Below are 57671 nucleotides of genomic sequence, written 5' to 3'. Positions count from 1 at the left end.
GAAGAAAGGCGACCGCTTGAAGACGATGCCGGTGTTCAGGTCCTGTGCGTTGATGGAGGGCGCGAGCCGCCCGTGTCGAAGCTGCATCAGGACCTTGGTGAGCCCGGCGATGCCGGACGCGCTCTCGCAGTGGCCCAGGTTGGACTTGAGCGAGCCGATCGCGCAGTACTGCCCCTGGCGACCCGTGCCGAAGGCCCGGCTCAGTGCCGAGACCTCCATCGAGTCGCCGAGGAGGGTCGCCGTGCCGTGGGCCTCGACGTAGCTGATCGTGTCGGGCGTGACACCGGCCTTCTCCATGGCCCGTACGACCACATCACGCTGGGCCGTCAGGCTGGGCATGCTGTACCGACTGGTACGGCCGCCGGAGTTGACGGCGCTGCCCCTGACGACACCGTAGATGTGGTCTCCGGCGGCGATCGCGTCCGCCAGCGGCCGCAGCACCACGGCTCCGACGCCCTCGGCCGCGAGGAACCCGTCGGCACGTTCGGAGAACGGGCGGCACCGGTCGCCGGACGACAGCAGGCCGTGTTCCTCCAGCACCTCGAAGTGGTCCGAATCGAGCAGCAGGTTGACCCCGCCCGCGACCGCGCAGTCGCTGTCACCGCTGTGGAGGCTTTCGACGGCCAGGTGGACGGCCGTCAGCGAGGCGGAGCACGCCGTGTCGATGGCGATGCTCGGCCCCTGGAAATCGAAGAGGTACGAGGTGCGGTTGGCGATCGACGAGTAGGCGGTACGCCCGTTGTACGTCGAGTTCATGACGCCCACGAACACACCGACACGGCCGGCTTCGGCCAGGGCCCGGGCGGTGTAGCCGGCGTCCTGCACGGCGCTGTGCACCGTCTCGATGAACAGCCGCTCCTGCGGGTCCATGGCCGCCGCTTCCCTCGCGGGGATACCGAAGTACTCGGCGTCGAAGGAGGAGACGTTCGCCAGGAAACCGCCCCAGGGACGATCCTCGCCCTCCCAGCGGCACCACCACCGGTCCGTCGGGTAGGGAGCGGTGGCGCTCTCGCCCCGGGCCAGGTTCTGCCACAGCTCCTCGGGGCTGTCGGCTCCCGGGTAGCGCCCGCCGAGACCGACGATGGCGATGTCCCCCGTGCGGGCCGGGCCGCGGCCCGATACCGAGTGGGCCGGTACGGAAGCCGGTTCGGGGCTCTTCCGGGACCCGTCGTCCGCCGGGGCGTGACGGTCCTCCGGGGCGGGCGGGGTGATCGGCGCGTCCGGGGTTGGCTGCGCGGTCCGGGCGGCCTGGGCGGTCGCCTCCGTCGGGCCGCCGGCCAGCACCTCGGCAAGCCGCTCGGGATGCGACGCCGTGAAGTGATCGACCACGTCCCGGATCGTCGGGCAGTCGAAGAACAGCGTGCTGTTCAGCTCGTCGAAGTCACGGGACAGTGCGTTGTGGAGCTGGATGACGAGGATCGAGTCGAGTCCGAGGTCGGAGAGGTCGGCGTCCTCGGCGAGCTCCTCGGGTGCCAGCCTCAGCGTCTGCGCGACGAGCCCGGTGAGGTACGCCGTGGCGCGTGCGGTGAGGGAAGCGCCGCCACCCCCGGTGGTGTCGCGGGCGGCAGTACTGGTCTGCGGCTGTGCCTGCGGGAACAGCCGCAGCAGTTCCGGGCGCCGGTCCGCGAGGAAGTGCTCGACGAGTTCGTCCAGCGTGCGCAGCTCGAAGAAGAGCGTGCTGCTGACGTCCTCGAAGTCCTCGGCGACGGCGCTGTTCATGCCGGACACCAGGATGGAGTCCAGCCCGTAGTCGTGCAGGTCCTTGTGCGGGTCGAGCTCCGTGTCCGAAAGGTGCAGGGCCTCACGTATCAGCCGTTCGAAATAGGCGGTGAGGTGTGCGCGCAGGGTGGCCTCCGATGCGCCGGCGTCGTGATCGGAACCGGAGTCATGGCCGGAACCGACGGTCGTACCGGCGGCCGGACGACGGAATGCCGGGGCGGCCGGTTCCGCCGGTACGGCACAGCCGGCCGCTCCCGCCCGGCCTTCGGATCCTTCCGGTCCTTCGGGTCCGGTCCGGATGCGGAACCTGCCGTCGCTCTCGGCCACGATCAGTTGCTGACCGAGGGCATGGGCGGCGGTGTCCGGCTGGGCACCGGTACGGAAGCCCTCGTCCTCCAGGACCTCCAGCCAGCGGTCGGCCGCCAGCACGGGGCTTCCCGGGATGCGCAGTTCGGCGTCCCTGTACAGCCACCATCCGTCCAGCAGCCCGAACGTCAGATGGGCCAGGATCGTGTTGCGGCTCATTTCGTTGATGAACAGCAGGCCGCCCCCGCGCATGGCCGCCTTGACGTTGCGCAGGGTGCGGGAGATGTCCGCGGTGGCGTGCAGCACGTTGGTGGCCACGACGATGTCGAAGCCGCCCGGCTCCACGCCCTGCTGCCCGGGTGGGCACCCCGCGTCGAAGATCCGGGTCGTCACGTACGGGTATCGGGGGCGCAGCCGCTCCTCGGCGCGGAACAGGAACGCCTTGGACAGATCGGTGTAGCAGTACTCGGCGATGCGGTCGCCGAACGGCTCGAGGGCCTCCAGCACCTTCGCACTCGTCGCACCGGTGCCGGCCCCGACCTCGAGGATGCGCAGGCGCCTCGACGAGTCGGCACGACCCCAGGCCCGTACGGCGTCGGCCATCAGGGCGCTCAACTGGTCGTTGAAGTAGTCGGCGACCGGGTCGCCCCGGTAGATGCCCTCGACCCGCGACATGGAGGAGCCCGGGAAGAGGATCTCGGTGGCCTGCCGGGCGCCGGTGAGGACGTCGGCCAGAGCCAGCAGGCAGGACTCGACCAGGTCGACCTGCGCCCGCTGGTTCTCGTTCGGCTGCCATCCGTCGCGTTCGGCGTGCCACTGCCGCCACAGTCCGTCCCGGTCCAGACCGCGGGCGGCCGGCCCGACGCGGCGGCGGTCGCCCACGAACTCCACGAGCCCGGCGTGGGCGAGCAGCCGGTCGCTCTCCTCCATCCACCGGGCGTACTTGGCGAGGACACGCTGGTCCAGGCCGGCCAGGCCCTCGGACTGCCCGGTCAGGCCGTCCCGGCCCCGCGCACCGAGGTCCCGGAGTGTGACGAAGAGCAGCTGCGCCGCCAGTTCGCACATGCGCGGGTGGGGCAGGAACGCGTGCAGCCGCTCCAGCTCGCCGCGCGGCGCACGGTGGGCCGCCACGATCTCGTCCCTTACGGACGGCAGGACGGCAGGATGGGTGCCCTGCCGCTCGTCGAGTGCGAGTCCGCGCAGCGCCTCGTCGCCGAAGGTCCGCATCAGCACGACCTGCCGGTGCTCGCCCCCGAGGAACGACTCCAGCGCGTGCAGCGCCTCGTCGGGGTCGAGCGAGTCGACGCCGACGGCCGCCATCCGCTCCCGGTAGAAGGAGTCACTGACCACTCCGGTGACACCCCAATACCCCCAGTCGACCGCCTTGACCAGGGGCAGTCCGCGCTGCTGGAGCTCATGCGCCAGGGCGTCCTTGAAGGTGCATCCGGCCGCGTAGTTCGCCTGACCGGCGGCCCGTACGAAGCTTTCCACCGAGGAGAAGAAGAGGACGAAGTCCAACGGCTCGGCGCCGAACACGTCGGCGATGTTGACGCCGACGTCGACCTTCGAGCGGAGCGCCGCACGGAAAACGTCCTCGTCCATGTGCGTCAGCGTCCTGTCGGCCAGCACGATCGCCGAGTGCACCACACCGTCGATGCGCGGGTGGTGTTCCTTGATCTGCCGGTACGCGGACAGCAGGCTCTCGCGATCGCTCGCGTCCGCCGAGATGTAGCGGGGAGGCTGCGCGCCGACGGCCCTGGCGCGTTCGGCGAGTCCGGCGAGCTTGCGTTCGACCGCTTCGTCCAGCGGCCGGCGGCCGATCCACACGATCGACGCCTGGTACCGCTCCACCATGGAGCGGCTCCACAGCTCACCGATACCGCCCGCGCCGCCCACGACGACGTGGACGCCGTGCCGGCGGTACGGGCCGGCGGCCGGTTCTGGATCGGCGACGGGGAGCAGTTCCTGCGAGAACCAACGCCCGCCGCGCAGGGCCAGCGTGGTGCCGGGTCGTACGCCGGTCAGCCGCCGTTCGCCGCCGAGCAGGGTGTCGACCGGTTCGCCCGAGAGGTCGTGGGGCAGGTCGACGAGGTCGATCGTCCAACGGGTGTGTTCCCTGGCCAGGCTGCCCATCAGCCCGTGGACACCGGCGTGCGTCGCCGCGACCCTGTCCCGCTCGCGGACGAGCTGGGTACCGAAGGTGTACGCCGTCCAGGTCATCTCCCGGGTGCCGTGCCCCAGTGACAGCAGCGCCTTGATGATCCGGAAGACTTCGATCACGCCGCGTTCCTGGCCACCGATCATGTCGTCGGGGTCCTCGGCCGGGGCGACCCAGACGACCTGCGCGATGCGGCCGCCGGCTCCGGAGCGTGCGGGAGGTGCGGGCTGGGCGAGCTCCTCGGATGCTTCGCGTATCAGGCGGGCTATCTCCTGGATCGAGGCGCCCGGCGGAAGGTCGATCGCCCGGTGACGGGGGTGGAGGGCCCGAAGCCCCGCGCTCAGCCGCCGGCCGGAGTCGAAGACGAGCACCTCGCCGTCCGTGACCTGCGGGGACGCTGCGCCAGGATGCCTCGGTTCCCACACGGGCAGCAGGGTGCGCAGCCGCGACGCGCGGGCGGGGCGGTCCTCGGGCGCTTCGAGCTGACGGTAGGCGAGTCCGCGCAGCGTGGCGCAGACGCGGCCCCGCTCGTCGACGAGGTCGATGTCGAGCACCCGGCCCGCGTCTGCGGCTCGCTGTCCCGGTGCAGGGCGCACCCACGCGTACATCGTCCGGCCGAAGGGGGCGTGGACGTCGAGGCGGTCGAGCGCGAACGGGACGGGAGTCGCCCCCTGGGAAGGCTCCTTCCGCCCGTCGACGGCGCTGTCCGGGTCGGCCGTGTCGAACGCGGGGTCCAGGCCGAGCGAGGCGTGGATCGCCGCGTCCATGAAACTCGGGTGGAGGGTGTAGTCGGCCAGTGAGCCGTCCATGTCCCGGGGCAGCGTCAGCTCGGCGAGCACCTCGCGGTGCCCGTCGGACTCTCCCCGGTACAGGGTCCGTACGAGGCGGAAGCCCGGTCCGTACTCGACGCCCGCGCGCGCGATGTGCGCGTAGCACTCCGCCCCGGACAGCGACCGCAGCCGAAGGCCCGCGCGCAGCCGGTCCAGTTCGACGTCCGGCGGGGCCGCGACGGGCTCGGTCACCGCCCGGCCCTGGACGTGCGAGCGGCCGCCGTCGCTCAGGAGCTCGAACCGCAGCGGTCCGACGCCCGTGGAACCGTCCGCCTCCTCTCGCGTACGGCGTCGTTCCGGGGCGAGGGTGAACTCGATGTCGCGGCCGTCGTCACCGACGACCACCGGCCGCACCCAGGTGACGTTCTTGAGGACGGTGCTCCCGCCCTCGCGGTCCGCGCCGGTCAGGGCACGCCGGACGGCGGTGTACGCCATTTCCAGGCCGGCCACGGCGGGCAGCAGCCGCCGACCGCCGACGACGTGGTCGGCCAGCAGGTACTCGTCGCCGGTGAGGCGGGAGCGGTAGCGCTGTCCGTCCAGTCCCGACACGTTCTCGTGCAGCAGCGGGTGCAGTCGCGCGAGCGGCTCCCCGCCCATAGTGGCCCGCCGCTGCGTCGGCGTCCCGGGAAGCTCGCGCCGGGCACGCCGTGCCGGTACGGGCCAGGGGTGGGTCACGGGTCCGAAGGCGTACCCCGGCAGGCTGATGCGCCGGACCGCACGCGGACGGGGCAGGAGACTCCAGTCGGGGTCGGCGCCGTTGGCCCACGCCTTGGCGACCTTCTTGATCTTGCCTTCGGCCAGTCGGCGCGCGAGCTTCGCGTCCCGGGTCGTCGCGTCCTGCCGCTCGGCCGCCCGGGCTCCGCTCCCCGGCCTCCGTCCCGTGAAGCGCCGCGGCGATCCGTCGCCGGAGGGGTCCTGGACGAACGCTTCCAGCTCTGCCGCCAGTCGGCGCGGGTCGCGCACGACGAACGCCACCCGGCAGGCCATCGGCACCCGGCCCACCTGGAGCGTGTAAGCCAGGTCGTCCAGGCGCAGGGCGGCGGCCCGAGGGCCGCGCAGGTACCGCAGCAGCTCGGCGGCTCCGCGCACGAGGTCGTCGGGCGTGCGGGCCGAGAGCGGCACCAGCTGGGGCGCGGCGTCGTCGCCGGAGTCCGCAGTCGCCCTCTTGTCCGTGTGTGCGCCCCTGTGCATGTGTCCGGTCGTATCCGTGCTCGTGGTCGTGTGCGCGGTCGGACGCGCCGTGGTGTTCGGGTCGCCGTCGCGCACGTACTCCTCGAAGACGGCGTGCGCGTTGGACCCGCCGAGCCCGATGGAGCTCTGAGCGGCGCGGCGCGGGGTGCCGCCGGCCGGCCAGCCACTCAGCCGGTCCACGACCCGGAACGGTGAGGTTTCCAGCCGCAGCTGCGGGTTCGGCCGGTTGTAGTGCAGCGTCGGCGGGATCTGCCCGTGGTAGAGGCTGAGGAGGACCTTCACACTGCCCGCGAGCCCGGCGGCCGTGTCGAGGTGGCCGATGTTCGACTTCACCGAGCCGATGCCGCAGTAGCCGATGTCGTCCGTGTGATCGCGGTACGCCTCGGTCAGCGCCGCCAGCTCGACGGGGTCGCCCAGCTTCGTACCGGTGCCGTGCGCCTCGACGTAGCCGATGGAACGAGCGTCGATGCCGGTGCGTTCCAGAACCATCCGGATCAGCCGGCTCTGCCCGTTGACGCTGGGGCTGTAGAAGCCGGTGGCGTCTCCGCCGTCGTTGTTGGTCGCGATACCGCGCAGCAGGCCGTAGATGTGGTCGCCATCGGCGACGGCGTCGGACGCGCGGCGGATCAGCAGGGCCACGGCCCCCTCGCCGCCGACCATGCCGTCGGCGTCGGCGTCGAACGCCTTGACATGGCCGTCGCTGGAGAGGTTGAGGCCCGGCTGGTGGATGTAGCCGAGGCCGTCGACGCTGTTCGCGGAGGCGGCCGCCACGAGCGCGAAGCCCGACTCCCCCGTGAGCACCGCGCGGGCCGCCAGGGAGAGCGCGGTCAACGAGGAGGAGCAGTTGGAGTGCACGGACATGCTCGGTCCGCCGAAGCCGAGCTGGTACGAGATCATCGAGGCGACCGTGCCGCTCTGGCTCATGACCCAGGCCAGGTACTGGCGGGGGTCCTCGAGCACGGCGGCCGGATTCTCGACGGTGTCGTCCGGTGCGCCGTAGAAGTGGTTGCCGGTGGAGACGTAGACGGCGGTGTCGGGGATGTCGCGGTGGTCGTAGCCCGCGTCCTCGACGGCCTTCCAGGCGTGCAGCAGGAGCTGACGGAACTGCGGGTCCATCAGTTCCACGTGGTTCGGGGAGAGCCGGAAGAACTCGCCGTCGAAGTCCTCCTTGCCGTCGAGGGAGGAGCGCAGCGGTACATAGGCCGGGTCGCGCAGCACGTGCTCGGGCACACCGGCCTCGCGCAGCTCCTCGTCCGTCCAGCGGCGCACGGACTCCTCGCCCCGCTTGAGGTTCTCCCAGAACTCCCAGTGATCGCGGACGCCCGGGAAGCGGCAGGCGATGCCGACGATCGCCACCGCGTCCTCGGGCAGGGACCCGCCATCGGTCCCGGCCTCCGGCTCGGACACGGGCTCCGGCTCCGGCTCCGGGACGCGTACGGCAGTCGGGGCGGGGGCCGCGGGCGGGACAGGGGCGACGGCACGCACATGCGCCGCGATGCTGCGCACGGTGGCGTACTTGAACAGATCGGCGGCCACGAACGGCACCCCGAGCCGCCGGGTGATCCGGTCGGCGAGGACGACGGCCGACAGGGAGTTGCCGCCCGCCTCGAAGAAGGAGGCGGTGGGGGCGAGGTCCCGTATCTTGAGGACGTCCTGCCAGATGGCGAGGACCTCGTCCTCCGCATCGGCCCCGGCGGCCTCCGGTGCCCGGGAACCGGCGTGCATCGCGGGAGCCACGGGCGCGGGCGGGGCCAGCGACACCTCCCGCGCCATCAGGTCGTTGCGGTCCACCTTGCCGCTGACCGTCAGCGGGACGGCGTCGATCGCCACGAAGAAGTCGGGAACCATGTACGCCGGCAGCAGCTCGCGCAGGTGCTCCTTGAACACCCCGGAGGGGTCGCCCGCGGCCCCTGCGCGGCGGGGGACGTAGTACGCGACGAGCTGTTTGGCACCGTCCGCGCCACGCGCCACGACCACGCACTGGGCAACCTCCTGATGCCTGCCCAGGTGGTACTCGATGTCACCCAGTTCGATCCGGTATCCGCGGATCTTCACCTGGAAGTCCATCCGGCCGAGGTAGTCGATCTCGCCGTCCTCGGTCCAGCGAGCCAGGTCTCCGGTGCGGTAGAGCTTGCCGCCGGGCACGAGGTCGTGGTCGATGAACTTTTCCGCGGTGAGGTCGGGACGGTTCACGTAGCCCCGGGCCAGTCCGGTACCGGTGACGCACAGTTCACCGGCCTCCCCGGCCGCCACCGGCCGCAGCCGCTCGTCGAGGATGTGCACCCGGCTGTCGGCGATCGGCCTGCCGATGGTGGTGGGGGCGTCGAAGCGAATGCGTCCGCCCGTGGCGTAGACGGTGGTCTCCGTCGGCCCGTACAGGTTCCACGCCTCGCTGCCGGTGTCGCGGAAGTACTCCTTCAGCGTCCTGGGCAGTGCCTCGCCGCCGCAGAGGATCCGTACGCCCTCGTGGTTGCGCCAGCCGGAGTGGAAGAGCATGCTCCAGGTCGCCGGCGTGGCCTGCATGACGGTGGGCCGCACCCTTGCGACGCGTTCCTTGAGGAGCTCGACATCCTTGATCGCCGGGCTGTCGCAGACGTAGCAGCGGGCGCCGCTGACCAACGGCAGGAACAGCTCGACCTGTGCCATGTCGAAGCTGATGGTGGTGACGGCGAAGAAGGTGTCCGCCGCGCTCATGCCGGGCTCCCGCCGCATCGAGCGCAGCAGAGCGCCGAAGCCCCGGTGGGCGATCATCACGCCCTTGGGGCGGCCCGTGCTCCCGGAGGTGTAGATGACGTACGCGAGGTCGTCCCCGGTCACCTCGACCCGCACCGGCCCGGCGGCCGCTATGCGCTCCCTCTCTTCGTCGAGCACCAGCAGCGAGGCCGGCGGCGCCGCGTCGGCGCCACCGGCGCGCGGACGGCCGTCGAGCAGGCTCCGGGCGCGGTCCTCATGGCGTGCCTGGGTGACGATCAGGGCGGTGCCGCTGTCCGCCACGATGTCGGTCAGCCGGGCGACGGGCAGCTCCGGGTCGAGGGGCACGAAGGCCGCACCCGCCTTGAGGATCCCGAGCAGCGCGACGACCGTCTCGGCCGACCGGTCCAGCAGGACGGCCACCAGGTCGTTCCGCCGCACGCCCCGTTCCACGAGGTACGCGGCGAGAGCGTCGCTGCGGCGGCTCAGCGCCTCATAGGTCAGCACCTCCTCCTGGCTGGCGACCGCGACCGCGTCGGGGGTCCGGCGCGCCGCCTCCTCGAAGAGCTCGTGCACGCAGGCTTCGTCGGTCCCGGCCGTGTCCGCGAACCGCTCGCACAGCTCGGCCAGCGGCGTTCCCGGCTCGTCGCACACCGCCGTCAGGACGCGTACGAAACGCTCCGCGAGCCTCTCGATGAAGGGGCGGCTGTAGAGCTCCGGCTGGTATTTCCAGTACAGGGTGAAGGCGTCACCGCTGCCCCAGACCTCCAGTGAGAGCTCGTACTCGCCCTCTTGGTGGAGCTCGTCGACGAGTTCGTACGGCCGGTCGGGCCCGGAGATGCCGTCGAGGACGTCCTGGAAGACGAACGCCGTCTGGAACACCGGGGAACGCCCGGGGGGCGTGTGCGTCGGCAGTTCCCGGACCAGCGCGGAGAAGGGGTGGCTGTGCAGCATGTCGTCGGCGACGTCGCGCTGCACGGCGGAGACGGTCTCGCCGAACGTGGCACCGTCCGGGAGCGCGACGCGGACCGGCACCATGTTGATCATCAGGCCCATGGTCCCGGCGAGCTCCTCGCCGCCGCGCTCGTTCACCGGCATTCCGATGACCAGCTCGCGCCGGGCGGCAGCATTCCCGGCGGCCCCGGCCGCCCCTGAGCTGTCGGAGTGGCCGGAGTACGAGGCCAGGGTCGCCGCGTAGGCGGTGAGCATCGCCGTCGAGACGAAGGCACGCCGGCCGGCGGCCACTTCCCTGATGCGCGCGACGAGTGTTGCGGGCACCCGGTCGGCATAGGTGTCCCCGGCGAAGCGGTCCGTCAGTGCCGTGTGGGGTCTGTCGGTCGGCAGGTCCAGCACGGGCAGCGGCTCGGCGAGCCGGTCGCGCCAGTACGGGAGGAGATCCCCGCCGCGCTCGGCCAAGGTCCGCCGTTCCTCGGCCACGAAGTCGTGGAAGCCCGCGCCGGTCCCGCCGTCGAGGTCTGCGGGCGCCACCGGTCCGGCTCCGCCCCGCAGCGCCTCGTACGCTTCGAACAGTGCGGTCGTCAACAGCCTCGCCGAGCTGCCGTCGAAGATGACGTGGTGGACGGTGATCAGCACGATCGACTCGTCCGCCGGGCGGTCGAAGACACGGACCCGGAACAGGCCCTTCCCGTCCGCGGACGGGCCGTCCATGACGAACGGCCGCTTGCTCTCGCGCCGGACGGCCGCCAGCGCCTCGCCCTCGTCGGTGACACCGGTCAGATCGACGCAGGCGAAGTCGGGCTCGCGACCGGGGTCGATCGACTGGCAGGGCGTGTCCCCCTGCCGATGGATCACCGTGCTGAGCACCGGATGGCGTGCCACCAGCACCCGGCAGGCCTCCTGGAAGGCCGGTACGTCCAGGTCGACGACGCGGAAGCACAGCGGCACGTTGTACGCGGCCATGTCCGGGTACGCCCGCTGGAGCGCCCACAGACCGTGCTGCCCCTCGGAGAGCCCGTAGGTGCGCACCCCGGAACCGGACGGGGCGGGCCGCCCCTGCGACGGCTGCTGCCGCAGCGCGCGCAGCAGGTCCCCGACCTCACTGCCGCTGACCCTGCCCGCCCGGTAGTCCGCGATGAGGGCGTTGAGCTCGTGCTTCACTTCTCGCTTCTTCCTGTGTCGAGGAGCGCGATGGCGTCGTCCAGGTGCAGGGCGCCGGTCTGCAGGCGCTCAAGCACCGCCAGGACCTCCGGCTGCGGGCCTTCCGCCCGCTCGGGCTGGTGGGGGCGCGGCTGTTCCTCGGTCCCCGTGGCCACCAGGCGCGACAGTTCCGCACGACGCCGCACGGCCAGGTGCGCTGCCAGCTCGGCGACCGTTCCGTGTTCGAACAGCGTGCTGGGCAGGAACCCCGGGTCGACCGTGGCGACCAGGTCCCTGGTCAGGCCGACAGCCCCCAACGAGGTCAGCCCCAGGTCGATCAGACCGGTGTGGATGCCGATCTCCCGGGCCGGCCGTCCCAGCCGGGCGGCGACCAGCTGCCGCAGGAAGCCCCGCGCCTTCTCCTCGGGTGTGGACTCGGAGCGTGCCCTGTCCATGGACCGTGCGGGCAGTTCCTCACCCTCGGGTACGAACCGCCAGTGGACGCCGCCGCCTTCCGGCGCGGGCGCGACGGGCTCCGCGATCCGCGCGCTGTTCGCCGGCACTTCGACCGCGAGCGACCCGCTGCCGCTCACCGGCTCGGTGGTCACGGCGGGCGGCCGCTCGGACGAGAGCCCCTCACCGCGGCGGAGGGCGACCCAGTGCCGCTGCCTGGCGAAGGGATAGGTGGGCAGATGCAGACGCCGGGGCGGCGCCGTGTCGTGCAGTGCGCTCCAGTCGACCGGGTAGCCCTCGATCCAGAGTTCGGCGATCTTGTCCCACTTGCCCTGGGACGACCAGCGGCCGACCAGTTCCGCGCGCAGGTCGTCCTCGTCCAGGAGCCGTGCGTCCCGGGGCTGCTCGCTGCCCCGGCCCCGCCACACGTTCCCGGCACCGGTGTCGGCGCCCCGGGCGATGGCGTCGAGGGCGCTCCTCAGCTCGTCGAGCCCGTGCGCGAGGACCACGGCGCGTTCCGCCAGAGCGACCCGACCGGTCCGGAGGGTGTGGGCCAGCGCCACGAGGTCCGCCGCCGCCCCTTCCTCCGTCTCCAGGAAGCCCGCCAGCCTGGCGGCGTAGGCACGCAGCCGTTCGCCGTCCGTCGCCGACAGCGGTACGAGCACGGGCGTCGGCCGGCCTTCGTACACGTCGCGCGCCGTCGCTCCGGCCGCCGAGGGCGCCTCCTCGAGGACGATGTGGGCGTTGGCACCGGTGGCGCCGAAGGCGCTCACCCCGGCTCGCCGCGGCATACCGGGGCCGCCCGCCGGCCACTCCTCCAGTTCCGTCTGCAGGCGGAACGGCGAGTCGTCGAGGCCGAGGTACGGGTTGGTCCGCTCCGCCCGCACCAACGGGGTCAGCGTCCGGTGGTGGAGCTGGAGCACCGCCTTGGTCAGCCCGCTGATCCCGGCTGCGGCTTCGGCGTGCCCGATGGCGGACTTGACGGACCCCAGCGAGCAGAAGCGTTTGGCGTCCGTGTACTTCTCGAACGCCCGCCGCAGGGCCTGGATCTCGATCAGGTCACCGATCTCCGTGCCCGTGCCGTGGGCTTCGAGGCAGCCGAGGGACCCCGGATCGACGCCCGCGCGGTCCAGGCAGTCCTCGATGAGGGCGGCCTGGGCGGCGACGGAGGGCACACGGATGCCAGGCGTGCGGCCCGAGTGGTTGACCGCACTGCCCTTGATGACGGCGTAGACCGCGTCACCGTCCGCCAGCGCCAGCGCCAGCGGTTTGAGGAGCACCGCCCCGACGCCTTCGGCGGAGACGTAGCCGTCTCCTCCGGCGCTGAACGAGCGGGCCGGTGCCTGGCTCGCGAGCAGTTCCAGCGCGCCGTAGGTCCGGTACTTGCCCGGGTGAAGCGAAAGGTTGACACCGCCCGCGAGGGCGGCCCGGCATTCGCCGCGCCGCAGGCTCTCGACCGCCAGGTGCACGGCGCTGAGCGAGGAGGCGCACACGGTGTCGACGGCCATCGAGGGACCGCTGAAGTCGCAGAAGTGCGAGACCCGGTTGGCGATGGACGCGGCGTTCAGTGACAGCGGAGCGGGCCCCTGCCCGCTGCGGCCGTCCGGTCGCGCCGCCTCGTGCTGAACCAGCACGTAGTCCTTGTGCATGACCCCGGCGAAGACGCCGACCGCCCGGCGCGGTTCGTCACCGCCGGAGGCGGTGAGGCCGGCGGGTGTGTACCCGGCGTCCTCGATGGCCTCCCAGCAGACCTCCAGGAACAGCCGTTCCTGGGGGTCGAGGAGGGCCGCCTCGTCCGCCGGGATCCCGAAGAACTCGGCGTCGAAGCAGTCGACGTCGTCGAGGAAGCCGCCCCAGGCGGACATCTTCCGTCCGGACGGGGTGCGCTCCCCGTCGAAGGTGTCGCGCGGCCACCGGCTCTCGGGTACCTCGGTGACGCAGTCCCGTCCGGCCTTGAGGTTCTCCCAGAACTCGGCGACGTTCGCCGCCTTCGGGTACCGGCCCGCGATGCCCACGATCGCGATGTCGCCCTCACCGGACTCGCGCGCCGGGCCGACGGGCGGCTCCCCGCCGCCCGCGGCCGGCGCGACGGGCGCGGCCGGCACCGGGGACGGCTCGGACGGCGTCGACACGACCGGCTCCGTCGGCCGGGCAGGACTCGTCGGACGCGGACGGTGGTGGCGTGCGAGATGCGCGGCCAGTTCGGCCGCTGTCGGGTGCTCGAACAGCAGCGTCGGGGACAGCCTCGCCCCGAGCCGCTCCCCGATCTCCCCCGCCGTCCGCAGGAGGGTGGCGGAGTCCAGGCCGAGGGCGTAGTAACTCGTGTGCATGTCCACCTGGTCCGCCAGGACGCCGAGCCGGGTGGCGAGGACCGAGGTCACCACAGCGCCGACCCCGCCGGGCGGGAGCGGAGTCGCGTCCCGGTCGGCGGAGCCGGCCCGGTCCGAGGCCGCGACGATTCCGGAGGCGGATTCGGTCCGGGTTCTGGCTCGGGGAGCGGAACCGGTCCCCGTCCCGTCGTCACGGCGCGCGGGATCGATGTGTCCGGCGTCGCGCACCATCTTCGTGGTGAGGTCCGCCAGTTCGCCGATCCTGTGCCCCGCGGTGTCGAAGAACTCCATGGTGAAGGTGAGCAGTTCCTCCCGCCGCTCGACCGAGTCGCGTCGCACCCGCGTGTAGCAGGCGCGGCCCAGCGGGGCCCCGGCCCGGAACGAGGCGTAGTGGAGCGGCAGGAACAGGCGCCGCTCGCCGTCCGCCGGGCCACTGCCCGTGGTCACCTCGCCCAGGGCCACCGCGCAGGCCGCCACCGCGCTGCCGTCGATCAAAGCGGGGTGGAACAACCGCTCGCTCCGGTCACGGTCCGCGGCCCGCTCGTCGACGGCGACCCGCAGCCAGATGTCGTCGGGGCCGGTGTGCGCGGCGCCGACCGCCTTCATCAAGCCGGAATGGACGAGCTCCTGGGCGCGGAAGTCCCCGTAGATCTCCTCGAGGTCGCGCGCCCGCCCGTCGGCGTCGCGCAGCACGGCCCGCACCTCGTCCGGAACGTTCGCCCCGAAGCCGGTGGCCTCGCCCGCGTCCCGGTGCATCTCGGCCGTGACGTACGGCGTCGCGACCGGGCCGGGCCCGGGGCCGGAGCCCTGCGCCACGGCATCGGTCACCGTGATGCGCCAGGTGTCCGGGGTCTCGGCGCGCGCCTCGACGCGGATCTCCACAGAACCGTCGGCGTCCACAGCCAGCGGCCGGTAGATGGTCACGTCCCGGAGGGAGAGCTCGCGGTATGCAAGCCCTGTCGTCGTCTCCGCGAAACAGCCGTACAGCAGGTCGATCCACGCCAGGCCGGGCAGCAGTCGCCGCCCGTAGACCCGGTGGCCGTCCAGGACGGCGTCCCGGGCGTCGATGCGCCGTGTCCACACCATCGGCGGGGCGGCGCCGACGCGTTCACCGGTGCGTACGTCGGTCCGGTTGAGCTCAGGGAGCTCCACCGGGCGGCGGCGCGCCGGAAGACGGGGCACACGGTGCCCCACGACGACGTGACCGTTGGTGCCGCCGTCGGCGAAGCTGCTCAGTGCCGCGTACGGCAGGTCCGCCGCAGCGGCGTGCCTCGGGAAGTCGAGGCGGGCGGGGTCGGGCGTGTAGTGCTCCATGGGCTGGGAGCCGGACAGGAACGGCACCATGCGCTGGTGGTGCACCATGAGCGCCACCTTGATGAAGGCGGCGATGCCTTCGGCGCAGAGCGGGTGCCCGATGTTGGGCTTCATCGAGCCGAGACGCAGAGGTCCGGTCCGGTCCTCTCCGTAGACCGCCTCGATGGCCTTGAGTTCGAGGAGGTCGGTCATCTCGGAACCGGAGCCGTTGACGTCCAGGTAGGCGACCTGGTCCGGTCGGCAGTCGGCCTGACGGAGCGCCTCCCGCATGACCTCCTTCTGGGCCGCCAGGTTGGGGGTCGCCGGTCCGGCGGTCCGGCCGTCGTTGTTGATGGCCAAGCCTTCGACCACGGCGTACACCGTGTCGCCGTCCCGCTCGGCCTGGGCCAGCGGTTTGAGTACGACGACACCCGCACCCTCGCCCAGGACGACGCCGTCGGCCCTGCGGTCGAAGATGTGGAACTCCCCGTCCTCCCGGAGCAGTCCACGACGGCGGAACAGCTCGTGGGCAGAGGGGTCGGCCAGCAGGCTGACGCCCGCGACCAGGGCCAGGTCGATCGAGCCCGCCGCCAGCGCGTCGGTGGCGACCTTCATCGCCACCAGCGAGGACGAGCAGGCCGTGTCCATGACCATGGCGGGGCCGTGCCAGTTGAAGAACTGGGAGACGTTGGCGGCCAGGTAGTTCTGCCCGACGGCCATGATCGGATTGCGCGCCTCGCCGACGAGGGCGTCGTCGGTCCGGCTGTGGCTGCGGGCGCCGACGTACACACCCGTACGGGTACCGTCCAGCTCCCCGAGCCGGTACCCGGCATGGTGGACGGCCTTGAGGCTCTCCTCCAGCAGCACCAAGGCCTGGGGGTCCATGGCGCGGACGTCCTCGGCGTGCAGCAGGAAGTAGCCGGGATCGAAGCCGAACACGTCGTCGATCAGTCCGGCGTGGAAGCCGGTGGGGTGTCCCCAGCGGCTCGTGGGGACCTCGCGGACGGCGGAACGGCCCTGGGAGAGCAGGTCCCAGTAGGCGTCGACATCGGGCGCGCCAGGCAGCCGGCAGGCCATGCCGATGACGGCGACGGCCGTGCCGCGCCCCCTCTCGCCCCCGCCCTCGGCGACCGGCACGGCCGCGCGGGGAGCGGCTGCGGCCGGGGCAGGTGCTTCGGCCCGGGGAGCTGCTGCGGCCGGGGCAGGCGAGGCGGCCGGTGACCGGCCTTCCGGGGTGTCGGGCCGCTTCTCCTCCACGCCCCCCGCCGCCTCCTCGTCCACGCGAGCGCGCTGCGGCTCGTCACCGAACCGCGCGGCGATCTCCGCCGGGTACGTGTTCAGCAGCCATGTCGCGAGTTCGCTCAGGGTCGGGTACTCCAGGAGCGTCGACGGGTCGAGCCGGACGTCGAGACGCTGCCGGATCTGTTGCAGGACCTGCGCCAGGAGAATGGAGTCGGCGCCGTAGTCCGCGTACGAGGTCTCGGCGTCCAGCTGGCCCGGCTTGAGCTTGAGCTGGCCTTCGAACGTATCGCTGAGGAAGCCGGTGAGCCGCTGCACGGCAGACCCGCCGCCGGCGGGCGAAGGGGCGGCCACGGACGCGGACACCGGTGCCGTCGCCGCGGCGGCGGCAGGAGCCCGGGGCGCGGGGATGGCGGGCGCCTGCGACCGGGCGCCGGGCACCGCCGGCCGCCCGGCCAGCAGCGCACCCGGGTCGAAGAGCCCGGTGTCGACCCGGACCGGCATGACGACCGGACCCCGCCGCGCGACCAGGATCTCGTCCAGGAACGCCAGGCCCTCGGCGTTCGTGATGCTCAGGAGCCCCGTGTCGGTGTACGCCTGGTTCGTCACCTCACCGAAGCCGGCCTCCTGCCAGCTCGGCCACTGGACGCTGGTGATCGGCAGGTCGGCGGCGTACGCCTGCGCGAAGTAGTCCATGAAGGCGTTGCCCATCGCGTAATCGCTCTGGCCCACGCCCAGCGTGGGGACGACCCCGGAGACCGACGAGAAGAGGACGGCGAACCTCAGCGACCGCGCGTCGAGGGCGGCCAACAGGTTACGGGTGCCCTCGATCTTCGGGGAGACGACGCGGGCGATGTCCGGGACGGGCTTGCGCACGAACGCGGGGTTGCGGGTGTCGATCAGCCCGGCGGCGTGGATGACACCGGTGACACGCCCCAGCGTCGCCTCGATCGTCGCGATGCCCGCGGCCACCTCGGCGGCGCGGTCCAGCGGCAGCGTGAGGACGCGCACCTCGACGCCACGCGCCTCCAGCGCCAGGACGGCGTCGATCTTCCCGCGCACCGAAGGCGGGCAGGCGTCGGCATCGGCCCACCGAGCACGCGGGGGAAGGGCCTCACGGCCCGTCAGGACCAGTCGGCGCACGCCGTAGTGCTCGACCAGATGCTGTGCGCACAGCAGGCCCAGGCCGCGCGTTCCGCCCGTCACGAGGAGGACCTCGTCCTCGGCGAAGTACGGCCGGGCGGTTCGCGCCGTCACCGGCGCACTTTCGGCGAGCACCGGGGTGTGACGTACTCCCGCGCGGTAGCAGACCTCGGCCTCGCCGCTCTCGTCGCAGAGTTCACGATGGATGACCGCCGCGAGTTCGGCGTCCTCGCGCACGGCGGGATCCAGGTCGGCGTGGCACGAGGTGAGGCCGCGGTACTCGCTCTGGAGCAACCGGTAGAGCGCGGCACGCGCGGCACCGGCCAGGTTCACCCGCTCACCGTCGGGCCCGGGCACCGGCGCCGGTGCGTGTGCCCGGGCGGGTGCGGACACGTCCAGTGTCTCCAGGCCCTGGGTCACGTACAGCAGGCGGATGTCCCGGGACGCCTTGGCGTCGAGGACACTCTGCAGCAGCGCCAGCGCCCGGCCGGACGGCTGGTGATCGCTGATCCCATGGGCCGTGTCCGGCCCGGGGGTTCCGTCCCCGCCGGTGGTCGCCGCCATGCCGGTGAGGTCGATCCAGGCCGAACAACTGCCGATGCGCTGCGCGAGCGCGGTCTCGGCGCCCGGGACGGCCTCCAGCAGCGTCGCGTCGTCGAACAGTCCCGCGAGGACTTCGGCGAGCCGCCGGGTGGACCGGTCGTGCAGGACGACGACGGCGGTGTGCCGGGTCCGTGCGGTACCGATCGGGGTCGGCCGCCACTGCTTGGTCAGGAACAGGGCCGCGCGGGTACGGGGTTCGAGCCCCGCCGGGGAACCGGCGTCGGTATCGGTCGCGGGCCGGACGTCGTTCGCGGAACCGGCCCGGGTCCTGGGCCCTGCCTCGATCACCTGCGCCGTCTCCGGTATCCAGTGCCGTTCACGGGCGAACGGGTAGGTCGGCGCACTGATCATGCGGGGGGCGGGGGTCGTACGGGTGTGCAGTCGCTGCCAGTCGGGCGTTGCGCCGCGTACCCACAGTTCGAGGAGTTCGGCCGACTTGCCGCGCTCCGCCAGCTTGTCGAGGGTCTCCGCGAGCTCTTCGGCGGGGAGGAGCGAGAGGGCCTGCCTGTCCCGTCTGGCGTTGCCCCGGTACAGGCCCTCGACCGAGTCCTCGCCCGTCAGGTACCGCTCCAGCTTCCCGGCGAGCGCCGCGAACGAGTCGGCGGTCACACCGAGCCGCTCGTCCATCGCCTCGCGCCCCACCTGCAGGGTGTAGGCCAGGTCCGCCGGGGTGGTCCTCGGGGAACCGACCGCTTCCGCCTCGCGAGCGAAGCGCAGCAGTCCACCCGCGTACACGCGCAGCCGCTCCTCGTTCTTGGCGGAGAGCGGGAAGAGCAGCGGTGTCCGCTCCGATGTCGATGGTGCGGGACGCAGATCCACGTGTTCGGCCACCACCAGGTGCGCGTTCGAGCCGCCGGCGCCGAACGAGGAGACCCCCGCGATCCTCGGGTGGGTGCGGCCGTCGACGACCGGCCGCACCCAGTCGCGCAGTTCCTGGTTGACGACGAACGGGGTACGGGTGAAGTCGATGTGGGGGTTCAGCGTCGCGGAGTGCAGCGACGGTGCGATCTGGCCGTGCTGGAGCTGGAGCAGCACCTTGGTGAGCCCGGCGATCCCGGCGGCGCTCTCGCAGTGTCCGATGTTGGACTTCGCGGAACCGAGATAGCAGTACTGACTGTCGCCGGTGGCGGCGGTGGCGGTGGCGGTGGCGGTCCTGAACGCCTGGCTCAGTCCGGTGATCTCGACGGGGTCGCCGAGCTTGGTCCCGGTGCCGTGCGCCTCGACGTAGCTGATGGTCCTCGGGTCGACCCCGGCCTCCCGAAGCGCACCGTGGATCGCGGCCTGCTGCGCACGTGGGTTGGGCACCGTGTAGCCGTTGGTGCGGCCACCGTGCGACACGCCGCTGCCCTTGATGACACCGTAGATGTGGTCGCCGTCGCGTTCGGCGTCGTGCAGCGGCTTCAGCAGCACGACACCGACCCCCTCGCCGGGGACGTAGCCGTCCCCGCCGATGCCGAAACTCTCGCAGTGCCCCTTGCTGGAGATGAACTGCCCGGCGCTCAGGGCCAGGTACTTGTTCGGGTGGACGGTCACGTTCACCCCGCCCGCGAAGGCCAGCTTGGTGCGGCCCTGGCGGAGGTCCCGGCAGGCCAGCTCCACCGCGGTGAGTGAGCTGGAGCACATGGTGTCCACGGTCATGCTGGGGCCGTGCAGGTTCATCACGAAGGAGACGCGGTTCGCGACACTGGCGTAGCTGCTGCCGATCGCGTTCGGGTTGCCGCGGACGGCGTCCCCACCGGGGAACAGCAGTTGGTACTGCCCCCACATCACTCCGGCATACACGCCGACCTGGCCCTCGCCGGCCTCACCGCCGGTGCGCCGCAGCCGCTCCCGGGTGTAGCCGGCGTCCTCCATCGCCGTCCAGGCGTGCTCCAGGAACAACCGCTCCTGGGGGTCGAGGTAGTCCGCCTCGTGCGGCGATATGTTGAAGAACAGCGGGTCGAAACGGTCGACCTCGGCGATGAACCCGCCCCACCTGCTGTAGTGGCGGCCGGACCGGGTGCGGTCCTCGGAGTAGTACGCACGCCAGTCCCAGCGGTCCTCCGGGATCTCGACGACACAGTCACGTCCGTCCCGCAGGTTCTGCCAGTACTCCCGCAGGTCGCGTGCTTCGGGATAGCGGCCGGAGAGACCGATGATCGCGATGTCCAGCGCTGCGGACTGCTGCGTCCCGGCGCCGCGGGCGACCTCCCGAACGGCGCCGGCGGGGGACGAGAGGGCAGGTGGCACGGCCGGCTCGGCGGGGGACGCGGAGGCGAGCGCGAGGTCCGCCGTGGCGGCGGACGGAACGGCCGGTTCCCCGGTGCGGGCGAACAGCGCGGCCAGGGTGGCCCGATGGCCGGCCACGAAGTGGGCTCCCAGCTCGGCGAGAGTGTGGTACTCGAAGAGAAGCGTCTTGGACAGTGGGCCGAACGTCGTCTCCAGGCCGGCCGTCAGCTCGGTCGCCAGAATCGAGTCCATGCCGTACGAACCGAGCGGCTCGTCCTCGTCCAGCTCGGCGAGCGGCAGCTGGGTGAAGCGCGACAGTTCTTCCTTGAGGAAGCGCACCGTCCGCGCCTGGAGCGCACGGTCGTCCTCGGCAGTACTCACACCGTCGGCCTCACGTGCGCCGGCGGCACCGTCCGCGCCCCCCGCGCCGAAGACGGCCGGCACACCGGCGGCAACCGCCGTGGTGGGCGGGCGAGCGGCAGGCTCGCCCGATCGGCCGCGTTCCTCGTCCCCGTTCAGAAGGGCTTGGAGGCGCGCCTCCTCCCCCGCCCCTACGACCACATGGGTCTCACCGCTGTTCAGCGCACGGTGGAAGGCCGCGACACCGGCATCGGTCGTCATGGGCAGCAGCCCGCTGCGCACCCGCAGTGCCCGGCGGGTGGACTCGTCGGCCCCCATCCCTCCGCTGTGCCACAGCGGCCACCCGATGGCCACGGTACGACCGCTGCGCCGGCCCGCGTCGACCAGTGCCCCACGCTGCCGCGCGAACTCGTCGAGGAAGGCGTTGGCCACGGCGTAGTCGCTCTGCCCGACGTTGCCGGTCGCGCCCATGATGGACGAGAACAGTGCGAAGAAGTCCAAGTCGGCGTCCTTGGTCGCCTCGTCGAGATTCCGGCAGCCGTCAAGCTTCGGCACCAGGACACGGCGGAACTCCGCTACCGGCTTCTTCGCCAGGAAGTTGTCGTGGATCACGCCTGCGGCATGGATCACGCCGTGCAGCGCACCGTGGCGTCGCACCAGTTCGGCGACGAGCCTCGCGGTGCCCGGCCCGTCGGCCGCGTCCAGGACGTGGTACTCCGCCTCGGCGCCCTCGGCACGCAGTGCGGCCAGCACGGCGTCCTTCTCGGGGCTCAGCGGGGACCGGCCGGTCAGGCAGATCACGGCGCCCTTCGCCCGCCGGGCGATCTCCCCGGCGAAGACCGGCCCCAGGCCGCCCGTGCCACCGGTGATGAGGTACACGCCGCCGGCTCGCCACCGCACCGGCCGGGACGTCACCGGGGCCTCGTCATCGGCGGCTCCGGAAGCCCCGGCCTCAGGGAGGGGCTCCCAGCCGAGGACGGTGCGGACACCGTCGGCATGGCTGATCCGGTGATCCTCGGACGAGCGGGCGTTCTCCTCCAGCTTCTCGACCAGATACGGGGCTGGGGAACCGGCGGGTACCGCGATGACCTGCCCGACCAGGACGGGGTTCTCCAGTCGCGCCGTCTTCAGCAGGCCGGACAACGCCTGGTGCGTCGCTCCCTCGCCCTGCGAGGGCGTCAGCACCTGAAGGAGCACGGAGCCCGTGGGCCTGCCGAGCAGGAGGCCCTTGACCGTGCGGAGCAGCTCGACCGCCCATTCCTCGACCGTGGCCCGGACGGGGGCGGCGGACCCGTTCTCCTCGGGCGGTTCCACGAAGGACAGGTGCGGTGCCAGGGCGCGCAGTTCACCCAGCCGGTCCTCGAAACCGCACGCGAGGACCAGCCGCGCGGTGTGCCCGGGGTGTACGTCCGGCGTCGCCGTGGGCGCGACGACGGCCTGTTCGCGCCATACGGGCCGGAACAGCGTCACTTCTCCTGTGACGGCCGCCTCGGCCGGTTCCGTGTTCTTCCGCATGGAGTAGCCCCGCAGTGTCGCGAAGATCCTTCCCTGTTCGTCGCAGAGGTCGAGGTCCCGCCGCTGCACCTGGCTCGATGCGCCCGGAACCTCGCGTATCCAGACGTATGCGGACACCGGCGTGGTTGCGAACACGTCGAGACGGTCCAGGGCGAAGGGGAGGGGCGCGCTCCAGGGCCCTGCTGCGGCGTGGAGCTCCGGTGCGAACGCCGCCTGCAGCGCGCCGTCGAGCAGGCTGGGGTGCAGTACGTAGTCCTCCAGGGTGGGGACGGCGTCCTCGGGCAGAGTGAGGGAGGCCAGCAGTTCCCCTTCTCCCAGGTGGACCGACCGTACGGCGCGGTGGGTGTCGCCGTAGTCGAGCCCTGCGGCGCGCAATGCCTTGTAGTACTCGTCGGCTCCGAAGGCCGCCGCGCGCATGCGGGACTTCAGTTCCTCGATCGGGAGCGGGGCCGGCGGGATGACGCCCCGTCGTGACCCCACGCCCCGCGAGTGCACCACGTGCGCCCCCTCGGAGGGAGGGGTGGTACGGATCTCGTACGACACCCGACCTGCCCCGTCTGCCTCGGTCCCCGAGCCGTCCACGGCGGTACCCGCGCCGCCCGTCAGGACGGTGTGCACCGTCCGCTCCTCGTCCCGCACCACGATGGGGCGGGACCACACCACGTTCTCCAGGCACAGCGCGGAGGCCCCGCCCGCCGTCGCCGGCAGCGTACGGTCGACGGCCTCGCGTGCCATCTCCAGGTACGCGACGGCCGGCAGCACCGGCTCGCCGCCCACACGGTGGTCGCGCAGGAAGGGGGCCCGCGCGGTGAACGTCGAACCGAAGACGGCCACGTCCGTGCCGCCCGCCGCGGCTTCGCGCTGCACCAACGGGTGACGCCGCTCCCGCTTCTTCGTTTCCCCGGCCCCGGCGCGGTCGAGCCAGTAACGCTTCTTCGCGAAGGCGTGGGTGGGCAGCGGAACGCGCCGAGGGCGCTCGACGCCCTGGTGGAGTGCTTCCCAGTCGACCTTCGCGCCCCGCACCCATGCAGCCAGCAGCTCGCCGGGCGAGCGGTCCGAGCCCTCGGAGCCCTCTGGATCCTCCGGGTCCGCAGAGCCAATGCCCGGGGTCGCCTCTCCGTTCCTCTTCACGCGTCCCCGAAAAACGGCGGGCGGGGACGTGTCACCCGATACGACGGCCTCCAGGAGGCGTTCGAGCGAAGCGACATCCGTCGGCAGCAGACCGAGACGCTCACTCAGGGCCTCACGGCCCACCTGCGTCGTGTACGCGAGGTCCCTGAGGTCGGCGTCGGTCGGCCGTTCACGCCGCAGATGGGCGAGCAGCAGCTCCGCCTGGCGTACGAGCTGCGGCTCGGTCTCCGCCGAGAGCACGACCACGGACGGGATTCGTCCGGCCGAGGCCGGTTCACCGTGCCCGGCTGCCTCCTCACGGGTGAGGGCGGGCGCCTGAGCGACGATCACATGGGCGTTGCTGCCGCCCGAGCCGAAGCTGCTGACGCCGGCGAGGCGGGCGGGGCGGCCGTCAAGGTCCCAGTCGGCGAGCCGTTGGGCGACGGAGAACGGCGTGCCCTCCAGGGTGATCTTCGGATTGAGCCGCGAGAAATGAAGCGAGGCGGGAAGCTTCTGGTGCCGCATGGACAGCACGATCTTCATCAGTCCGGTGATGCCGGCGGCGGCTTCCAGGTGCCCCAGGTTCGTCTTCACCGATCCGAGGGCACATGGCGCCTCGCTCCCCTCGAAGGCCCGGGCGAGCCCCTGGACCTCGATGGGATCGCCGAGCGCCGTGCCGGTGCCGTGCGCTTCGACGTAGCTGATGTCGGAGGCGGCCACGCCCGCGTCGGCGAGCGCCGCCCGGACCAGGCTCGCCTGCATGGACGCACTGGGTACGGTCAGGCCGCCCGCCTGGCCACCGTGGTTGGTGGCGCTGCCCTTGATGACGGCATGCACGTGGTCGCCGTCGTCGAGCGCCGCCGCCAGCGGCTTCAGCAGCAGGACGGCGCCGCCCTCCGAGCGCACATAGCCGTTCGCCGACTCGTCGAAGGTCTTGCACAGGCCGTCGGGCGACAGCATGCCCGCCTGGTGGTAGGCGATGCTGTTCGCCGGGTGGCACAGGAGGTTGACGCCCCCGACCAGGGCCGTGGTGCACTCCCCCGCGCGCAGGGCGCGCACCGCCGTGTGCACGGCCACCAGGGAGCTGGAGCACGCGGTGTCCAGCTGGACGCTCGGGCCGCGCAGGTCGTAGAAGTACGAGACGCGGTTGGCGATGATCGCCATGGAGGTCGCCAGTCCGCTGTGCGCCCGTACGGGGAGCCGGTCCGTGTCCATGGTCCGCTGGTAGTCCGACCCGCTGGCACCGACGAAGACGCCCATCGGTGTGCCGGCGATCACGCCCGCCGGATATCCGGCGTCCTCCAGGCACGCCCAGGCGAGTTCCAGCATCCAGCGCTGCTGCGGGTCCATGCGCTGCGCTTCATAGGGCGTGATGCGGAAGAGGGGCGCCTCGAAGGTTCCCGCCTCGGCGACGAATCCACCGCGGTCGATCCCGGGGTGGGTGTCGGGGCCGATGCCTTCGGGCCACTGCCAGCGTCCGTCAGGCAGCGTCCCGACCGCGCAGCGCTCTCCTTCGAGGAGCTGCCACAGGCCGACGGGGTCCTCGATGCCACCGGGCAGTCGGCAGGCCATGCCGATGATCGCGATGTCGCGGTCGTCGTGCTGTCCCACGACCGCGGGGCGAGCCACGGCCTCATCCCGGCCGGCGGGTCCGGTGCGGCGACGGGGCTCGTCGGGCCCCCCGGGCTCCTCGGGCTCGGCGATCAGCCCGGTTCGGATCGGCCGCAGGATGTCCGGCGTGCGGCTCGGTTCCTCTCCCCTGAGACCATCGAGATAAGAAATGATTCGTGCGCCGGTATTGTGCTCGAAAAAGAAGAGCGATTCGACTTGAACGCCGTACCGGGTCTGTATTCTCTCCTGAAGATCAAGCAGACCCGCGGAATCGAGTCCCAGCTCGAAGAGCGGGATCTCCAGCGGGTTCGCGTTTCCCTCGTATGCGTCGGAACCGCTGACCATTTCGTCGATCAGATCCAGTACCTCGCGGTGCAGTTGACTGGTTCCGGGGATATCGAAGGACAGCGCCGAGGCGTCCTGTGACAGCTGCCGAACTCGCTCCCGCCGGCGAGGGAGATCGTAGGCCACGAGGACGCCGTTGCCTCCGTTGACGAGATCACCGGGGCGATATCCTGGAACGAGACGGCGAACCTCAGCCCCGTGCAGCTGATGCATACGCAACACGGTGTCGAGACAACGTCCTTGTTCGTTCGTCGCCCGAATGTACTCATGGAGTTCGAACTCCGGATGCCGCTTGAAGTCCCGGCACCGGGTCACTCCCACCGCCGTCTCGGCGGCCCCGGTGTCATGGCACCACGTCAGTAGATGTTCCAGCAGCATGTCACCGAATCCGGAGCCCTGCTCGCGGGGATCGATGTTCAGGGAGAGCACATGCGCGACAGCGCCGTCGGGCCGGTGAAGCCGGTCGGCCGTATCGAATCGCACGGCGAGGAGATCGTCCGCATTGTCGATGCGCTGGGAGTAGACGACACCCTGGACGACGCCTTCGGATTCGACGACGAACTGCCCCACGGGGTGAGCGAAAAGGCGCTGCCTGATGACTTGTTCGGATATCCGAAGGTCCTCGGACCAGCAGAGGCTTTCCAGCTCCAGGAGCCGAGGTATGTCGGAGAGACGGGCGTTGCGAACCGCGCCCTTGCGATTGTTGAGCATGAGTAAGTCCGACCCGCCCCCCCGTGCCCGGCACTTCGCAGTGGCCGAACGACCGTCCTTCTCGCCCCTGAAGGCTGTACCGATTGTTCCGCGCGAGCGAGCCCGAGGCCAAGTGCCGGACGGCTCACCTCACTGCCCCACGCCCCCCAGTCACCGATGTGACGAGACCGAACTCCGACGGAACCGGCCATGCACTGGAGGAAGCTTGCAGGAGCCACACAACGAGCGAAGCATAACTGACAGTCAGGATTGAGCCAGAAGCTCCCCCGTGATCTCGGACACATCTTCGTCGTGCGGCGAGGGCGTGGCCCGGTTTCGTCCCTCGTTGGCCGGCAGGTCTCGTGAGGGGTGAGGCAGCCCTGCTCAGGGGCCTTGATCCAGGGCCCGCCCTCATGGCCTCCGTGTTGGACGTGTGTGCCCTTGGTCGGGGTGCATGTTCAGACGAAGGCCGCTTCGATGTAAGCCGGATACCGAACCATGTGATCGAGTTCGACGCATCGCTTCGACATCGGACGTTAAAGACCAAGTTAGGGTAGCCGTCGCTCCAGTAAGAGCTTGTACGACGAGAGGTGAAAATGTGGCTGGACTGCCCATGAACAGCGGCTGGATCCGCCAGTTCCACCCGGCGCCGGAGGCAGGCACCCGCCTGGTCTGCTTCCCGCACGCCGGTGGGTCGGCCACGTTCTACTTCCCCGTCTCCCGGGCGATGGCCCCCGTCGTCCACGTGCTGGCGGTGCAGTACCCCGGTCGGCAGGACCGCATGAACGAGCCATGTGTAGACGACATTCCGACCCTGGCTGACCGGATCACCGAGGAGCTCGTGCGCTGGGCGGACCGGCCGCTGGTCCTGTTCGGCCACAGCATGGGGGCGACGATAGCCTTCGAGGTCGCACGGCGGCTCGAAGCCGGGGGGAGCGTGCCGCTGGGGCTGTTCGCGTCCGGGCGCAGGGCGCCCTCGCGTCATCGCGACGAGCGGGTCCATCTGCGCGACGACCACGGACTCATCAGGGAGTTGCAGCGGCTGAGCGGCACCGACGCGGAGGTGCTCGCCGACGAGACGCTCCTGCGCATGGTCCTGCCGGCCATGCGCAGCGACTACCGTGCCATCGAAACGTATCGCTACGAGCCGGGGCCTCCGCTGAACTGCCCGATCACCGCATTGACGGCCGACGACGACCCCTTGGTGGACGTGGCCGAGGCCAGGGCGTGGGCGCAGCACACGGTCGCCCCGTTCCGCATCCGGGTCTTCACCGGCGGACACTTCTTCGTCAGTGCCCACGTGGAGAGCGTCGTCGAGGAGATCACCAGGCACATCGGGGCCACGACCACGCGGCGCTGACCACGCGTCGGCGACGAGGGCAAGGAGCTGGGACCACTGGAACTCCACGAGTACGCGTCCTTCGACGCGGTCGGTCTGCGGGAGCTGATCCGGGACCGGGAGGTGAGCGCGGCCGAGGTGGAGCAGGTGGCACGGCTTGCGCTGGAGCGGGCCGACGCCGATCTCAACGCGCTGACCCAGCCGTTGTTCGACCCGTCCCTGGCGCATGAGCCCGATGGGCCGCTGGGCGGAGTCCCCTTCGTCATCAAGGACAGTGGTCCCTTCGCCCAGGGGGTGCCGTTCACGCTCGGCAGCCGCAGCATCAACGGCGCCTACGCGGCGGTCGACCACGACCTGATGGCCCGGTTCCGTGCCTCGGGTCTGGCGACGCTCGGGCAGAGCGCCGCGCCGGAGTTCGGGCTGAGCTTCGCGACCGAGTCGGTGCGCTACGGACCCACCCGCAACCCCTGGGACCTCGGGCGCGGGGTGGGCGGATCGAGCGGTGGCGCGGCCGCGCTCGTCGCCGCGGGCGCGGTACCGCTGGCGCACGCCAACGACGCGGGCGGCTCCATTCGTGTCCCGGCGTCCTCCTGCGGTCTCGTCGGCCTCAAGCCGAGTCTCGGGCGCACCCCGTGCGGGCCGCTGGGCGGCGAGGTCGCCTTCGGGCAGCTCGTGGAGTTCGCGGTGACCCGTACCGTGCGGGACACGGCGCATCTGCTGGACGCGGTCTGCGCGCCGGCGATCGGCGACAAGTACCAGGCGCCGCCGCCCGTGCGCCCGTACGCCGAGGCCATCCGTACCGATCCGGGGCGGCTGCGGGTGGCGCTCACCACCTCGGCGTGGACGAGCGGACCGGTGGACGCGCAGGTCGCGGAGACCACGGTGACCGTCGGCAAGGTGCTGGAGTGGATCGGCCACACGGTGACCGAGACACGGCTGGACGTCGATGGCGAGGCGGTCGTCGAGGCCGCCATGCTCACCGCCGTCACCACAGGTGGCGCAGTGCTGAGGGGCGCGCCCCGCCGACCCGACCCCTCGTCGCTGGAAGCGGTGTCGCGTCGCGTACTCGCCGAGACCGAGGCGTTCACCGTGCTGGACGTCATGAAGGCGATGGAGGCCCAGAACCGGGTGACCCGGCCCGTGGGCCGGTTCTTCCAGGAGTACAGCCTGCTGGTCACGCCGACGCTGGCCCGGCTGCCCGCTCCGCACGGCACCCTGAACTACGACGATCCACACCATTCGGTGCGCTCCTGGCTGAGCCGCATCTTCACGCACGGGCCGTTCACCGCCACGTTCAACGTGTCGGGGAACCCGGCCGTCAGTCTGCCTCTCGGCCAGAGCGTGGAGGGTCTGCCCATCGGGGTGCAGCTCGTCGCGGCGCACGGCCGGGAGGACCTTCTGCTCCAGGTGGCCGCGCAGTTGGAGCAGGCCGTGCCGTGGAAGGACCGTCAGCCGCCGGCGTACGTCGGCTGACACCCGGGGCAGCCGGGCGGCGGGAACGTGCCACGAGCGGGGAACGGGAGCGCCGCCCCCGCCCCGTCAGGGTCGGACCCGGAGCGCGGCGTCAGGAGAACGGACCTTGCCCGCGGACGACGACGGCGGTGGCCAGGTGGCCGGGTCCCTCACCGGCCAGGCTGTGCCACCGCCCCTCGAAGCGGTCGATCCGCTCCCCGGAGACGACCGGTCCGGGGACCTTGAGGGTTCCTGTGAAGGTCCCCCGGTCCGGATCCGGCTCGATCACGCACTCGCTGAAGTCCAGCCAGCGGCCGGTCAGCGGGTACCAGGCCTTGAAGACGCTCTCCTTGGCGCTGAACAGCAGCCTGTCCCAGGCGATCGCGGGTTCGGCCGCGGCGAGTCGGCCGAGGATGCCCCGCTCCTCGGGCAGCGCCACCAGTTCCGCCACGCCGTCGGGCACGGGGGCGTTCGGTTCGGCGTCCACGCCCACCGAGGCGATCGCCGAACGCCGGGCCACCGCCGCGGCGCGGTATCCGTCGCAGTGCGTCATGCTTCCGACCACGCCGTCGGGCCACTTCGGCGCGCGGTGCGCCCACGGCGGACCTTCCCGGGCGGGCAGGATCGGCCCGGGTGCCACGCCGAGCCGGGCCAACGCGGTGCGCGCGCACCGCCGTGCGGTGGCGAACTCCCGCCGCCGCGCCTCGACGGCGCCGGCCACGACCTCGGCCTCCTGCGGGAACAGCGCGATGTCCGGTGGGTCGGTGAACAGCTCACTGACCATCACATCGTCGGGAAGCAACCGGGTGAGCAGCCCTCCCTGGCCGGTGGCGGCGGTCACCGCATGCTCCCCGGTCCGGGGAGCATGCGGCAGAGCCCGGCAGGCGCGACCGACCGGCTGCGCCACTCGCGCGGGTACCCGAGCGCCATGCAACTCAGCGCCCCCGCCGCACCGTGATGGCCACGCTGCCTGTCCTCGTACACACCGCTTCCCCGTCCGTGTCCCCTGCGCACGCTGCCTTTGTGCATGTCCTGTCCCTGCGCGCCGCCCCACGACGCGGGACGACACACGCTCGCCCCACTCTACGTCCCGGCACCAGGGGCCCGGGGGGCGTGGCACCCCGGTCGGCAAGGGTCCCGAGCGGCGCCGTCAGGAGTGCCCGCAGAGCGACGGCGCCCGCCCGGAGGCCGCGTCCCGGACGGGTCTTTGCCGCACGCCCCAGGTGCGGAAACGGTCCGAGGCAGGAAGACCGTCAGGCACCGCTGTCCTCGGTGAGGGAGCGGGTGACGAGCGCGTTGGCCTGGCCGTGCCCCATCGCGCACCCGTCCTGACATCCCATCAGGACGGATGCCCTGAAGGGGCTCGCCGGGTTTTTCGCGGTCGAGTACGCGGCCATCTGGCGCTGCCGGGGCAGCCACGTCCGGGCGTACTCCTCCATCGTCTGCTGCCCCAGTTCCCCTCGCGCCTCCGCCACCGTGGGAGCCGTCTTCTTCCGGTCGGCGTACAACTCTGTCAGCCTGTCGACCGCCGCGTCCTGGGTCCGATACCCAGCTTCCTCTCGCTGTCTTCCCCGAGCGTCGCGAAACCGGATGGTGCAGGCGTGCGGGCACCGGCTGGGCCTGGAGCAGTCACAGGGCTTGAAGAGGGAGCCCCTGCCGCGGGCGAGCTGACGAGCCAAGGAGTGATGCCTTCCGGAGGACGAGTGGACCGGCGGGCCTGGTCCTGCTGACGCGCGCCGCGGTCAGCAGGGCGGGGCCTCCCGCTCGCCGCTTGCTGGCTATTTGCTGACCCAGGGCTGGGCAATCACGCCCATGACCTGCGCTGATGTCCAGCCTTTAGATCTTCGGCAACAACATCGAGGACCGCATGGGTCATCTGCGGTACCTGCTGTTCCACCTGGTCTGCGGCTACGCGGCCGCCTACGGATTCGCCCTCACGAACCCCAACGCCACCACACCGCTGATCGGCGCCTCCGGAGCGATCGCGGGGGTGCTGGGCGCCTACCTGGTCCTGTACCCGAGGGCCCGCGCCTGGGTCCTCGTCCCCTTCCTGATCTTCCTGCCCCTGCGCCTGCCGGCCTGGACCGTGCTGGGTCTGTGGTTCGTCCTCCAGGCGGCGTACTCGGCGGGCGCGGGCCTCACCGGCGCCGGAACGGTGGCCTACGCGGCCCACGTGGTCGGCTTCGTCGTCGGCATGCTGATCGTCTGGCCCCTCAAACCGGGCACTCCCCCACCCCCCGAACCGGGCGGCATCCTCTTCGGACGACAGACCCGAGGGGAGTGGTAGGGCCGCACGCCAGGGGTCGGACAGCACAAGGAAACCCGGAACTACTCCGCATAAGAGATGTTTGCACTCCCAGGCCGGCCGACGATTGTTGAATGAATCAACCACCTGCATGTTTTGCCGGCCTTTTGAGCCTCTGGCAGGACTCATGCTGACCCATTGCCGACTTTCCTGACACCTCGTCATACAGGAAGTGCCCCACAGGGATCACGCCGAGCCCATCCATCGCAGCTCGGAGTGGAGGCCCCAGGGGCTCACAGCCGAGCCCGACAGACCCCCGAGCACCTCACGTCGGAGATGCCACACCACGAGGCGGCGCGAAACACAGCCGGAGTTCCCCGGTTGGTCGAACCGGCGACACTCCGCATCATTCTCCTACCCTGATCAAGCCGGTCGTCCGCCTTGACGAATGACCCTCGGGCCCCGATGAGTGCCTCACCGAACGGAGAAGAGATGCCGATGCACACGGGACGGAACCCAATGCCGTTCAGATAGGGCACGGATGGGCGCGAGTACTGGACGGAAGCAGCTTGATGGTCGGCGGAGCCGGGTGACGCACCCCTCGGTCCGATCGCCGACGCTCGCGACAGGTGCTGGGATGGGGGCGTTTGATGGAGCGTGGGTAAGTGCGTTGTCGGCGACTGGGGTTGAGGTTGCGGCGGGCGGCAACGCGTTCGAGCGTGTGCGACAGGAGGGTCTTGTGGTCCCCAGAGTGCGGTACGGGAGGTAATGTCCGTTTCGGGCTTGGGGTTGGGTGAGGGGTCCTGGTCGGCGGGGATGGGTGGTGGTCAGGCCCGGGGCTGAGTGAACAGGCCGGGTTCGGGTTCGGTGAGGGTCGGAGTAACGCAGACGGATGCCTCGCCCTCCCGGCAGTCCTATGCCGATGCCGGTCTGGCCGGTGTGGAAGAGGGCGATGGCGCCCAGTTCCTCTACCGCCTGACCCCGCTCGAGGGAATGGACGAAATCCGCTCCCGCGTCGGAGGGTCGGGCTCGACGGGGGCGGTGCTCACACCGCCTCGCCGGTGGACTCCGCATCGGGGCGGCGGCCCCGCTTGGCCTGCTGGATCAGCTCGTAGACGTGGCCACGCAGCTCGGCGAACCGCGTCATGGAGCGCGTCGAGAGCTGGTCCCGCTCGTCAGGCAGGTCGATCGCGACGTCCTCCATGATGACGGTCGGCCGGTTCGACAGGACGAGGACGCGCTGCCCGAGGTAGACCGACTCATCGATGTCGTGGGTGACGAAGAGGACGGTGACCCCGAGACGGCGCCACAGCTCCCGGACGAGGTCCTCGAGCTCGGCCCGGGTCTGTGCGTCGACCGCGGCGAACGGCTCGTCCATGATGAGGATGTGCGGTTCGTAGGCGACGGCCCGGGCGATCGCGACGCGCTGCTGCATACCGCCGGAGAGTTGCCACGGGTGCGCGCGGTGGACGTCCGCGAGGCCGACGGCGGCGAGGGCCTCGGTGACGAGGCGCTTCCGCTCGGCGACGGGCACCTTCTTCTCCTTGAGCGGGAGCTCGACGTTCTGCCAGACGGTCATCCAGGGGAAGAGGCGGCGGCCGTACTCCTGGAAGACGACGGCCATGCCCTTGGGCGGGCCGGTCACGAGCTCGCCCTCGAGCCGGATCTCGCCGTCGGTGGCGTCGAGCAGGCCGGCGACGCACTTGAGCAGCGTCGTCTTGCCCGCGCCGGACGGGCCGACGATGCAGGTCAGCTCGCCGGGCGCAATCGTGAATGTCAGGTTGCGGATCGCCTCCACGGCGCCGCCGCCGGATCGGTAGACCTTGCGCAGGCCGCGGACGTCGAGGATGGGCTGGGTCGTCTCGTCACGGCGGGCGCCGGTGGCGTCCGTCGCGGGGGCGGTCGGCGTGCTCGTCATGTCACTCTCCTCGTTGGGCGGCTCGGAGGCCGAGGTACCACCGCAGGATCCGTGCCTCGACGAGGCGGAAGATCAGGGCCAGTGCGACGCCGAGGAGGCCGAGCACGATGATGCCGCTGTACATCTGCGGGATGGCGTAGGTCCGCTGGAACTGGATGATGGTGAAGCCGAGGCCGTTGCTCGCCGCGAACATCTCGCTGATCACCATCAGGATGATGCCGACGGACAGGGACTGGCGGGCGCCGGCGAAGATCTGCGGGCTTGCTCCGGGGAGGATGTGGTGCCAGAGCCGGGCCCGCCTCGAGAGCCGGTAGATCCGTGAGGTGTCGGAGAGCATCTCGTCGAGACCCCGGACGCCTTCGACCGTGTTGAGCAGGATCGGCCAGATGCAGCCGGTGATGATCACCACGATCTTCATCGTGTCGAAGATGCCGAAGAAGAGGATGAGGATCGGCACGAGCACCGGCGGCGGGATGGCGCGGAAGAACTCGAGAACCGGCTCGAGGAAGGCCCGCAGCGCACGGGACTTGCCGATGGCGACGCCGAGGCTGACCCCGAGGACGAAGGCGATGGCGAAGCCGGCGAGCAGCCTCACGAGGCTCGGCAGGACGTCGCCGACGAGGCGGTCCGGCCACCACGTCTCGACGAAGGTGCCCAGGATGTCGCGCAGCGGCGGCCAGAAGAAGCTCGTGCTGTTGGCGGTGGCGAACCACCACGCGGCGACGAGGGCGATCGGCAGGCCGACGGCGAGCACGACGCGACGCAGGGGGTGGGCCATCAGCTGGCCTCCGCTCGGATCGAGGGGTGCCACCGCAGGGCCCGCCGCTCACCCCATCGCGCGACGAGGTTGACGACGACGCCGATGAGACCGGTGACGATGACGAGGGCGTACATCTGGGGAACCGCACCGGAGGACTGGGCGACGCCGATCTCCTTGCCGAGCCCGGGCGTGCCGATGACGAGCTCGCCGGTGATCTCGAGGATCAGCGCGACGGCCGCGCCGAGCCGGAAGCCGGTCATGACGTACGGCAGGGCGGTCGGCCACGTCACGGTCCGCACGGTGCCGCTCGCGCGACTCGATCGTGGTGGCGGTCGTCATCAGGGCACCACCTGGTTGATGATGTCGAGCTTCTGGTCGGTCAGCTTCTCCTCAGCGGCCGGCGTGGCCGGCGTCTCGAGGCTGTCCTTGTTGATGCCCGCCCGGTCCAGGCCGAGGACGCGAATGGCGTTCTCCCGCAGGATGAGCGGCTCGGCCTCCGGCTTGACGTCGAGCGTCTCGAAGTCCGCGAGCCACCGCTCCGGCGTGATGAGGGGGTAGTCGGTGCCGAACAGCGTTTTGTGGCGCAGCATCCCGGAGGCGGCCCGGACGAGCTCCGTGGGGAAGTACTTCGGCGACCAGCCCGACAGCTCGAGATAGATGTTGGCCTTGTGCGTGGCCATCGAGATCGCCTCGGCCTGCCACGGCACCGACGGGTGCGCGAGGATCACCGTCAGTCCGGGGAAGTCGGCGGCGACGTCGTCGAGCAGGAGCGGGTTGGAGTAGCGCAGCTTGATGCCCCGACCGCCGGGCAGGCCGGCACCGATGCCGTTCTGGCCCGTGTGGAACAGGGCTGGGACGCCGAGCTCCTCGAGGGCCTCCCACAGCGGGTAGTGGGCCGAGTCGTCCGGGCTGAAGCCCTGCAGGCTCGGGTGGAACTTGAAGCCGGCGACACCGTGCTCCTCGACGAGGCGACGCGCCTGCGTGACGGCGTCGGCGCCCCGGCACGGGTCGACCGAGCCGAAGGGGATCAGGACGTCGGCGTGCCTGGCGGCCTCCGCCGCGATCCACTCGCTCGAGATCGGCGGGTGCCCCAGGGCCGTGCCCGCGTCGACGGTGAAGACGACGGCGGCCATGCCGAGGCCTCGGTAGGTCTCCGCGATCTGGTCGATTGTCGGGGTCCGGCCGTGGTCGCCCTTGAAGTAGGCGGCGGAGGCGTTGATCAGCTCCTCGTCCATGGAGAGGTGGCCGTGGTCGTCGACCTCGATGTGGACGTGCAGGTCGATGGCGCGGAGGGCGGGCAGGTCGAGGCCCGCGCCGGTGAAGCGGGTCATGGAGTGTTCCTTGCTGCTGCGAGGTCGACGAAGGCATCGAGGGAGTGTGGGTCGGCAAGCGCGTCGCGGGAGGCGACCTCGTCGATCGGGTGGCCCTGCAGGATCCGCTTGACGGGCAGCTCGAGCTTCTTGCCGGTGCGGTTGCGTGGCACGGCCGCCACCTCGGTGATCGTGTCGGGCACGTGCCGCGGCGAGAGCTGGTGTCGCAGCGCGCCGACGATCATCGCGCGCAGCCGCGCGTCGAGCTGCCGCCCGGGCTCGGTCTGGACGAACAGCACGAGGTCGCCGTTGCCGCCGGCCTGCTCAAGGTGGACGACGAGCGAGTCCTGGACGCCGGGGAGCTCCTCGACGACGCGGTAGAACTCGGCGGTGCCGAGGCGCACTCCGCCACGGTTCAGCGTCGCGTCCGACCGGCCGGCGACGTGGCAGTGCCCCTCGGGCGAGAAGACGATCCAGTCGCCGTGCCGCCACACGCCGGGGTAGCGGTCGAAGTAGGCCGCCCGCAGGCGGGATCCGTCGGCGTCGCCCCAGAAGCCGATCGGCATCGAGGGCATCGGCGCGGTGATGACGAGCTCGCCGAGCTCGCCGACGACCTCGTGGCCGGCCCCGTCGAAGGCGCGGGCCGCGACGCCGAGCGCGGCGCCGGAGATCTCGCCGGCCCACACCGGCAGGAGTGGGTCACCCTGGACGATGCCCGAGCACACGTCGGTGCCACCCGAGCCGATGTTGAGCACGACCCCGGGCAGCTGGTCGTAGATCCACGCATAGCCCTCGGGTGGCAGCGGGGCCCCCGCCGAGGCGAACTGCCGGATCCGGAGGCGGTGGTCGCGTGCCGGGCGCAGGCCGGCCTTGCGGCTCGCCATGATGAAGCCCGGCGCGGCACCCATGACGGTCGCGCCGGTCTCCTCGGCGAGCCGCCACTGCCAGTCGAGGTCGGGGTGCACCGGGTTGCCGTCGATGCACACGATCGACGAGCCGACGAGCAGGCCGCTGACGAGCGCGTTCCACATCATCCACGCGGTCGTCGAGTACCAGAGGAAGGTGTCGCCCGGGCCTAGATCCCACGACAGGGCATGGCACTTGAGGTGCTCGAGGAGGATGCCACCGTGTCCGTGGACGATGGCCTTGGGCAGCCCCGTCGTCCCCGAGGAGAAGAGGACGACGAGCGGATGGTCGAAGGGAACCTGCTCGAAGGTGAGCGGCTCGGGCTCGACTGCAGCGAGGGCCTCCGGCCATGACCGCATGCCGCTCACGTTGCCTTGGGCGCCAGTGCTCCCGTGGGTGCCCGTCGCGCGGTAGCTGCCGTACTCGACGTCGAAGACGACCGTCAGGGTGGGCAGGCCCGCGACGAGCTCCGCCACGTCGGCGCTCTTGTCGACGGGCTTGTCGCCGTAGGTGTAGCCGCCCGCGACGAGGAGGACGGTCGGCTCGACCTGGCCGAACCGGTCGATGACGGACCGGGCGCCGAACTCGGTCGCGCACGAGGCCCAGACCGCGCCCAGCGAGGCCGTGGCGAGGAAGGCGACGACCGTCTCGGGCAGGTTGGGCAGGTGAGCGACGACGCGGGAGCCGGGGCCGACGCCCTGCCGGCGCAGCACCGTGCGGGCCCGGGCGACCTGGTCGCGCAGCTCACCGAGCGTCAGGGCGGCCGGCTCCCGGGTCTGGGAGTACGCGTGGATCGCGACCCGGTCGTCGTCGGTGTGCCGGAAGACCTGCTCGGCGTAGTTGAGCCGAGCGCCGGGGAACCACTCGGCACCGGGCATCCGGGCCGAGGCGAGCACCCGCTCCGGCGGGACGGATGCGAGCACGTCGAAGTGGTCCCAGATGCTGCCCCAGAAGCCCTCGAGATCGGTGACCGACCACTCCCACAGCTGTCGGCGGTCGAAGCGCAGGCCCCGCTCGCGGGCGAGCCAGTCGAGGTAGTGGGCGAGGCGCGAGGAGGTGAGCTGCTCCTCGCCGGGGGTGAAGAGCAGGTCTCCGTGCGTGAGGCCGTGCTCGGTCGCCGGTCCGGTCGTCTGCTCGGGGGGCTGCTCCGCCGTCTGTTCAGTGCTCTGTTCGGTCACGGCAGGCCCGCCTCCTCCTTGGCCCGGATCAGGCCTCTCAGCGCCGCATCGCGCCGCGCGCGCAGCCCGTCCTCGTCCTGCCCGGTCGTGTCCATCTCCTCGGTCATGCCCGCCACGATCGCCGCACAGAGGTCGGGGGTCAGGCTCGGGTCTCCGAGGTCCTTCCACCACTCGGCGGTCGGTGGCCCGAGGTGCTCGAGGATGTGCGCGATGCCGCCCGCACCGCCGGACAGGTGCTGAGTGGCGAACGGTCCGAGCAGCGCCCAGCGCAGTCCCGGCCCCCAGGCGATCGCGGTGTCGATGTCGGCGACGCTGACGACTCCGCGGCCGACGAGGTCGTACGCCTCTCGCCACAGCGCCGCCTGGAGCCGGTTCACGACGTGGCCCGGCAGCTCGGTCCGCAGCGTGATGCACTTCTTGCCGACCCCGGTGAAGAACGCGTCGGCCGCGCGGAGTGCGCTCTGCGCCGTGGTCGGCGCCCCGACAAGCTCGACGAGCGGCACGAGGTGGGGCGGGTTGAACGGGTGCGCGACGAGGACGCGCTCGGGGTGACGGCCGGCCGCTCCTGCGAACGAGCTGGGCGGCAGGCCCGAACTGGAGCTTGTCAGGAGCACGTCCGCCCCGGTCAGCGAATCGAGCCGGCCGAAGAGGTCGCGCTTGACATCGAGTACCTCGGGACCGGCCTCGATGACGAGGTCGGCAGCCGGCGCGTAGGTCTCGACCTCGGTCGTCGTCGTGAGGTGGTCGAGCGTGTCGGCCGGGCCGTCGCCCTCCTCGATGAAGGCCGCCGCCAGGGTGCGCGCCCGCTCGAACGCCGGTCGGTCCGGGTCGACGAGGACGACGTCGAGGCCGTGCCGCAGCAGGTGGGCGGCCCAGCTCGTCCCGATGGCGCCTGCACCGACGACGAGGACGGTCCGAACGTCGCGGTATGCCACTGGGCTCGCTCCCGCGGTCACGCCCGGGCCCCCGCCGTGTCACGGTCGAGGAAGGCGCGCATCCGCGACTTCGCCTCATCGCTGCCGGAGGCGATGCCGGCCATGAGCGACTCGATGAGGTAGCCCTCGTGCGGGTTCGCCTCCGCGGTGCGTGGCAGCACGTGGAGAATCCCGTAGTTCGTGATCGGGCTGTTGGCCGCGGCGCGATGGGCCAGCTCCAGTGCGGTCGGCAGGCCGTTCCCGTCCTCGACGACGTACTGGGACAGGCCGATCTGCTCCCCCTCGACGGCGTCGTAGCGGCGGCCCGTGAGCATCATGTCCGTCATCCGCGCAGCTCCGATGAGCCGGGGCAGTCGCACCGACGCACCACCTCCGACGAACAGCCCGCGCTGCCCCTCCGGCAGCGCGTAGAACGTCGAAGGTTCGGCCACCCGCACGTGGGTCGCGGACGCCAGCTCGAGGCCACCGCCGATCACCGCACCCTTGAGTACGCTGAAGATCGGGACGGGCGAGGCGATGAGCGCATCGAGCGCCCCGTGCCACATCCGCGAGTGCAGTACTCCCTCGAACACGCCCGACTCGTCCATCGTGTTGAGGTCGAGTCCGGCACAGAAGTGCCGGCCCTCGGCGGCGAGGACGACCGCGCGCACCCCCTCGGGCACGGCGCGGAAGTAGGCGCCGAGCCCGAGGACCGTTTCGTTGTCAAGGGCGTTGCGCTTGTCCGGGCGGGCGAGCTCGAGGATGTCGACCGGGCCGTCGCTCCGGCGTCGCACGGTCTGTGGCAGCGCCGACGGCTGCGTCGTGGCCGGTTCGATCATTGTCACTCCTGAATGTTGTGGCAGGTTCCGTCGGCTGCACCGCTCAGGGCTTCGGAACGGACTGCAGCAGGCCGACGACGTCGGCGTCCTTGGTGATGACGCCGTACTCCTTCATCAGGCCACCCATTGCGGTCAGCTCGTCCTTGCGCACGGGGCCGCCCATGTCCTCGAGGACGACCGCCTTCGACAGGGCAGGGTCGATCTTGAGGGCCGACGCCGCCTTGGCGCGGACCTCGTCCGGGTGCGCCTACGCGTAGTCCATGGTCACGTTGATCGCCTTGGCCATGGCCGAGACGAGCTCCGGCTTCGACTTCACGAGCGTGCCGCTCGCGAAGTAGACCATCGTCGGGTGGCCCTTGACCGAGGCGACGCCCGGGTAGGTCACCACGGGGTTGTCGGCCTTGCGGATGATCGTCATGAACGGCTCGGGAGTCCACACCGCGTCGACCTGGCCGCTCTTGAGAGCCGCCTCCATGTTCGGGTACGGCAGCTCGACGAACGAGACGGCCTTCGGGTCGCCCCCGTCCTTCTTCACCGCGTCCATGATGAGCAGGTCGCCCATGGACTTCAGGGTGTTGACGGCGACCTTCTTGCCCACGAGGTCCTTGGCGGTCTTGATACCGCTGTCCGGCCTCGTGAGGACGGCGTGGACACCCTTGTCGGTGTCGTAGGTGTAGGACGAGACGACGCGGACGTCGAGACCCTTGTCCCGCGCCTGGAGCAGGGAGATCGGGTTGCCCGTCGCGAACTGCATCTGCCCGGACATGACCGCGGGCACGAGCGCCGCACCACCCTGGCCGGTCTCGAGCTTGACGTCCAGTCCCTCCTTGGCGAAGAAGCCCTTGTCCATGCCCAGCATGATCGCCGCGGTGGGCAGGATCGGCAGGGTGCCGACGGTCACCTCGGTCGTCCCGCCGCCACCGGCGGTCCCCTTGGCCGGCTCCGAGGAGCCACAGGCACTCATGGCGAGGGCACTCGCGAGCACCAGCGCCGTGAAGGTCATCTTCTTCATGGGTATGTCTCCTTGGCTTGCCGGAACTCGTACGTACGGCTGTGGGTGTCGCTGCCGCGCGGCTTCGGGCAGCGTTCAGGGACGGGCCGGTCCTGGCCCCTGTTGGTTGTCGGCGGCGAACTGCTCCCGCAGGCGGAACTTCTGGATCTTGCCGGTCACATTGCGGGGGATCGCCGCGACGATCACGACCTCGCGGGGGAGCTTGTAGCCGGCGAGGCGCTCGCGCAGCTGCTCGCGCAACTCCGCCCCGTCGAGCTCGACGCCGGCCGCGGGCTCGACGTAGGCCACCCCGGATTCGCCCCAACGGCCGTCCGGCACGCCGATGACGGCACAGTCACGGACGCCCTCGAGCTGGAGCAGGCTGTTCTCCACCTCTGCGGGATAGACGTTCTCCCCGCCCGAGATGTACATGTCCTTGACCCGGTCCTTGACGAAGAGGTAGCCCTCCTCGTCGCTGATCCCGACGTCGCCGCTGTGGTACCAACCGTCGGCGAGGGCCTCCGCGGTCGCCTCGGGAAGGTTCCAGTAGCCGGTCATGACGTTCGGCCCGGCGATGAGGATCTCGCCGGCCTTGCCGGGAGGCGCCGGCCCGTCGAACCCGACGACGACGCTGTCGGTGAAGAAGTGGGGCCGGCCGACCGAGCCGGACTTGTGCACGTTGTCGCGCGGCTCGAGCATCCTCGTCCCGGGGGCCGTCTCGGTCATGCCGAAGCCCTGCATCAGCGGGATCCCCTTGGCCGCCCACGTCGCGATCGTCCGGTCCGGCAGGGGCGACCCACCGACCATGAGGGCCCGTACCGAGGACAGGTCCGCCTCGGCGAAGCGGGGCTGCTGACTGATGGCGTCGAGCATGGCCGGGACGAAGAACGCCGAGGTGACCTGCCGCTCCTCGAGCGTGCGCAGCACCGTCGGGGCATCGAAGCCACGCTGGATGAGGAGCCGCCCGCCGAGCGTGAAGGTCGGCAGCGTCATCATGTTGAGCCCGGCGATGTGGAAGAGCGGGGCGCAGACGAGGTGGTGCTCGTCCTGCCGGAGGTCCTGGCCGATGAGCGCGTTGACGTTCTGGTAGAAGAGCGCCCGGTGCGAGAGCATCGCGCCCTTCGGGCGGCCGGTCGTACCCGACGTGTACATGATAAGCGCCGTGGCCTCGAGCGGCACCGCTGCGGATTCCCATACGGGGGACCCGGCGGCGAGGAGGTCCTCGTAGGCGGGTCCATCCGCCCCGGTGGCGGGCTCGTCGACGTGGATCCAGCTCTCGACGGCGCCGACAGCACGGATCAGATGGCCCCCGACGTTGGCCACCTGCGCCTCGCCGTAGACGCACAGCCGCGCGCCGCTGTCCGCGAGGATGTAGGCCACCTCCGGCCCGGACAGGCGCGGGTTGACGAGAACCGCTGCCGCGCCGACCATGCCGCACGCGAAGAACACCTCGAGGAGGGCCGGATGGTTGAACCCGATGTAGGCGACCCGGTCCCCCGGCTCGATGCCTGCGGCGCGAAGGGCGTTGGCAAGGCGGTTGGTCCGCTCGTGGACCTCGAGGTAGGTGCGCTCCGCACCCTCGAACTCCCAGGCGACGGCATCCGGGCGGACCCGCGCTCGCCGAGCCGGCCACGAGCCGATACCGAGGTTGTCGATGCGGCTGGCCGCGAGGTCGAAGGACGTGGGCGACGGCGGGGTCACCGGATCGGCGGCGCTTCCCATCTTCGGTCCTCCTGAACACGCTGGGATGGTGCCCGACCGGGCGAGAAGCATGACAACAGGTATCGTTCAAAAAAACAATGGTTTGCTCATGGTGTGATTACTGTGTCCGCGTCCCGAACACTCCGCGAGGAGGCCACCATGCCAAGAACCGCCGCGCGCAGCTCCACGGGAGCGCCACCGATGCCTTCCGATCGCGCGTCAGAAAGCGAATCGGAATCCGAGTCGGCGCTCGACTGCAACCTCGTCTTCCTCCTCATCCGCGCCGGCGCCCTCGGCGCCGCGAACGACACCCGGGTCCTCGCAAAGCACGGCCTCAAGGTGCGCCAGTACGCGGTCCTGACGACCGCCTGCACGCGGCCGCGGACCCAGAAGGAGCTGTCCGACTTCCTCATGCTCAACCCGAGCCAGATCGTGACGCTCGTCGACACGTTGGAGGACCTCGGGCTCGTCGAGCGAGAGGCCGCGGTCGGCGACCGCCGCGCCAAGCTCGTCGTCGCGACAACACGCGGCCGGAAGCTCTTCGACGCGGTCCGGATCGACGTCGGCGACGCCCACGACCGCCTGCTGGGCCACCTGTCACCCTCCCAACGCGAGGAGTTCCTAACGGTGCTGCGCAGGCTGGCCCTCCCAGACAGCTGACTCCCTTCACCTCCGAGTCGCGCCTCCGCGGCGCGCCACATCTCGCTGCGGCAGTCCGGATCGGCGTCGATCACGCCCTCGTTCCCGGCTGCGGGGAGGCCGGCTCCCCATGCCACAGAGGTGTTGCCAAGCTGCTGCTGCGGCAGGCGAGTCGAGGTGTACTGGCGGTGCGTTCGGCCGGGCCGGGGCATCCCGGTCAGGCGGTCGTAAGGGCTCCGGTGACGGTCTTCCAGATGCGGAGCCGTTCGGTCATCTCGGTGCGATAGTCACTCACTGTGATCAAATGACGTCGAGGGCGGAAGTGGCTGGAGATCCGGCTGAAGGCGGCAAGGAACCTCTGGGCCGCTTTGCTGGAGCGGAAGACCTTCACAGTGCTGCGGACTCTGCTGCTCAATTCCGTCATGCGGTGAGTTGGCAGGCGAGGCGGCTGGTGCGGGGGTGGACGGGGTGCCGGCCCAGTCGCTGTCGAGTCTGATGACGTTGATCGCGGTGGCAGAGAAGGCGCGTTGGAGGCGGACCTTCGGCAAGCCGCGGTAGCGTGCCCGCCGGATGCCGGTGATGTCCAGGACATCCCCGCGCGGCCGGCCTGGCGCTGATCTCCCGGGTCTTCGCCGGACACGCCGAGGGCCTGACGCGCGAGGATGGCCTGGACAACATCACGCTCTACTGGCTGACGAACACGGCGATCTCCGCGGCCCGTCTCTACGCGGAGAACGAACACCCCTTCTTCGCCGTCAAGGGAGTCTCCGTTCCGGTTGCCGTGAGCGTCTTCCCCGACGAGCTCTGTGAGGCCCCGAGGAGCTGGGCGGAGCAGGCGTATCCCCGTCTCGTTCACTACAACAGGCCCGACAAGGGCGGGCACTTCGCGACCTGGGAGCAGCCGGACCTGTTTGTGGACGAGGTCCGCGCGGGCTTCCGGTCGCTGCGCTGACCCCGTGTTTTCCCACCGCCCGGTCTTGACGCTCACGAGATCGTGCGGCGGAGTCCGGCACGGAGCCGGTCGCACGGACACCCGGACACGCCCTGGCGGCAATGCCGTCGCGCCGGCCGAGGCGTGATCTGCCGGCACGGTCTCGGAGACGGTGCCGCCAGCCGGGAGCATGCCGGAGTCATCGGGTCACGGCTTCCGCGGAAATGGGTCGACCGGTTCACCCACCAACAGCTCCACAACACGATCCGGAGACATCCCGCCCCACGGATACGAAACCAACCACTACGCGCAACACCAACCCCGGCCGACGGCTGGAGCCAACGCACAGAGCCTCCGCCGATCCCGGAGCGATTCACTGCACTCGCCGGGACACGCTCCACGCGGATGCGCCCGTCCGGATGAGCGTGCCGGGCCCCCGGCCGTGGGGAGCTGGGATAGGTTCCGCGTGGTGAAGGGGACCTTCGAGGCTGCTGTTACCGCAGCCGGGATGTTCGCGGGCACCAACATCGACGACATCCTCGTGCTGACGGTGCTGTTCCTGGCCCGCCGGGCCACCGGCCGGCCCACGGGCCGGCAGATCTGGATCGGCCAGTACCTCGGGTTCGCCGTACTGCTTGTGCTCTCGACGGTCGCCGCGCTCATGCTGGTGGCCTTACCGGACCGGTGGCTGGGACTGCTGGGGCTGGTGCCGCTCGTGCTGGGCGTGCGCGGCCTGATCACCGCTGCACGGGAAGAAGGATCCGGTGAGGACAACACCGCCATGGCCGGCGGGGTGTTGCCGGTGGCCGGGGTGACCGTCGCCGCCGGAGCCGACAACGTCTCGGTGTACACCCCGATGTTCCACGCCCTCGGCGCCGGCGCCCTGGCCGTGGTCCTCACCGTGTTCGCCGCCGGAATCGCCCTGTGGTGCCTGGCCGGGGCCTGGCTGGGCACCTCCCGGGCGGCCACCGCGGTCGTCCAGCGGCACGGGCGATGGATCATTCCCGCGGTGTTCGTGCTCATCGGCGCGGCCCTGATCATCCACTTCGGCCCGATCACCCCCTAGCGATCGCCGCGCCGCTGCATCCCCTCGCCCGCCCGCTGCACGCGGCAGCCCTCTTCCCCTCCTCACGCTCCTCACGACCCGCAACGGCACCGAACTCGCCACCTGCGCCGAAGCCGTTCGCCTCCGCCTGGCCCGCAGGCCGGCACACATACCGAGCCGTGATACCGATCGGCACCACCATGACCTGGCGATCCATCAAAAACGTCAGTGCTTCACCGGCACCGTCACCTGGCGTGGAGCGGACACCGAGCGCCATCCGGCTCATTCCTGCCTCCTTCTTGCCGCTCCCAGTCTCTCCACACACGCCGCGAGCCGCGCGCACAGCGGCCGGGCCATCACGCGTGGCTCCGATTGCGGGGGCAGGGGGCGCGCCCCAGCATGAGCTCAGCAGGCGTGAGACCTGCGCTCATGCTCGTCCGTGGGCATGGTGCGCTGTCGCGATCCCCACCACGAGGCCGGAGACGACCGATCCGACGCGCCCCTGCATGTCACTGAAAACGCTCGTCAGAAACGGGAAGAGAGCCCATGTCTCAGGCATCCGGGAACGGCGACTCCGAAGACCAGACCAACGCCGGACTGCCCCGGCGCCACGTGCTGCGCACGGCCGGTGCGGGTGCGCTGGGACTCGGCCTGGGAGGCATCGCGTTGACCGCCGTCACGGGGCCCCGCGGCGGGGCCCCGCAGCCCCAGGCCACATCCATACCCACGCCCGAAGGCCTCGGCTCCGTCGGACAGGCGCCGCACCTGCCGGCTGGGTTCACCAAGACGTTCACCAGCCGTTTCGTCCAAGCCAACGGAATCCGCCAGCACGTGGTCGTCGGAGGCGAAGGGCCGCCGCTGCTCCTGATACACGGCTGGCCCGAGACCTGGTACGCCTGGCGCCTGGTGATGCCGGAACTGGCCGGACACTTCACGGTCGTCGTCGTCGACCAACGCGGCATCGGGCTGACCGAGAAACCCGAGAGCGGGTACGACACCCGTACCCTGGCACGCGACATGGTCGCTCTGATGGACGCACTCGGCCACCAGCGGTTCGCCGTGGTCGGCCATGACACCGGAATGCCCATCGCCTACGCGCTGGCCGCAGACCACCCGGAGCGCGTCACCCGCCTGGCCGTCGCCGAGGCGTTCCTCCCGGCCGTGACCCCGTCGCCGCCCCTGATCGGCGCCGCGCAGGTCAACAACCGGCTGTGGCACATCCCCTTCAACCGGCTCACCGACGTGAACGAACAGCTCGTCCGGGGACGTGAAGGCATCTACTTCGGCTGGCAGTTCGCCACCAAGGCCGTACGAAAACTCCCCGACTACGCCGTCGACCACTACGTCCGGATCCTCGCCTCCCAGCACGAATCCCTGCGCGGCAGCTTCGGGTGGTACCGCGCGCTCGACATCACCGGCGTGCAGGACCAGCAACGCAAAACACGCCTGCTGACCCTGCCCGTCCTTGCGATCGGCGGTGCGGGAAGCCTCGGTAACAACGTCGCCGGCACCATGAAACTTGTCGCACACGACGTGCGGAGCGTAGTCATCCCCGGCACCGGCCACTGGGTGGCCGAGGAGGCACCCCAGGAAGTGCTCGCGGCGCTGACCACGTTCCTGGCCCCGTACCGCAACCAAGGCCGGAGCACACGACCTCAGCCGGCCGCGACGCTCGGCACATGACCGCCATCGGTGTGCGGCTCAGCCGACGAGTTGCTGGCCTCCGTCGATGTCGTAGGTCGCACCCGTGAGTGCGGTGTTGGTCATGATGTGCACGGCGAGCGCCGCCACGTCGTCGGGTACGACCACACGACCGATGGGCAGCGCGGCGCGCAGTTCCTCGCGACGGGCGTCGAGCGCGTCGCCGAGCAGACGGGCCGACAACGGCGTGTCCACGAAGCCGGCGGCGATCAGGTTCACCCGGACCGGCGCGAGCTCGAGTGCGAGACTGGCCGCGAACGCGGGCATCGCGGCGGTGACAGCGGGGGCGGCACCGAGAGCGGCCCGGATCCTGCGGGCTCCCGTGCCGCCCAGGAGCAGCAGCGTGCCGCCCGGCCGTACGGTGTCGGCGCAGTGGTGCGCGACCTCGAGTGCGAGCACCATGTGGTCACTGATCGCCCGGCGTGCCTGCTCGGCGTCCATGTCCAGGAGGCGGCCGTAGGACGGGCCTCCCGCGGTGACCATCACGTGGTCGATCGGCCCTGGCAGCTGCTGGAAGAACCGCTCCAGCTGCGCCGCGTCGTGGGCGTCGAAGGCCGCGGTGCTGAGCGCGTCGGCCTCCATGGCCGCGGTGCGCAGCCGTTCCGGGGCCCGTCCGGTGAGGACCACGGAGGCGCCCCGGCTACGGGCGAGCCGTGCGGTCGCCAGTCCGATGCCCGCGCTCCCACCGATGACGACGAGGGTCTGCCCGAGCAGGGGCAGGCCGTCGGCGCTGTGCCCCCCAGGCGGTTTCGAGGTCATGAATCCTCCTGTGCTGTGGCGTCACGGTCCCGCCCGGGCTTCTTCTCACTGTTGGAGTGGTTGCGCCAGGGCATGCTTGATCTGCTTGGTCCGCTCGTCGGCGAGGACCTCGACCCGGTCGTTCGCCAGGGCGTCCATCGTCTGCACCGCCACGTCCGCCGCGCTGATCTTCGGCGCGTCCGTGAAGCTGCTGAGGTCCGTCTCCACGAAACCGGCGTGGACCCCGATCACGAGCGTTCCCTGCTCGCGCAGGCCCTCCCGCAGCGCACCCGTCAGCGACCACTGGGCTGCCTTGGACGCCGCATACCCGGGGTACTCCGGCCGGGGGAGCCAGGAGGCAGCCGACAGCATGTTCACCAGTGCGCCGCCGCCGTTGCGCGCCAGGACCGGGGCGAAGGCACGGGACACGGCCCACGTGCCGAAGTAGTTGACCTCCATCGCCTCGCGTGCACCGTCGAAGGGACCCGTCAGCAGTTCGGTCTCAAAACCGGCAACGCCCGCGTTGTTGACGACGATGGTGACGTCACCGGCGGTCTCGGCCGCCGCGGCGACGTCCTCCGGCTTGGTGACGTCCAGGCGCAGCGCAGAAAGGTCGTCGTCGCTCACGCTCGACGGATCGCGGACACCGGCGTAGACCTTGGCTGCTCCCCGCTCGATCAGCGCCCGGGCGAACGCGTGTCCGATACCACGATTGGCCCCCGTCACCAGGGCGATCGATCCCTTGATCTCCATCGCGCTTCCTTCCCGCTGCCGCCTGCCGAGCACAGCAGACACTGAGGCGGGGGACGACTCTGCGACGGGGCCTGAACCGGACCACGTCCTGGCACGCCCCAGGCCCATGCACGACTGGCGCAAAGGGAGACTCGACACCTGGAGGCCGGTTCTCGATCTTCACCCACATTTCAGGCCAGTGCCCCGCAGGGTCCCCACGTAAAAAGTCCTCTCCGTCACCAGCGTGCATCGGACGCCGCAGCGACGCACGTGAGACGGTGCTCGGCTACGGGCCCCCTTTCCCGTCGACGGTCGATCCACAGAGAGCAACCGCCGTCGAGATGACGTGCGAGGCCTCCCCAGAACACCGGTGCGGGCGCTGAGCCGGTCGAACGGCGGGGACTTCATCGGGCTTGGCCACGTTCGCCCGGTGGTCCTGGCACGCTGCGGCCGATGTACCCCGGCTTACGTGGAGTCGGGCTGCTGGACTCCAGGCGATCGAGGGAGTCGCCCTCAGCTCGAACTCGATGGGTGTGAGCATGCCGAGCACGACTGAGTGGGTTGTCGGCACCTGCGGAGTCAAACTGATTTGGTCACGGCGACGCGCGCGTCGGCGTGACCGGCTGCCGCCGCGATGGGCGACTGGAGCCGCCGCACTGCTTCCAGATGGTCGCCGGTCCAGATGATGCGGATGCCGGTCCCCGCCGCCCGTCCGTCCGCATCACGCAGGTCCCGGCGGACCGCCTCGACCAGCAGGGCGTTGTGCTCCCGGTCGGACTCCAGAGGCTCCGGTACCGGCCCTTCGCTCTCCAGCCCCTCGGCCAGGGTCTCGTACCACCGGAAGACCCGTTCCGCCATGACCAGCAGCTCCCTCTGCGCGGCGGCGCGGTCCTCGAGCGGTCGGCCGCCCGGGGCCCGCCGCCACAGCTCCAGGACCGCGTCGGCGGCCAGACGGAGCCCTACGACACCGGTGATCAGAGTCGTCGTCTCGCACAACGAGACGTTCTTTGCTCCGCGCTCGGCCAGATAGGTCCTGAAGGCGTCGTCCAGTCGGCGCGCCGAGGCCGCCGCCCGACGGCCCTCCTGCGGGCGCTCGATGGTTTCGGGCCTGAAAGTACAGCAGGACACCGCATAGCCCACTGCCCCGAGCACATAGCGCGCGCTGTCGACATACGCCTCCGCCAACGCCCTGGCGAGGGCGGCGGACGCACCGCGCGGCCAGAAGAGCAGGCCGACGACCAGGCTCACCGCACAGCCGAGCGCGATGTCCTCGATACGGAACAGGACGACCGACAGGTCCGCCGGCTGGGCGATGTCGAACAGGATCACCAGGGCAAGCGTGAAGGCCGCCTGCCCGGCGGTGAACGAGATCGCGGCCGGGACGACTCCCGCGGCCATCACTGCGACGGGCAGCAGGATCCACAGCACGGCCGTGTGGTGTCCGATGAGCTGGAGCAGACCGGCGCCCAGGACCGAGCCGACCAGGGTGCCGCCGAGGGCGCGGAAGACGTTCTGTCCGGTGCTGAGAGCGTTGGAACGCAGCACCGACAGGATGCCCAGCGTGATCCAGAAGCCGTGCTGGACGCCGGTCACGTCGGCCAGTGCGATGCCGACGCCCAGGCCGATGGCGCCGCGGATGCTGTTGTGCAGCCATATGGAGTGCGGCTCGACATGTGCGGCGGCGCGTTCCGTGGCGCTGGTCAGGCGACTGGACGGCGATCCGGGCTCGCGGCCGAGCAGGCGGTCCGGCCAGCTGCGGTGATCGGCGGTCCGGGCGATGTCGACGTTCCGGGCGATCTGCAGGACGACGAAGGCCACCTCCTGAGCCCGGAAGGTGACGTCGAGGCTGTCGACCAAGGTGTCGAGGCCACGCCTGCCGCCGGAGCCGTCGTCCGGCATCGGCAGCCGGTCGACTGCCCCGTCCTCCAGCGCGGTCAACGCATGACGGAGCTCCTCCGTCCCGGCGCGCAGGCGGTCCGGCGTGATGCGCGGATCATCGAGCATCTCCGCCGCCGGTTCCAGTACGGCGGCAGCGGCCCTGCGCACCACTGAGGACTGCCGGGTACCCGTCGAACCGTCCTCGACGGCGGGGGCGGCCTCCACGAGGATCGCGCTCAGCCAGGTCAGCTCGTCGATCAGGCGGACCAGCGCCCGGGATCCGGTGGACAGGCTGGTGGGCCGGTAGGGGGTGGCGGTGAACGCCTGCTGCAGCTTCTGTGTGCTCGCCCTGGTCTCCTGGGCGCGGGCACGGCACTCCGCGAAGGCGGGGCCGGCGGCACGGCCCGTGAAGTAGTCCGCATCGGTGCGCAACTGCACCGCCGCAGCTCGGCAGACCCGAGCCGCGGGCGCGCTGAGCGGATCGGCCTGCGTCCTCGCCCACAACAGCCAGACCGCGATCAGGGACGTCCCGGCCGCCAGCACCACGCCGATCAGCCGGTCGGGCAGCTGGGCCGGGGGAGCGGGCGAAGACACCGGCAGGATGAACGCCAACAGCAGCGACGTCGTGGCGCCGGCCAGGACCGAGCTGACCACGCCCGAGAAGAGCACGACGAAGCCCACCACCAGCGTCGCAGCAGTCGCGATCCATACCGATCGCGACGCGAGGGTGCCCAGCGAGACCAGCACCAGCCAGGCCGCGCCGAGCGCCGCGTGCGCGCGCAGCCGCTGCACCACGGGGCCGGTGTGTTCGACCAGCAAGAGCATCGCGAACGCGCCGAACGCGGCGAAGGTGCCCGTGACCGGTGCGTGGAAGACCTGGGTGCACAGCGCGAAGAGGGACGGCATCACCACCGCGGTCCTGGCCGCCCGCCGCATGGCGGCGAGGCCCGGATCCCGGCGGCTCAACCACGCGGTGAACTGACGCATCTGAATCATCGCGATCCGTCTCGGTGAGGTGGTGGCACGGCATCCGGCTACGGAGCCTCCGCAAAAACCCGTTGGCGGACCACGGCGACCGTTGCTAATCTCCCGGAGGCCGTGCGAGAGAACGAGGAGGTGGTACCCGTGAACGCAGTATCGACACGGGTGCTCCCCTCCGGGGTCACGGTCGGGCGATAGGTCGTCCGGGAGCGCCGTTCCAGCGCACTCCCGAAAGGCACGACCATGCACTTCACTTCCGAGCAGCGCCTCGACGACGGCGTCCTCGAACGCGAATTCACCCTCGGCGAGATTCCCGGCACCCTGTGGACGCCCGGATCCGAACCGGCCCCGCTGATCCTGATGGCCCACAACAACGGCCTGCCCAAGGCGGAACCCCGGCTGGTGGCCCGGGCCCGGTACACCGCGGCCCGCGGCTACGCGGTGGCCACCATCGACGCCGCCGGGTGCGGTGACCGGCCCCGTTCCGCCGCCGACGAGCAGGCCCGCGCCGACCTCCGTCGGGCGGTGCAGGCCGGCGAGCCGGTCGACGGGATCTTCGAGTCCTTCATCGGCCCGCTGGTCGAAAACGCGGTCCCGGAATGGCGGACCACTCTGGACGCCCTCCTTGAGCTGCCCGAGATCGGCGGCCCGGTCGGGTACTCCGGGGGGTGGACCGCCCTCGGCATTCGGCTGGCGGTCCTCGAGCCGCGCATCGCGGCCGCGGGCTTCTTCGCCGGGGGCTACGTGCCCCGTGCCCAGCGCGAGGAGGCCCGGCAGGTCACCATTCCGCTGCTGTTCCTGCTGCAGTGGGACGACGAAGGGAACCCCCGGCAACGGGCCCTGGACCTGTTCGACGCCTTCGGCAGCAAGGAGAAGACGCTGCACGCCAATCTGGGCGGGCACACCGGCACCCCGTGGTTCGAACTGGAGGACGGGTGCCGGTTCTTGGACCGACACCTGAAGTGAGGCCGGGCCGTCAGGCCGGCAGCAGACGGTAAGCGGTGTCGGCCAGGATGCTGCTCGTCGAGGACAGGTCCCGGCCCTCCTCAGCTCCCCGTACCGCGGGCCCCTGCCGACTCGGCGGGGGCCCGCGCTGCCCGAAGCCGTGAACTGTTCGACTTCTGCAGTGCTTCGAGTGCTGACCAATCTCGTGTCCAGGCGCTGTGGTTCTCGTGAACAGAGCCAGGTTGTAGGGTCGGGGGCTGGCGCGGTGACGGAGTGCTTCCGCTCCGTTTCCAGCCCCCGCCGCTTCGAACCGTGCATGCGGTTCTCCCGCACACGGCTCACCGACGCCGTTCACCGACGGCATTCAGCCTCTCCCGCCCGGGCTTTCCGGCCCTGGGTGCCACGACGGTTCCATACGGGCTGATCAGGCCAAGTTCGTTCGGGGACGAGACGGTCAGCACCCACCAGCCGAAGGCCCGGCTGCGCCGGTGCTTTCTGCTGATGAAGTGCACGACGCGTTCCCGCGCGAATCGTCCGATCTTACTGAAGCAGCGGGCGGAGTGGCCGTAGCGGAAGTACGCCATCCACCCGCGGAGGAACAGGTTCAGGTCCCCCACGACCACTTCGGGATGCAGCGGAAGCCGACGCCGGGCGGTGATCTCCCGGATCCGGTCGCGGGCGTGCTGCATCGCCCTGTCCGAGGGCCAGCGGGCCAGGAAGTCGACGCGTCGGCGTCCGCGCAGTCCCCGGGAACGAACCTGACGGTGGTGAAACCCGAGGAAGTCAAATCCTTCCCCGTCCGTCATCAGGTGCACGATCCTCGTCTTGGACGCCTTCGGCCTCAGCCCCAACTTCCCCAGCAGTTCGACCAGTCGGGCGAGTGCCCGCTCGGCCTGACTGCGGGAGAAGCACATCACGACCAGGTCGTCGGCGTAACGGACCAGGACCCCGTCGTGCTCGTCCCATGCCCGGTCCAGCCGGTGCAGATAGACATTGCACATCAACGGTGAGATCACACCGCCCTGCGGGGTCCCGGTCACCGGCCGCCGCACCTGCCCGTCCTCCATCACCCCGGCGCGCAGGATCTGCCGCAGGAGCCTGAGAACAGACTGGTCGCAGATGCGCTCTTCGACCGCGCGCATCAACTCCTCATGCGGAATCGCCGAGAAACACTCGGCGATGTCCGTCTCCACCACCCACCGCCGGCCCCGATGGTGCTCGTCGATGAGCACCTGCAGGGCATCGTGCGCCGAGCGTTTCGGACGGAACCCGAAGCTGCACGCCAGCATGTCGGCCTCGAAGACCGGCTCGAGCACGATCTTCATCGCGGCCTGCACGATGCGGTCACGAACCGTCGGGATGGACAGCGGCCTGCGCTCGTCCTTCACCCCCGGCTTGGGGATGAACACCCGGCGGGCGGGCGAGGGCCGATACCGGCCCTGCCTCAATTCGTCGGCCACTTCGCCGAGAAGACGGTCGATGCCGTACTCCTCGACCTGGGCCAGGGTGGTGCGGTCGATGCCCGGTGCGCCGTTGTTGGCACGCACCATGGCCCACGCGCGCCGGAGCACATCCCTGCGGTGGATCTTGTCTCCCAGCGCGTGGAACCGCCGTCCGGGATCGGCCTTGGCCGACCGGTAAAGCGCATGCTGCAAAGCACGGACCTTGTCCGAGGGAGAACGTCCCCCGACGGCGGGACTAGCCATACCGGCACTCACCGGGCCCCTCCTTGTCACCATGACGCATCGACGAAGCAGTGACCCTTCCCTCACCGGGAGTTGTGCTGTCTCCTCGGCTCAAGCGGTACTACGGCCACCTCCGACGCCCACCCGGCCCGCGTCCACTTCCCGGGATCACCGGTTATAGGACGCGCCGCTTCCGGTGACGATTCTCCGCAGGTCACCGAGCCGGGGAGGGCCTCCCCAGTTCCCGCCGCCACCCTCGATACGTTCCGCGCCCCATACGCCGGGGAGTCCTTCACGGCTGCCCGTCCAGGATCTTCACCGCTTCCATGGCCTTCACCCCGATTTCGAAGGGCTCGGCACTCCCTCGTTCCACCCGAAAGGATGGCTGAGTAACGACGCCGCAGGCTTCGCGTGATGCTACGGACCGTATCGTCGCTCCCCCTTTGCAGGGCCTTTGACGCTGGGCTTCGACGCCGGACGTTTCCCTCCGACGCCGCCAGCCTGCTACCGGGCCTCCTGGCAGCTACCCGGGCCGGACTTCCACCGGCAGGCGACGACGAGCTTACGAACAGCAAGAACACCGCTACGTCACGGTGTCACCTCCTGTTCTGCTGGGCGCACGGAAAACGCTCAGTACCCGGCGGCCTGGGGCGACGAGCTGTGACACTCGCTTCCCCGTGGACCCGCTCCGCCTGCCGCGGGGTCCGGTTGCCGTGCACGGGCCCGCAGGCGGGTGCGGCCTGCGGGCCCGTGCAGTCCGGAGCCGTCAGTTGACGGCCGGGCCGGCGGCGGCGCAGTCCGTCGGCGTGGGCCTGGCGAACGTGGCGCCCCAGCGCCGGACCGTCTCATACGAGACGATCACGCCGCGCTGGAGCAACAGCTCCTCGGTCTCCTCATGGCGGTGGGGCCGGTGCGGGAACGTCTGGCTCCGCCACCGCGCCGTCGACACGGGGCCCGGCGACTGCTCCACGGAGACAGACGCCCTGCCGGGCGGATGCCCGAGGGAGGACGCGGCACTCCCACGCGCGGGTCGGCCCGGTCCGGGGCGGCTTCGAGAGCCGCTGTCGCATGCTGTGTCCATGGGGTTGTTCGCCGGGGATCCGGATCCGGCCTGTGCCTTCTGCGGCATCGTCTCCGGCCGGGTGCCGTCCAGCCGCGTGTACGAGGACGAGCTGGTCCTGTCCTTCATGGACATCCACCCGGCTGCGCCCGGAGACCTCCTCGTCATCCCCAAGATGCACGCGACAGGTCTGCAGGACATCGATGAGACCCTGATGGCCCATCTGTTCCGCGTCGTCCACCTGCTGGCGCGGGCTCTGCGGCGTTCGGGGCTGCCGTGCGAGGGGGTGAACGTGTTCCTCGCCGACGAGAAGGCCGCCGATCAGACGGTCTTCCACCTCCACGTGCACGTCTTCCCCCGCACCGCGGACGACCGGTTCCGCCTGGAGGTCAGGTGGCAGGAGCGGTCCCGGGCCGCCCTCGACCACGACGCCGCACTGATCAGGGCGTGCCTGAACCGCGGCGGAGACCGCCGTGGAACCCCCTGAGACCCGCCAGGCGGCGGGCGGGCTGCTCACAGCACCTTGTGGGTCCCGGAAAGTCGTCGCTGCAGTTCAGGCCGCGTACCGGTGGGGCCGGGCCCCGGGCTCGGCGGTGCCGCCGCTGCCGCCCGCGCCGCCGAGCACACCGAACAGTGCGGCGGCGCCGTGGCAGGCGAAGAGCAGCCCGACGACGATGCGGAACAGGCCGAGAGCGTACGGCTGGGCGTTGTCGCTGTCGCCGTCTCCCGCACCGCCGAACAACCGACCGCCCGAACAACCGACCGCCCGAACACCGAGCGGTCCGCACACACCTCGGTGGGCCCGTGGGCTGGGAGGAGGCCGGAAAAGTACGACACCCCGCGCCGTCCCGTGCCCGCTCACACGACTGTCGTGTGTGCCCCGCAGCACCGACGGGTACCCGGTCGCCTGCATCCCGTACCAGTGGAACACCTCATTCGAGGAGATGACCTGGATGCTCATCCTCGGACTGCTCCTCCTCGCGGCCGCAGGAGCCTTCACCGGCCTGGTGATCACCGACAACCTCTCCGGCGGCCCCGAGTACACCGTGTCCGTACTCGGCCAGGACATCGCCACCATGAACGCGCTGGCCATCTTCTGCTCCGGCCTGGCCCTCGCGCTCATCTTCTGCGTGGGCCTGAGCGCGGTGGCGAGCACAGCGGTTCATCGCCGCCGCGAGCGCCCCCGCCCGTACGCGACTCACCCTGGTGGCTCCGACCGGTGAGACGGGCTCGGTACCCGGCTCGAGGACACCTTGCGGGCCGGGCAGCACACGGATGACCAAGCCCCGAGCCGGGGCGGGAGCAAGTTCGTCGAGTACGACGGGGAGGGGAGAAGACGCAGTGGCGGGCACGGTCTTCCAGCGTGCTCACGGGATGTGGACACTCACATGATCACCGGCACCGTGCCCGTTCCGTATGCCCACCACCACACACCGGGCGACTCACTCCAGAGCGACTTCACGCCGGGGCCCGGCTGTACGGAACGAAGACGTGGTGAGAAGGGCCCGGCACAAAGTCACCGTGGTCCCGGTTGACGTGCTCGGCGGCGCGGGTTGAAGAGCATGGGGGCGGTTGGGCCGCGGCAGCGGCCCGGCGGAGCGGCGCGGGCGTGACCCGCGCCGCTGGGCGGGTCGACGGCGAGCGGGCCGCAGGACGACGCACGTGGTCCCGCTGACGTGAGTCCCCACGGGACGGGTGGTGGACTTCTTGTGTTCGGGGGATCCTGGTCGTGGTCGTTCACAGGCCGGGCGGAGCGCACGGCTCCGCCGTACCGTGCTGTTCCTGCCGTTGGCGGTGGGCGAAATGAAAGTCGAACTGATCCAACCGGCTGCCGACGTGCTGTGCGACGTCCCGGACGACACGCATGAGGAGATCATCACGCTCATCACCGCTGTGGCCGAGAATCCGGAGGTGCAGGTCCCGGAGCCGGCCGCAGCGTTCGGTGAATGGTGCTGGCTTGTGTACACGGTCCGTGGTGACGTGATCGAAGTCCTGGACGTCGGATGCGCTCGGTGACGTCGGTGGCACGTGGGACCTGTGTCGCGGTGGTGCCGCTGTCGTGTCCGGATGCCTGGGTCCGGCCGGCGAAGAGGGACTGTCTGCCGCGGTGTCTCCGGGCGCTGGATCGCGCTGCCGAGGCACACCGATCAGTCTCTTTACGGCTGTCGGGTGAGGGGGTGTGGCCCGCCCGCAGCCCGTGCACGGCCTGCACGGGCGCGAAGCCGCCGGGGAAGCCCTGAAGCGCGTTCCAGGGAGAAGTCTTGGGAGGAGACGGCTGGGCATGTCGGCGCGTGTGCCGGTCAGACCTCCATCACGGCCTCGCATTCGGGGCAGACCAAGGATGCGTACTCATCGGGGTACCACGGCGCCCCACGGCGCTCGGAGGGCCTGCGGCGGGCGGTCGCCATGACGAACGTGTCCTTGCCGCAGAGGGTTCGTGGTCCGGTCCTGGTGGGCGTTCCCGGCGCGGTGGGCGCCGCGTGCACCCGGCGGACGGGCCGTTCTTCATCACCTGGTGAACCGGAGGAGGAGCGTGTGGCCACCGGCTTGTCGAGCTCGTACACGACGACGATGTCGCTCATGCCCCTACCGTAGGCCGATGGGTCGATGTGCCCGCGGCCTCGAGCCGGGTGGCTGTGATCGGCTGTCGCGCCTGGACCGCGAACGGCGGCCACCCGGGCCTGTCCACCGGGCCGAGCCTGGCCGCCTCGAACTCCGCCCGGACCTCGTCGGCCGACCGCAACGCGCCCGAGAACGCGGTGTAGGGCTTGATCGCCCGGGCGGACCGCGTGACGGTCGCCCAGCCGCGCAACGGCCCGCCGTCATTCCCCGCCGGGAAAGTTTTTCCCGGCGCCGGGCGGAACGGGCCGCACGGCGGCGTCCAGGACGGTCAGGGGGCGGGTCCTTCGGCGGCGCCATGGGATGCAAGGGGCGCCCATAGCAGACCGAACGAAGGAACTGAATACCTGCGTCATGGGGTACTCAGTTCCCCGTCTGGGGTTGTCCGGCCCGGGCGCCCTCAAGGTGCTGGACGATCTGCCACATGGGGGTGCTGCTGCGGGTGACCAGGACGACGGTGTCGCCGGTGTCGCCCCAGGTGCGATGAACCAGACCGAGAGCCCGGTCGACAGCCGCGGCGGCGTCGCCCCGAGCGCCGGAGCGCAACCAGGTGCGCAGTCCGTGGTTGTGTGCGGCGACGACGCTCGCGGCGACCGTGCAGGCCCGGACGTCTCCGTCCGCCAGCATGGCGAACCGGCGCTCAAGGTACGCGGCGAGGGCACGCTCGTAGCGCCAGACCACGGATGTCTCATGAACCTTGAGCGCCGCGACCTTGCGGGTGAGCGCGTACCGCTTCACCGAGAACTCGGCGTTCTCCGCATACATGCGCACGACCAGGCGGGCCGCACCGCAGGCGCGTCCGACGGGGTCGGGGTCCCGGCTGCCTTCCTCCAGGTAATCGACCATGTCGGCGAGGGCTCTTTCATGGTCGGGGAAGACGACTGCTTCCTTGGTGGGGAAGTACCTGAAGAACGATCGGCGACCCACGCCGGCCCGGCGCGCGATGTCGTCGATGGTGGTCCTCTCGTAGCCGCGCTCCGTGAAGAGCGCGAAGGCGGCTGACACCAGGAGATCCCTGATGGGAACTTTCCCCTGGTCCTCTTCGGTCGCCGGCCCGCTCGGACCGTTGCAAGGCTGCTCGCTCATGACATGAAAGTACATGCCCCCTTCCCGAGGGGAACTCAGTATGCATAATGAGGGCACTGAGTGCCATCTTGTGGGAGAGCCAATGTCGGATTTCGACCTGTACCGCCCGTCCGAGGAGCACGACATGCTCCGCGACGCCGTCCGCTCGCTGGCCGAGGCGAAGATCGCGCCGTACGCCGCCGCGGT

The 57671-nt window shown here is 70.8% G+C and carries 30 protein-coding genes and 5 pseudogenes (1 of these 35 running past the window's edge); 12 read left to right on the top strand and 23 right to left on the bottom strand.

Annotated features, from left to right (window positions below):
- The 3 genes and pseudogenes from AB0I73_RS04355 to AB0I73_RS04345 all read right to left on the bottom strand — a co-directional run.
- On the bottom strand, nt 1-11013 hold the start of the coding sequence (locus tag AB0I73_RS04355) for an amino acid adenylation domain-containing protein (protein ID WP_363033625.1). It extends 12039 nt beyond the left edge of the window; 11013 of the gene's 23052 nt are visible here — the first part of the coding sequence; it begins with the start codon at nt 11011-11013; its stop codon lies beyond the left edge, outside the window.
- A complete protein-coding gene (locus tag AB0I73_RS04350) occupies nt 11010-24875 on the bottom strand; it encodes an SDR family NAD(P)-dependent oxidoreductase (protein WP_363033754.1) in 13866 nt (4621 codons plus the stop codon). The genes AB0I73_RS04355 and AB0I73_RS04350 overlap by 4 nt, the downstream gene beginning before the upstream one ends.
- 201 nt (nt 24876-25076) lie before the next feature.
- A pseudogene (locus tag AB0I73_RS04345) lies at nt 25077-25913 on the bottom strand (GNAT family N-acetyltransferase); the annotation flags it as partial.
- A gap of 592 nt (nt 25914-26505) precedes the next feature.
- Here AB0I73_RS04345 and AB0I73_RS04340 point away from each other — a divergent pair.
- Nucleotides 26506-27252 (top strand): alpha/beta fold hydrolase, encoded by a 747-nt coding sequence (locus AB0I73_RS04340; protein WP_363033752.1) that lies wholly within the window; start codon nt 26506-26508, stop codon nt 27250-27252.
- 102 nt (nt 27253-27354) lie between these two features.
- A complete protein-coding gene (locus AB0I73_RS04335) occupies nt 27355-28704 on the top strand; it encodes an amidase family protein (RefSeq protein WP_363033623.1) in 1350 nt (449 codons plus the stop codon).
- Between the two features lie 91 nt (nt 28705-28795).
- Here the strand turns inward: AB0I73_RS04335 and AB0I73_RS04330 are convergent, their stop codons facing one another.
- Both AB0I73_RS04330 and AB0I73_RS04325 read right to left on the bottom strand, forming a co-directional pair.
- Nucleotides 28796-29524 carry a 4'-phosphopantetheinyl transferase superfamily protein gene (locus AB0I73_RS04330; RefSeq protein ID WP_363033621.1) on the bottom strand — a complete coding sequence of 243 codons (729 nt, stop codon included), beginning with the start codon at nt 29522-29524 and terminating at the stop codon, nt 28796-28798.
- A gap of 412 nt (nt 29525-29936) precedes the next feature.
- Nucleotides 29937-30191 carry a hypothetical protein gene (locus AB0I73_RS04325; RefSeq protein ID WP_363033619.1) on the bottom strand — a complete coding sequence of 85 codons (255 nt, stop codon included), beginning with the start codon at nt 30189-30191 and terminating at the stop codon, nt 29937-29939.
- Nucleotides 30192-30523: 332 nt separating this feature from the next.
- Between AB0I73_RS04325 and AB0I73_RS04320 the strand changes: the two are divergent.
- A pseudogene (locus AB0I73_RS04320) lies at nt 30524-30970 on the top strand (rhomboid family intramembrane serine protease); the annotation flags it as partial.
- A gap of 828 nt (nt 30971-31798) precedes the next feature.
- Here the strand turns inward: AB0I73_RS04320 and AB0I73_RS04315 are convergent.
- The 10 genes and pseudogenes from AB0I73_RS04315 to AB0I73_RS04270 all read right to left on the bottom strand — a co-directional run.
- Nucleotides 31799-31903: pseudogene (locus tag AB0I73_RS04315) on the bottom strand (4-hydroxyphenyl-beta-ketoacyl-CoA hydrolase); the annotation flags it as partial.
- Between the two features lie 70 nt (nt 31904-31973).
- Complete coding sequence (locus AB0I73_RS04310; protein ID WP_363033750.1) at nt 31974-32777, bottom strand: ABC transporter ATP-binding protein; 804 nt, start codon at nt 32775-32777, stop codon at nt 31974-31976.
- Between the two features lie 70 nt (nt 32778-32847).
- Complete coding sequence (locus AB0I73_RS04305; RefSeq protein WP_363033617.1) at nt 32848-33624, bottom strand: ABC transporter permease; 777 nt, start codon at nt 33622-33624, stop codon at nt 32848-32850.
- Nucleotides 33624-33905, bottom strand: a pseudogene (locus AB0I73_RS04300) (ABC transporter permease subunit); the annotation flags it as partial. The gene AB0I73_RS04305 and the pseudogene AB0I73_RS04300, both read right to left, overlap by 1 nt.
- Before the next feature lie 39 nt (nt 33906-33944).
- Nucleotides 33945-34937 (bottom strand): amidohydrolase family protein, encoded by a 993-nt coding sequence (locus AB0I73_RS04295; protein ID WP_363033615.1) that lies wholly within the window; start codon nt 34935-34937, stop codon nt 33945-33947.
- Nucleotides 34934-37000, bottom strand: a complete 2067-nt coding sequence (locus tag AB0I73_RS04290; protein ID WP_363033613.1) for an acetoacetate--CoA ligase — start codon at nt 36998-37000, stop codon at nt 34934-34936. Before AB0I73_RS04290 ends, AB0I73_RS04295 begins: the two co-directional genes overlap by 4 nt.
- Complete coding sequence (locus tag AB0I73_RS04285) at nt 36997-37935, bottom strand: FAD-dependent oxidoreductase (protein ID WP_363033611.1); 939 nt, start codon at nt 37933-37935, stop codon at nt 36997-36999. The genes AB0I73_RS04290 and AB0I73_RS04285 overlap by 4 nt, the downstream gene beginning before the upstream one ends.
- Before the next feature lie 17 nt (nt 37936-37952).
- Nucleotides 37953-38753, bottom strand: a complete 801-nt coding sequence (locus AB0I73_RS04280) for a crotonase/enoyl-CoA hydratase family protein (protein ID WP_279333095.1) — start codon at nt 38751-38753, stop codon at nt 37953-37955.
- Between the two features lie 247 nt (nt 38754-39000).
- Entirely contained in the window at nt 39001-39765 is a 765-nt protein-coding gene (locus tag AB0I73_RS04275; protein ID WP_363033609.1) for an ABC transporter substrate-binding protein, read from the bottom strand.
- A 75-nt stretch (nt 39766-39840) separates the two neighbouring features.
- Nucleotides 39841-41466: a long-chain fatty acid--CoA ligase gene (locus AB0I73_RS04270; RefSeq protein WP_363033607.1), complete on the bottom strand. Its 1626-nt coding sequence runs from the start codon at nt 41464-41466 to the stop codon at nt 39841-39843.
- 180 nt (nt 41467-41646) lie between these two features.
- Here AB0I73_RS04270 and AB0I73_RS04265 point away from each other — a divergent pair, with 180 nt between their 5' ends.
- The 4 genes from AB0I73_RS04265 (at nt 41647) to AB0I73_RS04250 (ending at nt 45743) form a co-directional block, all read left to right on the top strand.
- A complete protein-coding gene (locus tag AB0I73_RS04265; protein WP_363033605.1) occupies nt 41647-42105 on the top strand; it encodes a MarR family transcriptional regulator in 459 nt (152 codons plus the stop codon).
- Nucleotides 42106-42865: 760 nt separating this feature from the next.
- On the top strand, nt 42866-43036 hold the full coding sequence (locus tag AB0I73_RS04260; RefSeq protein ID WP_363033604.1) for a hypothetical protein: 171 nt from the start codon (nt 42866-42868) through the stop codon (nt 43034-43036).
- A 448-nt stretch (nt 43037-43484) separates the two neighbouring features.
- Entirely contained in the window at nt 43485-44081 is a 597-nt protein-coding gene (locus AB0I73_RS04255) for a cadmium resistance transporter (protein WP_363033602.1), read from the top strand.
- A gap of 525 nt (nt 44082-44606) precedes the next feature.
- On the top strand, nt 44607-45743 hold the full coding sequence (locus AB0I73_RS04250; protein WP_363033600.1) for an alpha/beta hydrolase: 1137 nt from the start codon (nt 44607-44609) through the stop codon (nt 45741-45743).
- 18 nt (nt 45744-45761) lie between these two features.
- On the opposite strand, the gene AB0I73_RS04245 is transcribed toward AB0I73_RS04250, so the two are convergent.
- The 3 genes from AB0I73_RS04245 to AB0I73_RS04235 form a co-directional block, all read right to left on the bottom strand.
- Complete coding sequence (locus AB0I73_RS04245; protein WP_363033598.1) at nt 45762-46520, bottom strand: SDR family oxidoreductase; 759 nt, start codon at nt 46518-46520, stop codon at nt 45762-45764.
- Nucleotides 46521-46565: 45 nt separating this feature from the next.
- Nucleotides 46566-47252: an SDR family oxidoreductase gene (locus AB0I73_RS04240; protein ID WP_363033596.1), complete on the bottom strand. Its 687-nt coding sequence runs from the start codon at nt 47250-47252 to the stop codon at nt 46566-46568.
- 558 nt (nt 47253-47810) lie between these two features.
- Nucleotides 47811-50105 carry an FUSC family protein gene (locus AB0I73_RS04235; RefSeq protein ID WP_363033594.1) on the bottom strand — a complete coding sequence of 765 codons (2295 nt, stop codon included), beginning with the start codon at nt 50103-50105 and terminating at the stop codon, nt 47811-47813.
- 228 nt (nt 50106-50333) lie between these two features.
- Between AB0I73_RS04235 and AB0I73_RS04230 the strand changes: the two genes are divergently transcribed.
- Entirely contained in the window at nt 50334-51056 is a 723-nt protein-coding gene (locus AB0I73_RS04230; protein ID WP_363033592.1) for an alpha/beta hydrolase, read from the top strand.
- Between the two features lie 317 nt (nt 51057-51373).
- Here AB0I73_RS04230 and ltrA read toward each other — a convergent pair whose 3' ends face one another.
- Together ltrA and AB0I73_RS04220 are read right to left on the bottom strand one after the other, a co-directional pair.
- Nucleotides 51374-52690: a group II intron reverse transcriptase/maturase gene (gene ltrA, locus AB0I73_RS04225; RefSeq protein WP_363033590.1), complete on the bottom strand. Its 1317-nt coding sequence runs from the start codon at nt 52688-52690 to the stop codon at nt 51374-51376.
- Nucleotides 52691-53486: 796 nt separating this feature from the next.
- The gene (locus AB0I73_RS04220; protein WP_363033588.1) at nt 53487-53690 is read right to left on the bottom strand and encodes a hypothetical protein; all 204 of its coding nucleotides are present in this window, start codon (nt 53688-53690) and stop codon (nt 53487-53489) included.
- A 109-nt stretch (nt 53691-53799) separates the two neighbouring features.
- Between AB0I73_RS04220 and AB0I73_RS04215 the strand changes: the two genes are divergently transcribed.
- Complete coding sequence (locus AB0I73_RS04215; protein ID WP_363033586.1) at nt 53800-54267, top strand: HIT family protein; 468 nt, start codon at nt 53800-53802, stop codon at nt 54265-54267.
- 69 nt (nt 54268-54336) lie between these two features.
- Here the strand turns inward: AB0I73_RS04215 and AB0I73_RS04210 are convergent.
- Nucleotides 54337-54522 (bottom strand): annotated as a pseudogene (locus tag AB0I73_RS04210) (hypothetical protein); the annotation flags it as partial.
- A gap of 133 nt (nt 54523-54655) precedes the next feature.
- On the opposite strand from AB0I73_RS04210, the gene AB0I73_RS04205 reads away from it, so the two are divergent.
- Both AB0I73_RS04205 and AB0I73_RS04200 read left to right on the top strand, forming a co-directional pair.
- Nucleotides 54656-55003 (top strand): hypothetical protein, encoded by a 348-nt coding sequence (locus AB0I73_RS04205; protein ID WP_363033584.1) that lies wholly within the window; start codon nt 54656-54658, stop codon nt 55001-55003.
- A gap of 550 nt (nt 55004-55553) precedes the next feature.
- Nucleotides 55554-55796 carry a hypothetical protein gene (locus tag AB0I73_RS04200; protein WP_363033582.1) on the top strand — a complete coding sequence of 81 codons (243 nt, stop codon included), beginning with the start codon at nt 55554-55556 and terminating at the stop codon, nt 55794-55796.
- A gap of 284 nt (nt 55797-56080) precedes the next feature.
- On the opposite strand, the gene AB0I73_RS04195 is transcribed toward AB0I73_RS04200, so the two are convergent.
- Complete coding sequence (locus AB0I73_RS04195; RefSeq protein WP_363033580.1) at nt 56081-56362, bottom strand: hypothetical protein; 282 nt, start codon at nt 56360-56362, stop codon at nt 56081-56083.
- 48 nt (nt 56363-56410) lie between these two features.
- Between AB0I73_RS04195 and AB0I73_RS04190 the strand changes: the two genes are divergently transcribed.
- The gene (locus AB0I73_RS04190) at nt 56411-56545 is read left to right on the top strand and encodes a hypothetical protein (protein ID WP_363033578.1); all 135 of its coding nucleotides are present in this window, start codon (nt 56411-56413) and stop codon (nt 56543-56545) included.
- Nucleotides 56546-56762: 217 nt separating this feature from the next.
- On the opposite strand, the gene AB0I73_RS04185 is transcribed toward AB0I73_RS04190, so the two are convergent.
- A complete protein-coding gene (locus AB0I73_RS04185; protein WP_363033576.1) occupies nt 56763-57485 on the bottom strand; it encodes a TetR family transcriptional regulator in 723 nt (240 codons plus the stop codon).
- Nucleotides 57486-57671 lie beyond the last annotated feature (186 nt).

The sequence above is a fragment of the Streptomyces sp. NPDC050388 genome, assembly GCF_040655635.1.
Classification (GTDB): domain Bacteria; phylum Actinomycetota; class Actinomycetes; order Streptomycetales; family Streptomycetaceae; genus Streptomyces.
Note: the sequence above shows the minus strand (reverse complement) of the source record. Positions and strands in the feature narration are given on the sequence as shown.

Coding starts and splice junctions, on each gene's coding strand:
- AB0I73_RS04340 (WP_363033752.1), top strand. CDS start 26,506: ATGAACAGCGGCTGGATCCGCCAGTTCCACCCGGCGCCGGAGGCAGGC.
- AB0I73_RS04305 (WP_363033617.1), bottom strand. CDS start 33,624: ATGGCCCACCCCCTGCGTCGCGTCGTGCTCGCCGTCGGCCTGCCGATC.
- AB0I73_RS04295 (WP_363033615.1), bottom strand. CDS start 34,937: ATGACCCGCTTCACCGGCGCGGGCCTCGACCTGCCCGCCCTCCGCGCC.
- AB0I73_RS04280 (WP_279333095.1), bottom strand. CDS start 38,753: ATGATCGAACCGGCCACGACGCAGCCGTCGGCGCTGCCACAGACCGTG.
- AB0I73_RS04275 (WP_363033609.1), bottom strand. CDS start 39,765: ATGAAGAAGATGACCTTCACGGCGCTGGTGCTCGCGAGTGCCCTCGCC.
- AB0I73_RS04270 (WP_363033607.1), bottom strand. CDS start 41,466: ATGGGAAGCGCCGCCGATCCGGTGACCCCGCCGTCGCCCACGTCCTTC.
- AB0I73_RS04265 (WP_363033605.1), top strand. CDS start 41,647: ATGCCTTCCGATCGCGCGTCAGAAAGCGAATCGGAATCCGAGTCGGCG.
- AB0I73_RS04250 (WP_363033600.1), top strand. CDS start 44,607: ATGTCTCAGGCATCCGGGAACGGCGACTCCGAAGACCAGACCAACGCC.
- AB0I73_RS04245 (WP_363033598.1), bottom strand. CDS start 46,520: ATGACCTCGAAACCGCCTGGGGGGCACAGCGCCGACGGCCTGCCCCTG.
- AB0I73_RS04240 (WP_363033596.1), bottom strand. CDS start 47,252: ATGGAGATCAAGGGATCGATCGCCCTGGTGACGGGGGCCAATCGTGGT.
- AB0I73_RS04235 (WP_363033594.1), bottom strand. CDS start 50,105: ATGATTCAGATGCGTCAGTTCACCGCGTGGTTGAGCCGCCGGGATCCG.
- AB0I73_RS04230 (WP_363033592.1), top strand. CDS start 50,334: ATGCACTTCACTTCCGAGCAGCGCCTCGACGACGGCGTCCTCGAACGC.
- AB0I73_RS04215 (WP_363033586.1), top strand. CDS start 53,800: ATGGGGTTGTTCGCCGGGGATCCGGATCCGGCCTGTGCCTTCTGCGGC.
- AB0I73_RS04195 (WP_363033580.1), bottom strand. CDS start 56,362: ATGAGCGACATCGTCGTCGTGTACGAGCTCGACAAGCCGGTGGCCACA.
- AB0I73_RS04185 (WP_363033576.1), bottom strand. CDS start 57,485: ATGAGCGAGCAGCCTTGCAACGGTCCGAGCGGGCCGGCGACCGAAGAG.